48 protein-coding genes, 1 tRNA gene and 1 riboswitch (1 of these 50 running past the window's edge) are annotated in these 57,540 nt (G+C 63.3%); of the genes, 23 read left to right on the top strand and 26 right to left on the bottom strand.

Translation table 11 applies throughout. The features are described from left to right. The first annotated feature begins 368 nt into the window (after positions 1-368). Positions 369-2,024 (top strand): energy-dependent translational throttle protein EttA, encoded by a 1,656-nt coding sequence (gene ettA / locus DEA8626_RS01715; protein ID WP_108851336.1) that lies wholly within the window; start codon positions 369-371, stop codon positions 2,022-2,024. Here the strand turns inward: ettA and DEA8626_RS01710 are convergent, their stop codons facing one another. Beyond that, positions 2,025-2,912, bottom strand: coding sequence for a DUF3800 domain-containing protein (locus DEA8626_RS01710; RefSeq protein WP_108851335.1), 888 nt, complete (start codon positions 2,910-2,912; stop codon positions 2,025-2,027). 577 nt (positions 2,913-3,489) lie between these two features. Between DEA8626_RS01710 and DEA8626_RS01705 the strand changes: the two genes are divergently transcribed. Then, entirely contained in the window at positions 3,490-3,921 is a 432-nt protein-coding gene (locus tag DEA8626_RS01705; RefSeq protein ID WP_108851334.1) for an RbsD/FucU family protein, read from the top strand. A 185-nt stretch (positions 3,922-4,106) separates the two neighbouring features. Here the strand turns inward: DEA8626_RS01705 and DEA8626_RS20955 are convergent, their stop codons facing one another. After that, positions 4,107-4,280: a hypothetical protein gene (locus DEA8626_RS20955; protein WP_181366328.1), complete on the bottom strand. Its 174-nt coding sequence runs from the start codon at positions 4,278-4,280 to the stop codon at positions 4,107-4,109. 391 nt (positions 4,281-4,671) lie between these two features. On the opposite strand from DEA8626_RS20955, the gene DEA8626_RS01700 reads away from it, so the two are divergent. The 3 genes from DEA8626_RS01700 to DEA8626_RS01690 all read left to right on the top strand — a co-directional run bounded on the left by DEA8626_RS01700 (position 4,672) and on the right by DEA8626_RS01690 (position 5,563). Then, positions 4,672-4,824, top strand: coding sequence for a DUF3309 family protein (locus tag DEA8626_RS01700; RefSeq protein ID WP_108851333.1), 153 nt, complete (start codon positions 4,672-4,674; stop codon positions 4,822-4,824). Between the two features lie 109 nt (positions 4,825-4,933). Beyond that, positions 4,934-5,260: a DUF4342 domain-containing protein gene (locus DEA8626_RS01695; RefSeq protein ID WP_108853276.1), complete on the top strand. Its 327-nt coding sequence runs from the start codon at positions 4,934-4,936 to the stop codon at positions 5,258-5,260. Between the two features lie 63 nt (positions 5,261-5,323). Next, positions 5,324-5,563 (top strand): CBU_0592 family membrane protein, encoded by a 240-nt coding sequence (locus DEA8626_RS01690; RefSeq protein WP_146188820.1) that lies wholly within the window; start codon positions 5,324-5,326, stop codon positions 5,561-5,563. A gap of 471 nt (positions 5,564-6,034) precedes the next feature. Here DEA8626_RS01690 and DEA8626_RS01685 read toward each other — a convergent pair whose 3' ends face one another. The 3 genes from DEA8626_RS01685 to DEA8626_RS01675 all read right to left on the bottom strand — a co-directional run bounded on the left by DEA8626_RS01685 (position 6,035) and on the right by DEA8626_RS01675 (position 9,743). After that, positions 6,035-6,601: a ferric reductase-like transmembrane domain-containing protein gene (locus DEA8626_RS01685; protein WP_181366327.1), complete on the bottom strand. Its 567-nt coding sequence runs from the start codon at positions 6,599-6,601 to the stop codon at positions 6,035-6,037. A 36-nt stretch (positions 6,602-6,637) separates the two neighbouring features. Continuing rightward, positions 6,638-8,119 (bottom strand): NAD(P)/FAD-dependent oxidoreductase, encoded by a 1,482-nt coding sequence (locus DEA8626_RS01680; RefSeq protein WP_108851330.1) that lies wholly within the window; start codon positions 8,117-8,119, stop codon positions 6,638-6,640. Positions 8,120-8,423: 304 nt separating this feature from the next. Then, positions 8,424-9,743, bottom strand: coding sequence for a nucleotide sugar dehydrogenase (locus DEA8626_RS01675; protein WP_219929150.1), 1,320 nt, complete (start codon positions 9,741-9,743; stop codon positions 8,424-8,426). Between the two features lie 397 nt (positions 9,744-10,140). Between DEA8626_RS01675 and DEA8626_RS01670 the strand changes: the two genes are divergently transcribed. From DEA8626_RS01670 to DEA8626_RS01660, 3 genes are read left to right on the top strand one after another with little or no spacing between them, the layout of a single operon-like run. Beyond that, positions 10,141-11,112 carry an NAD-dependent epimerase/dehydratase family protein gene (locus tag DEA8626_RS01670; protein WP_108851328.1) on the top strand — a complete coding sequence of 324 codons (972 nt, stop codon included), beginning with the start codon at positions 10,141-10,143 and terminating at the stop codon, positions 11,110-11,112. Continuing rightward, positions 11,109-12,605, top strand: a complete 1,497-nt coding sequence (locus DEA8626_RS01665; RefSeq protein WP_146188819.1) for a glycosyltransferase family 39 protein — start codon at positions 11,109-11,111, stop codon at positions 12,603-12,605. The genes DEA8626_RS01670 and DEA8626_RS01665 overlap by 4 nt, the downstream gene beginning before the upstream one ends. Further along, the gene (locus tag DEA8626_RS01660; RefSeq protein WP_108851326.1) at positions 12,598-14,139 is read left to right on the top strand and encodes a GMC family oxidoreductase; all 1,542 of its coding nucleotides are present in this window, start codon (positions 12,598-12,600) and stop codon (positions 14,137-14,139) included. The genes DEA8626_RS01665 and DEA8626_RS01660 overlap by 8 nt, the downstream gene beginning before the upstream one ends. A gap of 8 nt (positions 14,140-14,147) precedes the next feature. Here the strand turns inward: DEA8626_RS01660 and DEA8626_RS01655 are convergent, their stop codons facing one another. The 9 genes from DEA8626_RS01655 to DEA8626_RS01615 are packed head-to-tail and all read right to left on the bottom strand — an operon-like array spanning position 14,148 to position 24,611. Further along, the gene (locus DEA8626_RS01655) at positions 14,148-15,422 is read right to left on the bottom strand and encodes a glycosyltransferase family 4 protein (protein ID WP_108851325.1); all 1,275 of its coding nucleotides are present in this window, start codon (positions 15,420-15,422) and stop codon (positions 14,148-14,150) included. Continuing rightward, entirely contained in the window at positions 15,419-16,888 is a 1,470-nt protein-coding gene (locus tag DEA8626_RS01650) for an oligosaccharide flippase family protein (protein WP_108851324.1), read from the bottom strand. The genes DEA8626_RS01655 and DEA8626_RS01650 overlap by 4 nt, the downstream gene beginning before the upstream one ends. Positions 16,889-16,919: 31 nt before the next feature. Then, positions 16,920-17,687, bottom strand: coding sequence for a polysaccharide deacetylase family protein (locus DEA8626_RS01645; RefSeq protein ID WP_108851323.1), 768 nt, complete (start codon positions 17,685-17,687; stop codon positions 16,920-16,922). 3 nt (positions 17,688-17,690) lie between these two features. Further along, positions 17,691-19,139, bottom strand: coding sequence for a protoporphyrinogen/coproporphyrinogen oxidase (locus DEA8626_RS01640; protein ID WP_181366326.1), 1,449 nt, complete (start codon positions 19,137-19,139; stop codon positions 17,691-17,693). Further along, positions 19,136-20,104 (bottom strand): lysylphosphatidylglycerol synthase transmembrane domain-containing protein, encoded by a 969-nt coding sequence (locus DEA8626_RS01635; RefSeq protein WP_108851321.1) that lies wholly within the window; start codon positions 20,102-20,104, stop codon positions 19,136-19,138. Before DEA8626_RS01635 ends, DEA8626_RS01640 begins: the two co-directional genes overlap by 4 nt. Position 20,105: 1 nt before the next feature. Next, positions 20,106-21,026 carry a glycosyltransferase family 2 protein gene (locus DEA8626_RS01630; protein WP_108851320.1) on the bottom strand — a complete coding sequence of 307 codons (921 nt, stop codon included), beginning with the start codon at positions 21,024-21,026 and terminating at the stop codon, positions 20,106-20,108. Between the two features lie 47 nt (positions 21,027-21,073). Further along, positions 21,074-22,093, bottom strand: a complete 1,020-nt coding sequence (locus tag DEA8626_RS01625) for a glycosyltransferase family 2 protein (protein WP_108851319.1) — start codon at positions 22,091-22,093, stop codon at positions 21,074-21,076. Next, complete coding sequence (locus DEA8626_RS01620; protein ID WP_108851318.1) at positions 22,090-23,637, bottom strand: hypothetical protein; 1,548 nt, start codon at positions 23,635-23,637, stop codon at positions 22,090-22,092. The genes DEA8626_RS01625 and DEA8626_RS01620 overlap by 4 nt, the downstream gene beginning before the upstream one ends. Further along, entirely contained in the window at positions 23,637-24,611 is a 975-nt protein-coding gene (locus tag DEA8626_RS01615) for a UDP-glucuronic acid decarboxylase family protein (protein ID WP_108851317.1), read from the bottom strand. The genes DEA8626_RS01620 and DEA8626_RS01615 overlap by 1 nt, the downstream gene beginning before the upstream one ends. A 704-nt stretch (positions 24,612-25,315) precedes the next feature. On the opposite strand from DEA8626_RS01615, the gene rfbC reads away from it, so the two are divergent. Genes rfbC through rfbA form a run of 5 tightly spaced genes read left to right on the top strand, consistent with a single transcriptional unit; the run spans position 25,316 to position 29,736 of the window. Then, positions 25,316-25,885 (top strand): dTDP-4-dehydrorhamnose 3,5-epimerase, encoded by a 570-nt coding sequence (gene rfbC / locus DEA8626_RS01610; protein ID WP_108851316.1) that lies wholly within the window; start codon positions 25,316-25,318, stop codon positions 25,883-25,885. Then, a complete protein-coding gene (gene rfbB / locus DEA8626_RS01605) occupies positions 25,882-26,919 on the top strand; it encodes a dTDP-glucose 4,6-dehydratase (RefSeq protein ID WP_108851315.1) in 1,038 nt (345 codons plus the stop codon). The genes rfbC and rfbB overlap by 4 nt, the downstream gene beginning before the upstream one ends. Then, positions 26,916-27,950 (top strand): acyltransferase family protein, encoded by a 1,035-nt coding sequence (locus DEA8626_RS01600; protein ID WP_108851314.1) that lies wholly within the window; start codon positions 26,916-26,918, stop codon positions 27,948-27,950. Before rfbB ends, DEA8626_RS01600 begins: the two co-directional genes overlap by 4 nt. After that, positions 27,947-28,837 carry a dTDP-4-dehydrorhamnose reductase gene (rfbD, locus tag DEA8626_RS01595; protein WP_108851313.1) on the top strand — a complete coding sequence of 297 codons (891 nt, stop codon included), beginning with the start codon at positions 27,947-27,949 and terminating at the stop codon, positions 28,835-28,837. Before DEA8626_RS01600 ends, rfbD begins: the two co-directional genes overlap by 4 nt. Continuing rightward, positions 28,834-29,736, top strand: a complete 903-nt coding sequence (rfbA, locus tag DEA8626_RS01590) for a glucose-1-phosphate thymidylyltransferase RfbA (RefSeq protein WP_108851312.1) — start codon at positions 28,834-28,836, stop codon at positions 29,734-29,736. The genes rfbD and rfbA overlap by 4 nt, the downstream gene beginning before the upstream one ends. A gap of 8 nt (positions 29,737-29,744) precedes the next feature. Here the strand turns inward: rfbA and DEA8626_RS01585 are convergent, their stop codons facing one another. From DEA8626_RS01585 to DEA8626_RS01570, 4 genes are read right to left on the bottom strand one after another with little or no spacing between them, the layout of a single operon-like run. After that, on the bottom strand, positions 29,745-30,434 hold the full coding sequence (locus tag DEA8626_RS01585) for a DUF3726 domain-containing protein (RefSeq protein ID WP_108851311.1): 690 nt from the start codon (positions 30,432-30,434) through the stop codon (positions 29,745-29,747). Then, positions 30,431-32,104 (bottom strand): hypothetical protein, encoded by a 1,674-nt coding sequence (locus DEA8626_RS01580; protein ID WP_108851310.1) that lies wholly within the window; start codon positions 32,102-32,104, stop codon positions 30,431-30,433. The genes DEA8626_RS01585 and DEA8626_RS01580 overlap by 4 nt, the downstream gene beginning before the upstream one ends. Before the next feature lie 4 nt (positions 32,105-32,108). After that, positions 32,109-33,095 carry a membrane dipeptidase gene (locus DEA8626_RS01575; RefSeq protein ID WP_108851309.1) on the bottom strand — a complete coding sequence of 329 codons (987 nt, stop codon included), beginning with the start codon at positions 33,093-33,095 and terminating at the stop codon, positions 32,109-32,111. Next, a complete protein-coding gene (locus DEA8626_RS01570) occupies positions 33,092-34,543 on the bottom strand; it encodes an aldehyde dehydrogenase family protein (protein WP_108851308.1) in 1,452 nt (483 codons plus the stop codon). The genes DEA8626_RS01575 and DEA8626_RS01570 overlap by 4 nt, the downstream gene beginning before the upstream one ends. A gap of 89 nt (positions 34,544-34,632) precedes the next feature. On the opposite strand from DEA8626_RS01570, the gene DEA8626_RS01565 reads away from it, so the two are divergent. The 3 genes from DEA8626_RS01565 to DEA8626_RS01555 all read left to right on the top strand — a co-directional run bounded on the left by DEA8626_RS01565 (position 34,633) and on the right by DEA8626_RS01555 (position 39,917). Then, positions 34,633-35,550, top strand: coding sequence for a LysR family transcriptional regulator (locus DEA8626_RS01565; protein WP_108851307.1), 918 nt, complete (start codon positions 34,633-34,635; stop codon positions 35,548-35,550). A 113-nt stretch (positions 35,551-35,663) separates the two neighbouring features. Next, the gene (locus DEA8626_RS01560; protein ID WP_108851306.1) at positions 35,664-36,788 is read left to right on the top strand and encodes an efflux RND transporter periplasmic adaptor subunit; all 1,125 of its coding nucleotides are present in this window, start codon (positions 35,664-35,666) and stop codon (positions 36,786-36,788) included. A gap of 3 nt (positions 36,789-36,791) precedes the next feature. Continuing rightward, complete coding sequence (locus tag DEA8626_RS01555) at positions 36,792-39,917, top strand: efflux RND transporter permease subunit (RefSeq protein WP_108851305.1); 3,126 nt, start codon at positions 36,792-36,794, stop codon at positions 39,915-39,917. Between the two features lie 586 nt (positions 39,918-40,503). On the opposite strand, the gene DEA8626_RS01545 is transcribed toward DEA8626_RS01555, so the two are convergent. Continuing rightward, positions 40,504-41,769 (bottom strand): DEAD/DEAH box helicase, encoded by a 1,266-nt coding sequence (locus DEA8626_RS01545; protein WP_108851303.1) that lies wholly within the window; start codon positions 41,767-41,769, stop codon positions 40,504-40,506. Positions 41,770-42,496: 727 nt separating this feature from the next. Between DEA8626_RS01545 and DEA8626_RS01540 the strand changes: the two genes are divergently transcribed. From DEA8626_RS01540 to DEA8626_RS01530, 3 genes are read left to right on the top strand one after another with little or no spacing between them, the layout of a single operon-like run. Further along, positions 42,497-43,513, top strand: coding sequence for an ABC transporter substrate-binding protein (locus DEA8626_RS01540; protein ID WP_108851302.1), 1,017 nt, complete (start codon positions 42,497-42,499; stop codon positions 43,511-43,513). Positions 43,514-43,518: 5 nt separating this feature from the next. After that, positions 43,519-45,732 (top strand): ABC transporter permease, encoded by a 2,214-nt coding sequence (locus DEA8626_RS01535; RefSeq protein WP_108851301.1) that lies wholly within the window; start codon positions 43,519-43,521, stop codon positions 45,730-45,732. Next, positions 45,732-46,799 carry an ABC transporter ATP-binding protein gene (locus DEA8626_RS01530; RefSeq protein ID WP_108851300.1) on the top strand — a complete coding sequence of 356 codons (1,068 nt, stop codon included), beginning with the start codon at positions 45,732-45,734 and terminating at the stop codon, positions 46,797-46,799. Before DEA8626_RS01535 ends, DEA8626_RS01530 begins: the two co-directional genes overlap by 1 nt. A 16-nt stretch (positions 46,800-46,815) precedes the next feature. Here DEA8626_RS01530 and DEA8626_RS01525 read toward each other — a convergent pair whose 3' ends face one another. Continuing rightward, the gene (locus DEA8626_RS01525) at positions 46,816-47,616 is read right to left on the bottom strand and encodes an inositol monophosphatase family protein (protein WP_108851299.1); all 801 of its coding nucleotides are present in this window, start codon (positions 47,614-47,616) and stop codon (positions 46,816-46,818) included. Between the two features lie 44 nt (positions 47,617-47,660). Here DEA8626_RS01525 and DEA8626_RS01520 point away from each other — a divergent pair, with 44 nt between their 5' ends. Then, complete coding sequence (locus DEA8626_RS01520) at positions 47,661-48,353, top strand: HAD family hydrolase (RefSeq protein ID WP_108851298.1); 693 nt, start codon at positions 47,661-47,663, stop codon at positions 48,351-48,353. A 259-nt stretch (positions 48,354-48,612) separates the two neighbouring features. Here the strand turns inward: DEA8626_RS01520 and DEA8626_RS01515 are convergent. The 5 genes from DEA8626_RS01515 to gcvT all read right to left on the bottom strand — a co-directional run bounded on the left by DEA8626_RS01515 (position 48,613) and on the right by gcvT (position 53,956). Then, positions 48,613-48,688 (bottom strand) — tRNA-Ala (locus DEA8626_RS01515). A 37-nt stretch (positions 48,689-48,725) separates the two neighbouring features. Continuing rightward, positions 48,726-49,502, bottom strand: coding sequence for a sulfotransferase family 2 domain-containing protein (locus DEA8626_RS01510; RefSeq protein ID WP_108851297.1), 777 nt, complete (start codon positions 49,500-49,502; stop codon positions 48,726-48,728). An 87-nt stretch (positions 49,503-49,589) separates the two neighbouring features. Continuing rightward, a complete protein-coding gene (gene gcvP, locus DEA8626_RS01505; RefSeq protein ID WP_108851296.1) occupies positions 49,590-52,439 on the bottom strand; it encodes an aminomethyl-transferring glycine dehydrogenase in 2,850 nt (949 codons plus the stop codon). An 11-nt stretch (positions 52,440-52,450) separates the two neighbouring features. Continuing rightward, complete coding sequence (gene gcvH / locus DEA8626_RS01500; RefSeq protein ID WP_108851295.1) at positions 52,451-52,810, bottom strand: glycine cleavage system protein GcvH; 360 nt, start codon at positions 52,808-52,810, stop codon at positions 52,451-52,453. A gap of 18 nt (positions 52,811-52,828) precedes the next feature. Then, positions 52,829-53,956, bottom strand: a complete 1,128-nt coding sequence (gcvT, locus tag DEA8626_RS01495; protein ID WP_108851294.1) for a glycine cleavage system aminomethyltransferase GcvT — start codon at positions 53,954-53,956, stop codon at positions 52,829-52,831. 148 nt (positions 53,957-54,104) lie between these two features. Next, positions 54,105-54,202: riboswitch (glycine riboswitch) on the bottom strand. Between gcvT and DEA8626_RS01490 the strand changes: the two genes are divergently transcribed. Then, on the top strand, positions 54,172-54,885 hold the full coding sequence (locus DEA8626_RS01490) for a gamma-glutamylcyclotransferase family protein (RefSeq protein WP_306418084.1): 714 nt from the start codon (positions 54,172-54,174) through the stop codon (positions 54,883-54,885). Its footprint overlaps the riboswitch before it by 31 nt. Before the next feature lie 84 nt (positions 54,886-54,969). Beyond that, the gene (locus tag DEA8626_RS01485; RefSeq protein ID WP_219929149.1) at positions 54,970-55,806 is read left to right on the top strand and encodes an isocitrate lyase/PEP mutase family protein; all 837 of its coding nucleotides are present in this window, start codon (positions 54,970-54,972) and stop codon (positions 55,804-55,806) included. A gap of 15 nt (positions 55,807-55,821) precedes the next feature. On the opposite strand, the gene gltX is transcribed toward DEA8626_RS01485, so the two are convergent. Further along, positions 55,822-57,144 (bottom strand): glutamate--tRNA ligase, encoded by a 1,323-nt coding sequence (gltX, locus tag DEA8626_RS01480; RefSeq protein WP_108851292.1) that lies wholly within the window; start codon positions 57,142-57,144, stop codon positions 55,822-55,824. Between the two features lie 74 nt (positions 57,145-57,218). On the opposite strand from gltX, the gene DEA8626_RS01475 reads away from it, so the two are divergent. Further along, a protein-coding gene (locus DEA8626_RS01475; protein ID WP_108851291.1) for a metallopeptidase family protein crosses the window boundary here: on the top strand, positions 57,219-57,540 show its 5' portion. It continues 86 nt past the right edge of the window; the window shows 322 of its 408 coding nt (coding positions 1-322); it begins with the start codon at positions 57,219-57,221; the stop codon falls past the right edge of the window.

Raw genomic sequence — 57,540 nt, 5'->3', positions numbered from 1 at the left:
AATGCCATCCTCGTTCTGGCGCTGGCGGCGTTCGCGCTGCGCTGAAGATCGGTTCTGCAGCCCTGCCATCTCGAATCTTAGCGAAGCGTTTCCGTGACCGGCGCAGACATCCGCTTCGATCCGCGCCCCTGACCAGCGCGGCCTCAACCCGCGCCCTGTCGTGCCGGCCAGGATCACCGCGACGCTCGCCCCCACCCGAAGCGATATCGCACGAAGCCCGGCTCCGACATCCGCCCGGCTGATCGCAAGGCCCTGCCTCGCGCACGTTCGTCACAGCCGCCGCGCGGCGACATCCACGCCCGGCGATTGCCCTTTCGCCCCGCCTTGTCTAGATGAGGGCCAAACCCTTATCCCAGAGGACTTCACCCATGGCATCCTATCAATACGTCTATCACATGGACGGCGTCTCAAAGGCCTATGCCGGCGGCAAGAAGCTCTTCGAGAACATCCGCCTGAACTTCCTCCCCGGCGTCAAGATCGGCGTCGTCGGCGTCAACGGCGCCGGCAAGTCCACGCTTCTCCGGATCATGGCCGGCCTCGACAAGGACTTCTCGGGCGAGGCCTGGGCCGCCAAGGGCGCGACCGTCGGCTACCTCCCGCAGGAGCCCGAGCTCGACCCCGCGCTCTCCGTCCGCGGCAACGTCATGGAGGGCGTCAAGGCCAAGCAGGGCAAGCTCGACCGCTACAACGAACTGGCCATGAACTATTCCGACGAGACGGCGGAAGAGATGGCCAAGCTCCAGGACGAGATCGATGCCGAGAACCTCTGGGACCTCGATTCGCAGATCGACGTCGCGATGGAGGCGCTGCGCTGCCCGCCCGACGAGGCCCAGGTCGACACCCTCTCGGGCGGCGAACGCCGCCGCGTGGCACTCTGCAAGCTCCTCCTCGAAGCCCCCGACATGCTCCTGCTCGACGAGCCGACCAACCACCTCGACGCCGAGACCATCGCATGGCTCCAGAAGCACCTCATCGAATACGGCGGCACGATCCTCATCGTCACCCACGACCGCTACTTCCTCGACGACATCACCGGCTGGATCCTCGAACTGGACCGCGGCCGCGGCATCCCCTACGAGGGCAACTATTCTGCCTGGCTCGAACAGAAGGCCAAGCGGCTCGCGCACGAGGCGCGCGAGGACAAGTCCCGCCAGAAGGTGCTCGAACGCGAACTTGAATGGATCCGCGCCGGCGCCAAGGCCCGGCAGGCCAAGCAGAAGGCCCGGATCAACGCCTACGAGGAGATGGCGGCGAAATCCGAACGCGAAAAACTCACCCGCGCCCAGATCATCATCCCGAACGGCCCCCGTTTGGGCGGCAAGGTGATCGAGGTCGAGGGCTTGAAGAAGCACATGGGCGACAAGCTCCTGATCGAGGACCTCTCCTTCGCGCTGCCGCCCGGCGGCATCGTCGGCGTCATCGGCCCGAACGGCGCCGGCAAGACCACGCTCTTTAGGATGCTCACGGGCCAGGAAAAGCCCGATACCGGCACAATCACCTATGGCGACACCGTCAGCCTCGCCTATGTCGACCAGTCCCGCGACGCGCTCGACAGCGGCAAGACCGTGTGGGAGGAAATCTCCGGCGGCGCCGAGCAGATCGAGCTTGGCGACGTCACCATGAACTCCCGCGCCTATTGCTCGGCCTTCAACTTCAAGGGCGGCGACCAGCAAAAGAAGGTGGGGCTATTGTCCGGCGGCGAACGCAACCGCGTCCACATGGCCAAGCTCCTGCGCTCCGGCGGCAACGTCCTCCTCCTCGACGAACCCACGAACGACCTCGACGTCGAGACCCTTCAGGCCCTCGAAGCCGCCCTCGACGACTTCGCCGGCTGCGCCGTCATCATCTCCCACGACCGCTTCTTTTTGGACCGCCTCTGCACCCATATCCTCGCCTTCGAGGGCGAGGCCAAGATCGAATGGTTCGAAGGCAACTTCGAGGCCTACGAGGAGGACAAGATCAGAAGGCTGGGGCCGGATTCGGTGGAGCCGAAGCGGGTGAAGTATAAGAAGTTTACGAGGTGATTAGTGTGTACTGCAAACTTCGCACACACAACCATTGCTGGTAAAATGGCGCACCCCAACTGTCTTGCCGCTGGACAAGCGGTCCGCGCGCGCGAATATGCGACGAAACAGGTCGACTTCGTCGTTCTCTAGATACCTACGAATGGCGTATGCACAAAGATCGGCAACCTGCACCATGCGCGTCAGGCTGCTATCGACGAACAGCGGAGTTTCAACTATCTTGTCTACGCTGGTCCAAAGGGTTCCTGTTTCGTAGTACTTGCGCATCAGTTCCGTGTGCTTCATGGCGACGCTTTCGTTGTTATCGTGCACGATCATTCCCAGAGAGTCGCCACCGGGTCCGGCGCTAGTAAGGAATTGTTGAAAGCGCGAAATCACCTGCTCGAAAGCCTGCTCTTCGGCCGTCTTCCCGGCCCAAACCGGATCAAAATGAACCTTGTCTATGCATTCCGCAAACAGGCGCGCCTTACCCCAATTTGCAACCGTATCAGCTACCTTCTTAATTACTCCCCACCTATCAGAATAAGTAAGGTGAATGTACGCGTCAGTTTTTGCGTAGTTTTTCTTGGTCTGGCGCAGCCTCTTGGCGTTACCACTGCGTTGGAGCTTAAGTATCTCCGCTGTTCGTAGTCCGCGCACTTTTGTTCGCCTTTCAGAATAAGAAAGCCCATCAAACCCAGGAACCAAGCTCTGTTCGAAGTACTTTCGAGCCATCCACGCCGTGTGAAGCTCTGTGTCCTCAAGGCCGAAGGGAGTCAGCACCTGCGTAATTGCTTGATCACTTGCGCGCCAATGTTCCACGGGCAGCGCGATACCGCATAAGACAAAATGCGAAGATGTACCGGGAGTTTCCGGTGTACCTGACTCATCTAGGTAGCAGATATACATAGAAAGTCAGGTACACCAAAGTAGGAAATCGACCAAGCTTTTAGACCATACAATCTAAGCCGGGACGCTTGGCGACCCATCTTGGACGTACCTTGAATGTACTACTAGACTCCCCCAACTTCAAGAAGAATACTCGTATTCCAACGAAACCAATATGTTGTGCCCTGCACCTGACGTATGCCTATGCATTCTTGTAGGCAGCAAGCCGTAGGGTTCACTTCAGCGCAACACTCGCCCTTGAAACCCCGCCCCGCGGCATAACGGTGCGCTGAAGCGCACCCTACTCCCCGAATTCGCCCTCGGGCACCAATCCGGACCATTCCGGTTCGACCAACCCGCGCTAGATGTCGCGACAGATGGATGAGTTCGGCCAATCCACGGCCCGCTCGGCGAACCCGTGCTTGACCGGATTGATCCAACAATACCGGACATGCGCCGCGTAATCCGCCTCCTCCCGGATGTGATGCTCCTATAATCTCGGCGGCCGAGCCCCATCTCGCCCGTACTGCACAACCGGGTTCCTTGACCCACCCGCTCCCCCACGCTCATATACCCCGACCCCAACGAAAGCCCCCGAATGCTCCGCGGCATCGATCCGATCCTCTCGCCCGACCTGCTCCACGCGCTCGCCGCGATGGGCCACGGCGACGAGATCGTCATCGCCGACGCCAACTTCCCGGGCACGAGCATGGGCCGGCTTCTCATCCGGGCGGATGGCGTGACCGCCAGCGCCATGCTCCGCGCCGTGCTGTCGCTGATGCCGCTCGACACCTTCGTCGATGACCCGGCCGTCACGATGCAGGTCGTCGGCGACCCCGACGCGGTCCCCGAGGCGGTGCGCGACTTTCAGGCAATCGTCAACGAGGTCGCCGATGCGCCCGCGACCCTGGCCGGGATCGAGCGTCACGCTTTCTACGACCGCGCGAAGGCCGCCTTCGCCGTCATCCAGACCGGAGAGACCCGGCTTTATGGCAACATCATCCTGAAGAAGGGCGTGATCGGTCCCTGAATGCGTCCCCCTCCGGCCCTGTCCGGCGGCGGGGGAGCCCGAACGCGCCGAGATTCTCGCCTCCCGGCTGTCCCGACGGATGCCATACGCATGCCATACGCCTTGCCGACGCCGCGCAGACACGAAAAAGGCGCGCCCCTTGGCGCGCCCGTTTCTCATCCCCTGGACCGGCCGGTGCCGCCGGATCATGCCAGAATTGTGGCGCTCCCCGCCCGCGCCCGGCCCGAGACGAAGGTCACCGGATTGTGGCGCACCTGTGTCCAGCGGCGGGCGCCGGGCGCGACGTCGCCAAGGCCGTATCGCAGATTGGACAGGGCGTTGGTGCGTCCGATACGGGCTTTTTCAGTGAAATTCGTCATGTCAGTTCTCCCCTTCAGGTTGAGTAGCCTTCCGATTTCGCCGCCACATTTGCTACCCTAGGTTGAGCCTTGATCAAGGAATTGTCCGCAAAATGGCGCATATGTGCCTGAAACGCGTCATTTCGGTGTCGATTTGAAGACGCCTTAAGGTTGCACTAACGATCTCTGCTTAGACGGGGGCATTTGTTGCGGAACCTTGAACAGTCCCACCCCCCGCGCGGCATCCCCGCCGCGCGTCCGAACGATTCGGCGCCCGAACGGATTCGCCCCTGCCACGTGCCGGGCCGCCGCCGGATCAACGACTCTGATCCCGTCACCCGCGCAGCTCTCGGGAACCGCCTGCTCACGACTGCGTTATCCCGGCATATCGCTCAACCTTGAAAGGGCTCCCATGTCCACGATTCTTCTGATCATCCTGATCCTGCTTCTCATCGGCGCGCTGCCGACCTGGGGCTATTCGCGCGGCTGGGGCTACATGCCCTCGGGCGTGATCGGCACGATCCTGGTCATCATCCTGATCCTCGCGCTCCTGGGCCGCCTCTAGCGGCGCCAAACGTGCGACGGTCGCTTGCCCGACTTGATCAGTGTCAGTGCAGGCGCGGGCGGCACCGCCCATGATCAGCGCATTCCATTTTCAGACCGGAGAGAATCCGATGCCCGATACCGAAATCAATGAACCGCAATCGGCGACTGAACGCACGGACAAGCGGCGCAGCTGGACCGAAGAGATCGAGGTGAGGGGCGATCAGCTAGTCGCGCGGGTCAAGGAACTCGCCGCCGACGCCCAGGTGAAGCGCATCCGCATCACCGAGCCTGACGGCGATCTCGTCCTTGAGGTGCCCCTGACCATCGGTGCCATCGCCGGGGGCGCGGTCGTCCTCGCTGCGCCGCTTCTCGCGGTGATCGGCGCACTTGCCGCCTTCGTGACCAAGGTCAAGATCGAGGTCGTCCGCGACAAGGACGAGGGCGAAGCTGGCTGACGCCGCCCGACCAGTCTTGCCTCCGCCCCGGCGTGCCCGCACACTGCGCCCATGCTGGCGGAGATGACCCTTATCGACTGGCTTGGCGTCGTCGGCTCCTTCGTCATCGCGGGGGCCTATCTCGCCGTCTCGCGCGGTTGGGTCGACGGTCGGCTGCCGGCCTTTAACCTGATGAATCTCGGGGGCGCCGGGCTCATTCTCTGGTCGCTCTACTACCGCCCGAATGCCGGCGCGATTCTGATCGAGGTCCTCTGGGTCGCGATCGCACTTCTGGCGCTTTTCAATTACGTCCGGAACCGCTGACCTCGGCGGGCTCTACGCGTATCGATCCGGGGGCGAATTGCCCGCTAAGCTCCTTCAAAGAGCTTAACGATTTCTGTGGTAGCCTCTTATTTCAATAGTTTGGCTCACCCTCCAACCGTGAAATCCGCCGATCTTCCGGTTTTCCTGACCTGCGCGCCCAGCCCGGCCGTGCTAGGGTGAGTCCATTACAGAAAGACATTTTCCAAGGGACCGAAGGGTATTTACAGCCGGGGTCCCGAACGCTCGGCGACCCCGGCCGAACACACGGAATCTCACGACCTCGCCAGAGGGCTGACACAAATCTGGATACATGCCTCGCGGTTCCCATGTCTTTCCCGATCGAAGGAGGAAGAGATGCACCGCCAAGCCCCGAACCCACCCGTCCAGCAGCCCCGACCGGGGGACCGGCAGCCGCGCCCGCCACGCGTGGTCTGGAAGTTCACCGACTGGGCCGCGATCTAAGACCGATCCTCACGCCTTGCGGAGCCGGCTCTGGTAGCGCCAGACGCGCCAGACATAGAGGACGACCAGGGGCCCGCAGTAGATCACCACGTCCATCAGGTGATCCGTCGTCATCACCCAATGAACAAGCGTCAGTACCGCCATCGGGTAGATCCAGCGCTGGATCGTCTTCCATTTCGGCCCGAGCGTCCTGACAGCCCCATCGTAGGACGTCGCCGCCAGCACTGTCATCACCGCCATCGCAACCCAGCCGGTCAGGATTTCCGTTCGCGTGAACGAGCGGATGAGGGCGCCCATGTTGGCATTGATCATCCAGAAGAACAGGTGAAGGAACGCGTAGCCGAAGCTCGCCACGCCGAAATAGCGCCGCCGCCTCTTGAGCCACGGAAGCGGCCCGAAAATGAGCTGCAGCGGTGTCACCGCCATTGCGAGGATCAGAAACCAGCAGGACAGAATCCCCGTCCAAGGGACAAAAGCGACCTTGCCGTGTAGGACGAACCGCTCGGCGAGGAACCAAACTGCCGGGAGCGCCAGAAGCGCCCACAAGACATAGGTACTGTCGACGGTCCGCCTCATCGCTGCATCATGTCGTCCGCCTTCCATCAGACCGCGCTACTCTGCAGCGAGCGCGGTCTTGACCTGGGCTGCCGGCTTCTTGTCGACCTCGAATTCCTCGTGATAGGACCGCTCGACATTGACGTTCCATACGTCGTTTTTCTCGCCGAGGATATTGCGTGCGGCATACATCGCCGACAACATAGAGTGATCTTGGTTGTTGTAGCGGTGCAGACCATTGCGGCCCACGGTCTGGAAATTCTCGAGCGACACGAGCCACTCCTCCAGCACATCCAGCGCCTGCCGGTACTCGCCGTCATAAACAGGGTAGGCCTTTGGCTGGCGAATGATCGCTGCGCCGATGACGTCCGATGCCTTGGCAAGGTCGAGTTGCTCGAGTTCCTGCGACGCAAGCGTGCGCAGGTCCTCGTCGGACATGTTCCATAGCCCATCGCCCTTCTGGCAAAAGTACTCCATCCCGATCGAGGCGGTGTTTTGGTCGGGCAGCATCTCCTTCGACCAAGCGCGGAAGTTCTGGATGCGACCGACCTTCACCTCGGGCGAATGGATGTAGATCCAGTTGTCCTTGAACGGGTCGGCATGATCGAGAACCAGCGTCACGATCAGGAAATCGCGATACCTGAGCTTGCTCGCGGCCTCCACCACTTCGGGAGGCGGTGGCGGATCGAAGGCGTAGATCAGTTCGCGCAGCGCCATCGAATTGATGAAGTGTTCGCCCTCGACCCGTTCGACAACCGGCTCCCGTCCGTCCTCGTGCCAGTGCTTGACCTCAATCGAGGTCACGCGATTACCCTCGCGGTTCACGCGCACGACCTCCGAACGCAGATGAACTTCGCCGCCCTGCTCCTCGACGATCCGTTGCGTCTTTTCCCACATCATGCCGGGGCCGAGCCTCGGATACTGGAATTCCTCAATTAGCGATGCCGTGTCATTCGCGCCCGAAATCGCGTTCCAGACCGCCTTGAACAGCGATAGGTTCTTGATCCGCTGCGCCGCCCAGTCGGCGCGGATGTCCTTGGGATTAATGCCCCAGACCTTCTGCGTGTAGCTGCGGAAGAAGTGCATGTAGAGCCGGCCGCCAAAGCGGTTGATGACCCACTGCTCGAAGCTCTCCTCCTTGCGGTAGGGCAGCACCTGCCACTTGAAGTAGCTGAGCAATATGCGCATCGATTCGTAGGGGCCTATGTTGACCAGCGCGTTGAAGAGCTTCAGGGGATAGTCGAAGAACTTTTCACGGTAGTAGATGCGCGAAAGGCGCGGGACAGTGATGAAGTCGTCCTTCAGCACCTCATGCCACATGGCTTCGACTTCCTTCACCTTCGTGAAGAACCTGTGTCCGCCGATGTCGAAGCGGTAGCCGTTGTTCGTCTCGGTGCGGGAGATCCCACCGACCATGTTGGACGCTTCGTAGACCTTCGGCGTGTGCCGCCTACTGCGCTTCTGAAGCTCGTAGGCGGCCGTCAAGCCGGCAGGGCCTCCGCCGATCACAACGACCGGACACGTCTTCTGCTGCTGCATAGTTCCACCGCCCTTTCAATGCACGTTAATCAATAATCCACCCTACCCACCGCACTATACAGAATGCGGGCAAGGCATCAAAACGATCTTCGAAATTTCTCGTGTTATCCATAGCCTAACAGGAACCAATTGACCATTTCATATACCTTTCGTTTACGTCGCACCGCAGCGCAGGAAGACCTAGACGCCCGCAAGCAACCCACAGTTGTCTCAGCGCTGGCACATCAGTGAGGAGGCGAGTCGCCGCCCGAATCGACGTAGCTGTTGCGGAAATACGTTGCCTTTCACCTTGCGAGATCCGCGGCTAGGTTTTCACGATCCTCCCGGCGCTCGGCCGTAGCCCAAGCGCGGCGAATACGTTCCGCGTGTCGAGGACCAGGCGCGCCGACTGTGCGACAAGCGCGTAGTCCACATCGGAATGGTCCGTGGTCACGAGGACCGCGTCGTAGCTCGCTACCGTCTCCGCAGTCAGCGCAACCGATCGTCGTTCAGCAAGATCCGGATGATCGCGCGTGACCGGCATTACGGGGAAGTAGGGATCGTAATAGTCGCAGCGCGCGCCCATTTTCTCCAGGCAGTTGAGAATCGCGAGAGCAGGGCTTTCGCGGGTATCCTCGATGTTCTTCTTGTAGGAAATCCCGAGGATCAGCACGCGCGCGCCCTTGGCGCCGTCCCGGCGATCGGCGGTCAACTCCGCATTGACCCGCCCCGCGATCAGTTCCGGCGCGCCGTCGTTGTTCGCCCGCGCGAGATCGACGATCGGAAGCGAAGAGCCGACGTCCCGCGCACGCCAAGACAAGTAGACGGGCGAGACCGGGATGCAATCGCCGCCGATGCCGGGGCCGGGGTAGAATGGCATGTAGCCGAAAGGCTTCGTTGCGGCGGCGCTCACGACCTCCCAGATATCCACGCCCATCGCCTCGAACGCGACCTTCATCTCGTTCACCAGCGCAATGTTCACGGTCCGAAAACTGTTCTCCGCCAGCTTGACTGCCTCGGCCGTGGCGAGCGAACTGACCGGCACGGCCTTTTCGACGATCTGCGAATAGAACTGCTCGACCAGCTCGCGCGACTTCTGATCGTCGGCGCCGACAATCTTCGGGATCGACTGGGTCGAGAAATGCGCGTTGCCCGGGTCCTCGCGTTCCGGCGAGAAGGCGAGGAAGAAATCTTCGCCCGCGCGCAGGCCCCCGCGCTCGAGGATCGGCTTTATCACGGTCGCGGTGGCCCCAGGCCAAACCGTGCTTTCAAGCACAATGAGTTGACCCGGCCGCAGCCAGGCCGCGGCGCCTTCGGCGGCGCGGATCACATAGCTCAGATCCGGCTCGCGCGCGGACGACAGAGGCGTCGGCACGCAGATGAGAACGATGTCGGCAGTGCCAATGTCGGAAGGGTCCGCGCTGGCCGCAAACTTGCCGTCCGCCACCGCGTTGCGGATGCGGTCTTCGGGGAAGTATGAGATCACCCGCTCGCCCGCATTGATCGCGTCGACGCGCGGCTTGTTCAGATCGAGCCCCGTCGTCCGGAACCCGGCCTCGCTGATAGTGAGCGCAAGCGGCAGTCCCACGTAGCCAAGCCCGATCGTCGCGACGTGCGCGTCGCGGCGAACAATCCTCTCCTTCAAGGTGGAATACAATGAAAATGCGTTAGTCATAATCGGCCCTTGGCAATGCGCGCGAACCCGCGCCGGGATAGCACAGCACGCGCACAATTGCACTTGAACAATACGACAGGCAAATGACGATCCTATAGTCGGGAATGTTGTACCCTGAGCGGGGACAATACAACAGGTGCGCCGCGTTTGACCGTGCCTGCCTGTGTTTCGGGCAGATCGCAAACAAGTCGTGCTGCGGGGAAGCGCGGCTCCGACCACTCGCGTCGTTCCGGTTCCGTCTCCGTGGGCGTCTGGCATGCGGGACTGTTTCCGAGCCGCGGCCCCTCGGCACAACGAGATGGCCGCGGGCTTGCGCCCGTGATAGTCTCCGGCGCACATTCAAAGCACGGCATTCAGGCGAGGATATATGAGGATTCTGATTACAGGCGGCGCCGGTTTCATCGGGTCGCATCTGGCCGAGCGGCTCGTCTCCGATGGCCATTCCGTCACCGCTCTCGACGACCTTTCCACCGGACGGCGCGAGAACGTCGCAGCGTTGACGGGCCACAACCGTTTTCGGTTCGTCGAAGGTACGATCCTTGACTCGATGTTGGTGCAAGACCTGGCGGACGAGGCGGAGGCAATCTTCCACCTTGCGGCGGCCGTCGGCGTCAAACTTATCATGGACGAGCCCTCGCGCTCGATCCTCACGAACATCAACGGCACGGAAAATGTGCTGAAGGCGGCGCTGAAGGACGGGAAACTGACCTTCGTTGCATCGACTTCCGAAGTCTACGGCAAGGCGCAGAAGTTTCCCTTCAGCGAGGATGACGACCTGACAATCGGGGCCACAAAAAACCTGCGGTGGTCGTACGCCTCGGCCAAGCAGCTCGACGAATTCCTGACGCTCGCCTACGTCCGCGAGACGCAGCTTCCTGCAATCGTCTTGCGGTTTTTCAACACGACCGGCCCGCGACAGACCGGGCGTTACGGAATGGTTCTGCCGAATTTCGTACAATCCGCGCTGGAGGGCCGTCCGCTCATGGTCCACGGCACGGGTGAACAATCGCGCTGTTTCGGTCATGTCGCCGACGTGGTCGAGGCGATGGTGCGGCTGATGACGACGCCCGCCGCGCAGGGTCAGGTGTTCAACGTCGCCAACGACCAGGAGGTCACGATCCGGTCGCTGGCCGAACAGGTCATCCAATCCACCGGCTCGAGCTCCGAGATCCGGCTCGTTCCCTACGAAAGCGTCTATCCCGAGGGCTTCGAGGACATGGAGCGCCGCTTGCCCGATGTCTCCAAGCTTGAACGCACGATCGGCTTCCGTCCGCGCCGTCCGCTGAGCGAGATCATCGCCGACATCGTCGCCGAGAAACGCGCCGCGATGGCCGCGTGAGCACCCCGATGGAACGGAGCGACCGGAACGACTATCTCTGGCTTGGTGCGATCCTCGCGCTGGCCGCGGCACTCAGGATTTGGGGGCTGAACTCCCCGCTCTGGTACGACGAGTTGCAGACTGTCGTGACCCATCTCAGTCTCGACTGGGGCGAGGTGGTCCAGAGCTACTCGATGAATCACCACTATCTGCACAACATCGCGGCAAAGGTCTCAATGGCGCTGTTCGGCGACGCCTCTTGGGCGATCCGTCTTCCTGCGATGCTGTTCGGCCTAGGTGCGCTGGCCGCGATGTGGTTCGTCGCGCGCGACGTCGCGGGGGCGACGATTGCCCACGTGACTACGCTTCTTCTTGCGCTGTCCTATCACGAGATCTGGTTCGCGCAGAACGCGCGCGGATACACAGGTCTTGCGCTGTTCTCCACGCTCGGCATGCTCTTCTTCCTCAGGGGAGTCCAAAGGCCCACACTCGGCACCTGGCTTGCCTACGGTGTTTGCCTGGCGGCGGCGGTCTTCACGCATCTGACTGGCGCCTTCTTCTTTATGGCTCAAGGTTTTTTGTGGCTTGCCCTCATCGCCACACGTGCCCTCTCGGGCCGGTTGGATGGGTCTCTCGTCCGCTTGCCATTTCTGGGCTTTCTCGTCGGCGGAATCGTCGCGCTTCTCCTTTACTTGCCGATCCTGCCAAGCCTGATCGACACGGTTTCGACCGTGTCAGAAACCTCCGCTGTGGACGTCATGCAGGAATACCAGAACCCGATCTGGACGGCGTTCGAGGCAATTCGCACCGGCATCGGCAGCGCCGGCCCCGTCGTGGCGCTGGTCGGAGGTGCTGGTCTCGTCCTGTCGATTCTCGGCGCGATTGCGCTTCACCGCGACGCACCCCTTTTCGCGCCGATCACGTTCCTGCATATCGTGCTGACGGCGGGTCTCCTCATGGCGGTCGGGATGCGGATCTGGCCGCGCTTCTTCTTCGTCGACATCGCCTTTCTGATGCTGCTCATCGTGATGGGTGTCAGGCTCTCATGCGCGCTTATCGGCCACCTGACCAGAGTCGAACGCGTTGCACGCGTTCTCTTCGCACTGGCGGTCGTTGCGATGGTCGCGATCTCGGCCTTCCTCGCCAAGCGCAACTATGCGCTGCCGAAACAGGATCTCGGCGCGGCCTACGCGCTTGCTGAAGAAATCCGTCAGCCCGGCGACAGAATCTATTCCATCGGTTATGCGGGTGAGGTCTATCGAGACTACTTCGAGGCTGATTGGCCAATAATCTTCACCAACGATGAATACAAGGCGGCGATGGCCGAACCCGGTCCCGTCATCCTCGTCGTTGGCTTTCCCGGACGGAACCTGCGCGAAGTGCCGCAGTTCGCTGTCGATGCGGGCGAGGACATTTGCAATCCCGACCGGCCAGTTGGGACGGTCCTGACCACGGTGGGGTGTTTCTTCGGCACGCTCGGCGACGGCGATGTAATCGTCATGCGCCGTGACTGAACTTCGCGATATCGTCGTGGGTTCGGGTCCCGCCGGAGTCTCGGCGGCCAAGGCGCTGCTCGCGCGAGGCCGGACGGTGGTGATGCTCGATGGCGGGAAAGTGCTTGAACCTGAGGCGGAGGCCCGACGCGCCGCGCTCGCCGCACGCGATCCCGCAGGCTGGAGTGACGCGGATCGCATTGCATGGATGGTGCCGCAGTTCGAAGCGGCCGAGGGCCAGTTTCGCCGCTACGGCTCTGATTTCGCGATGGAACCCGCCACCGCGACGCTGGCCGATCCGCCGTCCTGGTTTGGGCTTCGCGCCAGCCGGGCGGCCGGGGGACTCTCCAACCTGTGGGGCGCAGCGGTGCTGCCGTACCGGCAGGAGGACATGGCAGGATGGCCGATCACGGCCGACGACCTCGGACCGCATTACCAAGCGGTCGCAGAGTTCCTGCCCATTGCAGGAGTGCCCGACGATCTGGAAGCACTGCTGCCGGCCTTTCCGATGAGCGGGCGGACCGGCCTCGCACCCGCTTCGCAGGCCGAGGCTCTGCTGACCCGTCTCAGGGCCGCACGCGGTGCAATCGAAGCGCTCGGCGCCAGCGTCGGAGGCGCCCGACAAGCGGTGGACACATCATGCCGGCGTTGTGGTCTGTGCCTGCACGGCTGCCCGTTTGGACTGATTTGGAAGGCGGGTGACACGCTCGAGGAACTTAAGGCCGCGCCGGGCTTCGACTATCGGCCGGGACAAACCGTCGTCGGCTTTGCCGAATCTCCGGAAAGCGTGACCGTTCACCTCGACAGCGGCGAAAGCGTCACTGGCACACGCGTCTTTCTCGGTGCGGGCGTGCTTGAAACGGCGCGTATTCTTCTGGCCTCGCTTCCCGGACTCGATGCTCTCGTCCTTCGCGACAGCCAGCATGTGTTTCTGCCAATGATCCAGCGTTGGAGGAACCGGACGCGCCCCGATAAGGGGGCCTTCCACACGCTGCCGCAAATTTTCGTTGAGATCGACGCGCCTGAGATTTCGCCCCATCTCGTCCATGCCCAGCTATACAGCTGGAACGAACATTACGCGCGCGACCTGATCCAGAACTACGGCTCTAAGCTGCCCTTCTCGCATCCGTTCTTCACCGCGCTTGCGCGCCGGCTGATCGTCGCGCAGTTTTTCCTGCACTCGGACCATTCACACCGGATCTCGCTGACACGGACGCAGGACGGCCGACTGACGGCGAGCCTCGAGCCTAATGTGAATATGGAGCGCATTTCCAGAGCGGCCGCGGGGCGGGTTGGCAAGGTGATGGGAAAGGCGGGCCTGACGGCATTGACCTTCGCGGCGCGGCCCGGCGGACCGGGCTCGAGCTTCCATGTCGGCGCAAGCCTTCCGATGGCGCGCGAACCCGCCTCGGGCGAAAGCGACGCGCTCGGGCGGCCCAATGGTCTGTTGCGCGTCCATGTCATCGACGCGACGAGCCTTCCGGCGGTCCCGGCCACGACCATCACCTTCTCTGTCATGGCCAATGCGCATCGCATCGGCACCCACTGCCCCTGAACAATCGGTCAGGCTGCCTGGCCCGGCCCCTGGTCGAGCGCCCCTGCTTCAAGCAGCGTTGCAAGGTCCTGGTCGCCCTTGCGATGCGCAGCCCGTGCAAGCGCCGAGCCGTAGGCTTCGAGTACCCGATCCTCTCGCCAGACTTTGGCAAAGACGGTACGGGCAGAATCGGACTGCGCCTGCCTGCGCTCCGGGTCCCCCTGGAGCGACCGCATCGCATCCAAGAGTTCGTCTTCGGTCGTGAAAAGCGCCCCGCCACCCGCGCGCTCAACGATTTCGGGGAAGGGGCCGAGTCGGCGCGCGATCACCGGTGTGCCGAGCCGGAAGCTCTCGATCAGGATGATCCCGAAGGTCTCGTAGCAGACCGAGGGGACGATTAGCCCGAGCGCGCCGCGGTAATAGGCGTCAAGCTCCTCAGGGCTCTTCCGGCCAAGGAACTGGATGCGGGAATTGCCCGCCGCGAGCCGCTTCAGCTCGCTAGCATAATCGCCATCTCCAATGATCAGTAGGTCCGCGTCCGAATAGCGGCCCATGGCCGGGAATACGTCCTGAAGCCCCTTGATCTTCTCAAGCCGCCCGACGAACAGGAAATAGGGACGCGGATGGCCCGTATAGGGCTCGGCGAGATTTTCGAGGTCGGGAAGGAAATAGGGCAGAACCTCCATTTCCTGTCTTAGTCCGAATTCCTTGTGCTTGGCGCGACTGAACTCACTCTTGGCGACGATGAGGTCGACGTGATCGAGCGCCCGGTCGAGCATACCCGTGTAGCGCCAGAGCTGCGGCGGACGTTTGTAAGACAGGACACAGCGCAGACATTCGCGCCGATCGCAAAGCTCGCGTCCGTGGCGCCACAAAACATGGGTGGGGCAGACAAGCCAGTGCTCGTGCGCCTCGTAAAGCTTGAGCCCATCGCCCATTGGCAAGAGTCCAGGCCCACCAATCAGTGATGTGTTGTTGTACCACAGGATGTCGGGATTCCGCTCGCCGAGGATTTCTCGGATGCGCGGCGCATGCACGAACGGCCGGCCGAGCTGCTGAGTGAGAAGATTCGACAGAAGACCATGGCGACTTCTCAGCCCAATGCGCCTGACGCCGTCGGGCATCGGCTCGGATGCGGCAGGCTTGCCGCCAAGTATCAGATAACTGTCCTCGTCGTGCACGACCGTCACATCGTGGCCTCGGGCGACGAGGGCACGCGCCATGCGCTGCACGCCCATCGCGTCGCCGCCGAAGGAATAGGGCGGGTAAAATGTCGTGAACATGACGATGTTGAGCGATCTCATACGGCTCCGCCCTCATCCGCCACTGACGCCGCCCCGCCCGGCGCGATGTAGGACCGCAAGAGCTTAAGCCGGTCGCGCATGAGGAGCAGCGTGATCGCAGCGAAAACCAGCACCCCGGTAAGGATGGACAGAACGACATCGATGACCAACGGCATGCCCGCAAGCGCCCGGTGCACCAATATGACGACGGCCGCCATCGTGGCCGTGGCCATCGCGGGCAGCAGGTTGCAGGTGATGAGAGGCGCCACCTCCATCTCACCCAGCCGCGCCACCAGCCGGTACCGGAATATCCACAGGATGTAATGCGCCGCGACGAAAGCCGCCGTGATCGCGACAAGTCCCCAGCGCGCGGCGATCAGCATCAAGACCGCGCCGAGCGCGACGTTCGCCCAGGTCAGAAGCGTAATCTCCCCCGCCTTCCCCGCCGCGAGACAGAAGCTTTGCTGAACCATCGCGACCGACAAATAGAGCCCGAGGAACGCCATCACGGACAGAACGGGCGCTGCGCCAAGCCATTCGCTGCCGAAGAAAAGCCGTAGCACCGGTTCGGCCACCACCGCGAGCCCGATGAAGAACGGGAAGGCGATGACGCCCGTCAGCCGCGCGATGTCGAGTAGTAGGTCCCCCGCCCGTCCCCCTTCCCGTGTCACGGCGGCGAAGGCTGGCTGCGAAACCATGCGCAAGGGTGTGGAGATCAGAAAGGTCAGCGTCTCCACCAAGCGCCAGGATACGGAGTAGAGCCCCGTTGCCAAAGGCCCCAGCGTCGCCCCGATCAGAAGCGTCGGCATCTGAACGACGGCGAGTTCGGCCATGCGCAGGCCGAGCACTTGTGCGCCAAACGCGCCTGCCCTTCGTATGTGATCTCGCGTAGTCTTTAGGCCGGGCCGCCATTCCACCGCCGTCCAGGCCAAGACGACATTCGTGGAAATCATCGCAATCCACTGGCCGACGAAACTCCAGACACCCCAGCCGGTCAGCGCCATGGTGATTCCAACTGCGCCGCCGACGGCGACGCCCGCAATTGCCCTGAGCGACAGGACGCGGAAGTTGAATTCGCGACGCAGTATGGCAACAGGCACGGCGGTGAATGCGATCAGGAGTACAGTCACCGAAAGCCCGCGGATAAGGCCCGCCACGATCTCATGCCCGTATATGGCGGCAATTCCCCCGGAGGCCGCCCAGAGGACAAGCGCAAGCAGCAGCCCCAGCACGGCCGTCAACCAGAATGTGGCGTTGTAGTCCTCTTCCTTGGGATCACGCGCGGCGATGAGGTATTCCGAGACGCTTTCGCGCACCAAGGCTTCGGCGAGCACGATGAAAACCGCCGCCATCGACAGAAGGCCGTAAAGCTCGGGACCAAGCAGCGACGCCATGGTTACAAAGACGACGAAGTTGATCGCCTGCTCCGTCCAGCCGCCTGCGGCCATCCAGGCCACACCCTTGATGAACTTGTTGCCGATCGTCATGCGTCTCGGCCCCGAACATTGCGCGCCGTCCTCATGACAGGCCCGCCCAGGGCTTCATCATCGCACCCTTGACGGCGCGAAGCCCCCGCCGCGCCGCCAGATAGGCGTGCCCTCGCCCCGCCAAGTGCGCCCGCCAGCGCGCGGGATCGGTGAAATAGAACATCTCCAGACGCGGCAGAGCAAAAGGGTCAGAGGCAACGCCCGCCCGGCCGAGCCGCGTTCCCACTGATGTCTTGTAGCGCTTTGCGATCTCCGCGCGGGCAGTGCTGCCGGCGATGCCGTAGGGCGGCGCGAAATGCCGGGGAGCGACGCCGAGACGGTCCTCAATCGCGGCGCTGGACCGGTCGAGTTCCGCCGTAAGCGCGTCGCGGCCGAGCGCATCGAGCTCAGCGTGGCTCACCGTGTGGCTGCCGAAAACGACGCCTTCACGCGCGAGATCCCGGATAGTCCCCCAACCCATGAGCGCGCGAGGGGGATCGGCGATCCCGCGCCATGCCTCGCTACCGCCGACATAGCTCGTCGGCAGGTAGACGATCGGCCGGAAGCCGTGGCCAGCCATCACGGGCCAGGCGGCATCGGCGAAATCCTGAAAGCCGTCGTCGAAGGTCAGGATTACCGAATGCGGCGCAAGTTCGCGCCGTCCGCCGCGGGCTGCGAGATAGTCGTCGAGCGTGATCACCGGTACGTCAGCTTCGGCGATCGCAGCCATCTGCGCCGCGAAGACCTTCGGCGCGATCGACGTCGCCCCGCCACGATCCGAGATCGAGTGGTACATCAGGATATCGACGACGGCGCCCAAGGCTCAGTCCTCGACCCTGTGGCTTTCGAATTCGCGGCGGTGGACCGCCCAGCGCGCCCGGTCAATGCCGCCCTTCGCCGTCAGGCTGTCGGCGGCGGCATAGGCCATGGCGAAGGCGTGGTGCGTGTTGTCATGGGCGAAAAGCCCCTGCCTTCCGAAGCTGAGGAACCCGTCAAGCGAGGACAGCCAGTTGTCCACCGTTTCAAAATGGCGCTGATAGTCAAGGTCGTAGACCGGATAGGCATGCGCGATGCGGCGCGTCTCGCAGCGTATAACGGGCATCGTGACCGGAAGTCCAAGTTCGCCCAGCCAGGCGCAATAGTGCTTTCCCAGTTCCTCGTCGGTCATGTCCCACCATTTCTCGCCCGGATCACAGGGCAGCTCGGCGCAGAGGATGGTCCGGCCCTTGGGTTCGGTGGCGGACGAGTAGTTCTTCGGCTCCGACATCCGGCTGATCGGAATCGAGAGCTCGGGAAAGTAGTGGGCGTCATATTCGGTGAACTGGTCGGTTTCGAGGATGAGATAGACGAGGATCATACCCCGGAACCGGATCGACCGCGCAGCCTCAACGACTTCTGGCGGAGGCGGCGGATCCATGAGCCGCACCGCCGCCGTCAGCGGGATCGTCGAGAAGACCTGGTCGGCCGCGTGCCGGACGTCCTTGTCGCCTTTGCGTGTGACAACATTGGTCACCCGCGCCCCGTCTCGCTCGATCCGGACGATGTCCGCCCCGAAACGGAAGACAGCGCCCTGTCCTTCGGCAGCCTCGACCATCGCTTGCGAAATCTGGCCGAAGCCCTTCTTCGGGTAATAGAACCGGCCGGTCGTTTCGCCGCGAAGACCGGGGATCATCCGCATCATCTTGCCAAGGATCTTGCCGACAGAGCTGCCCGACACCCGCCGCTCGGCTAGCATCACGGCCAGTTGGTCAGGGTCGAGGCCCCAGAGCTTTTTCACGTAGGGAAAGTAGAAATTCTCCGAGATCGTCGGGCCGAGTCCTTCGTAGAGGACGGAAGAAAAGCTGCGCGGACCCTCGGACTTCTTGCGGAACTTCTTCAGAACCATGTCGCCGATCAGCGAGGCCGCGAAGGCGGGCGGCAGCTTCAGAAGCGCGTCCTGGAGCTTCAGAGGGAAATGGATCCAGCGCCCGCCGAGGCGGATGCGGCCATGCCGCGGCTGCAAGAGAAGGTCGTCGCCCAGAAGCTGCTTTACGTCGGCGATAACTTGGGGATCGGCGACCGGATGGAACCGGTGCGAACCGTAGTCGCACCAGATCCCGTCTATCTGAAACGAGGTTGAGTTGCCCCCCGCGACCGGCGCGCGCTCCAGCACCTCGACCTCCGCCGCGCGCTTTGTAAGCGCATGGGCCGCCGCGATTCCGGCCGGGCCCGCGCCGAGGACGACGACACGGGGACGCACGTCGCCGCCCGCGCCGGTATCGACATCTGTCACTCTGAAATCTCCTTCGCCGTTCCATTGCCGATACGCAGGCTGCCGCCCGATACCGCAAGCACAATTGCGCCGAGCGCTCCGGCAAGGAAGAGAACGCCCTGCCAAGCCAGCCCGGAGGCCACCACCTCCGCGGCGGTCGCGCCAAAGGGCACCAGAAGCGCCGCGAGCGAGCTTTCCCGCACCCCGAGACCGCCCAGAGAAATCGGCAGTGTCGCGATGATCTTTGCAAGCGGCCAGGCGAAGAACCAGGCCGCGACCGGCACGTCGACCCCGACGACCACCGCGAGCCGAATCGACAACCAGATCAGCACAGATTGGATCGCCGCCGAAAGCACGAGCGCGGCGAGAAGCCACGCCGGACGCCGGCCAAGCTCGGCAAAAGCATCGGCCACCCGGAAGGCGAGCGCCTGCGCGGGAAGACCAGGCCAGCGCGTCCAGACGGCGCGCGCCACGTGCGGAAAGACAAAGAGCGCCGCGACGGCGCTTGCGAAGATCAACCCGGCGACCACGAAAGCGAGCGCCGATCCGCTGCTCTGCCCTCCCAGCAGCGCAAGGCCCGTAAGCATCAGGCAGACGAGTGCAACAAGGTCGATCATGCGGTCGCCAACCGCCGCGGCGGCCACGCGCGGCCCGTCCCGGAGCGAGACATGCGCAAGCGCGGCGCGCACCGCGTCGCCGCCCGCAGCGCCTGGCAGGCATAAATTGGCGGCAAGCCCCCCAAAGTGCGCCCGAAGCGCCGTGAGGTAGGGAATGGCGCGGTCCATCAAGAGCCACCACTTCGCCGCCGCCGCCACGTGACAGCCAAGGAACATCGCAAAGACCGAAAGGAAGAGCGGCCATGTGAGCCGCGCGATGCCTTGGAAGATCGCCTCGCGCGGCAGGAACCAGAAGATGAGCGCAAGCGCCAGCACCGATCCGCCTGCGCGGATCGCCCATTTGCGCTTCGCCTGTCCGCTCACCGCCACGTCAAGGCCTCAGATGCAGACGAGAGATCATGTCAGCGATCAGCCCGAGCGACCAGATGATCAGGGCTGACAGGAAAGCAAAGATCGTGGTCTCGGACAGGTTGTCCATCCAGATGTCATATACGAACTTCACCGCCCCGAGCGCCATCAGAGCCAGCCCCATCGGGATGAAGACCCTGAGCGGGTTGAAGAGAACTGTCATCCGCAGGACGAGAATCAGGAAGTTGATGAAGTCCACAGGCCGGATCTTCGATTTTCCGACCCGTTTGCCGTACTCGATCGGCGTGTAGATCATCCGCTTGCCATTGCAAGACATGCACAGCGTGATGGTCGTGGTGAACGAAAACTTCTGCGGCAGAAGCGGGATGAAAGGCACAAGCTCCGACTTGCGGAACACGCGTAGGCCCGAATTGAGATCGTTCAGCTTCCGCTCGGCCAGGAAGGAGGCGAAGGTGTTCAGCACCCATTTTGCCGGCTTACGTATCCACGGCACGTTCTTCATCGCCGCACCTCGGTCGCCAACGACCATGTCCTGATCGCGGCAGAGCGCCAGCATTTCGGGCAGGTAGTGCGGCGGATAGGTCCCGTCGGCGTCGATAATCGCCACGTATTCGTGCTGGGCCTTCCTGATCCCGCGCTTCAGCGAGGCGCCATAGCCGGCGTTGACCTGATTACTATCAACAATGACCCCGGTTTCGCGCGCGATTTCCAGGGTCCGGTCCTCTGACCCGTCGTCGACGACGATAATCTCGTACGGAATCCCCAAGGGCCCCATCGCGCCGCGCACATCCTCGATCGTTTCGCGCACCGCGCCTTCCTCGTTGTAGGCGGGGATCACGACGCTCAGCGACATGCCTTCGACATCCGAGACCGGCGCACCCATCGCGTCCGTATCGGCCAACCTGTCTTCCATATCTCTCATTCCCTTCACCGTATCCGGTCCGGTTCAATCAATTGGGCCTGTACGCTTCACGGCACATGCAGGCGGTTTTTCACGCCAAGGACGTGATACTCAAATAGGCACCAGGCAAAGGCGGCCGCCGAATAGACGTAATAGACCTGGTGATAGAGGAATGTCGAAATCGCGAATCCGGCGCCGCCGTTGTCGTACATGAAACGCACGAAGCGTCGATTCACGAATAGCGCGAGCAGCAAAAGCGCAAGCGTCGCGGGCCAGATCGACAGCGTGAATGGCAGCGCGACGAGCAACAGCAGGAAAATGCCCGCAATCAGGGCACGCGCCTTTTCGGCATGCGAAGTGTTGAGATCGTTGTGCACTCCCTCTCGGGCGATCATCAGCCGCGACCACGGCAGCGCGCGCCGGAAGATGTCGGTGTGAATGGCGCTTTTCGGCGTCCAGACTTTTAGGTGCTTGCCCAGAAGTGTCGGGTCCACGACGATCCGCCCCCCGGCTCGGCGGATGCGGTAGCCAAGCTCGATATCCTCGATGGAAGGCACCCGGTAGGTGTCCACGTCGAACCCGCCGACCTGACGGAACAGATCCTTGCGAACTGCGCCGCAGCCCGCCCAGAAGGTCCGTGCGTCGCGCTCTGCCTTCTGGTGATAGTAGCGGTGCATCAGGTTCTTGTAGCGCGAAAACCAGTGCTGGCCGTCGGGCGCGGAATCGTACGACCCGAAAACAGCCGCGACATCGGGATCCGCGAAGGCAACGCGGACCTTTCCGGCGCCGTCGTCCCAAGCGATGACGTCACTGTCGACGAACCACAGTACGTCGCCTACTGCATGTTCGGCGGCCAGGTTGCGCGCGGCACCGGGCCCACCGTTCTGCGGCGTGACGAGAACCCGCGCGCCCATGTCCCGCGCGACCTGCGCAGTATTGTCGGGTGAGCGATCGTCGACCACGATGACCTCGGCGACCTCACCGCGCGCCTGCATCTCGATGAGCGGTGCGAGGACGCGCGGCAGAAGGCCGGCCGCGCTGTACGCAGGCATCACGACTGATATCGTCGCCTGACCCGCCCCGCTCATCCGCGCCCCTCGGCCGGTATGTCGAACTGTCGGGCACGGCGTGCGAAGATCAACAAGATGGTCGCGGTAAGTGGCAAGAGCCAGATGACTCGCGCGCCGTAGCGCGTCGCAGGCTGCGAGATCCCGCCGCAAACGAGCGCATTGGCCAGAATGCCGAGCAGAACCATCACTGCCAGCGCCTTCACCTCTCCCGGCACGCGGCGCGGCAGGAGGACAAGAACGAGGATTGCGGCGAGCGACAGGAGATAGAGGATTTCCTGCATCGGTGTCACGACGGTCAGCCAACCGATGTCGTCCGTGATCCTACCGGCCTCGAATTCGCCCATCACAAGCCCCGAGACGCCCGCGTTCTGGGCGATGATCTTGTCCGTGGGCAGCGTCATCTCGACACTGACCCAACCCGACTGGATGAAGGTGTTCTTCAGGAAGGCGAGGAAGGTCGCGACCGGCTGATCAGCCAAAACGTCGAAGAAGAAGCCGATCTGGTCGTCGGCGACGGCCTTCTGATCCGCCGGATCCATGAGCCGGAAAGATCCCAGCCGCTCGCTGGTTTCAAAGACGATGTGGCTCGCGGTGATCCTGTAGGGATCGTCGGACCATTGAAGTGCGGTATGAAGCTTGCAAGTCGGGATCGCCTGGTCGGGGCAGTGCTTTTCCAGATAGGCGAGGCCCGGACCGTCCTGAATGAGGCGTGCGGTGATGTAGGGCTTGATGACGACATCGGAGTCTGACACGGCCTTCGCCGCCGACCGCAGCATGCTCTGCTCGGTAAACCCTAGTCCGACGATTACCGCCACGAGCGCGGGCGCCACCCACCAGCGCCGCCGCGCAAGAATGACCGAGATCAGCGCCGAGCCCGGCACCATCAGCGCCGCGATGGCAAGATGCGACAGATGCGAGACGATGGCGAGCGAGCCAAGCGCCAGGGCCAAGAGGATTTCCCAGGTTCGCATGTGCCGCGCAAAAACCGTCAGTGTCGCGATCACCAGCAGAAGCACTGGCGCGAAAGTGTCGGGCATGAGGAACGCGATGAAGAACGGCAACGACCCGAGACAGGCCACGATGATCGGCAACGCGACGGCGCGCGCGACGGGCACATGCAGCCCCCATCGGCGCGCGGCCACCCGCATCGGCAGCCATACCGCCACGAAAACGGACACGACGTTCAGCGCGACCAGCCCCTCCAGCGCCCCGAGACGCGCGAGAGCGCCTGACATGAGTGCAAAGAATGCCGATCGTGAACCGTCAACCGTATGCTCACCCTCGATCTCGGCTGTACCTGGCGAAGACCCCTGAGCGGCCTGACCGTCGGTTTCGCGCAGCATTTCGCGCCGGCCCGCCAGGGGAGATTCCCCTCGCCAGCCAAGCTGGCGCAGCGCTGTATGCCCCTGCGAGACGTAACCGACAGTATCGAAGTAGAAGAGCGGCTTGCCGTTCACGAAGAGCACGCTCAGACAGGCAAGCACCGCGAGCGCCAGCCAAAGCACGCTGCGCCCGACGCTCGCTTGGCCCACGATCCCGCCATTGCTAGCCGCCATCGCCATCAGCTTACCCTCCCGGACAGGCGCATTTCCTCGCGGAGCGCGGAGAAATACGCAATTGTCTGCGTCAGCCCCTCGCGCAGCTGTACCCTAGGCTCCCAGCCGATCGTCTTTCGCGCAAGTCCGATATCGGGTTGGCGCTGCACCGGATCGTCATGCGGCAGCGGTTGAAAGATCAACTCCGAGCGTGACTCTGTCAGTTCGATCACCGCCTCGGCCAACTCGCGGATCGACATTTCGACAGGATTGCCGAGATTCATCGGACCCGTTACTTCGTCGTCGGTATCCATCAGGCCAATCAATCCTTCGATCAGGTCCGACATGAAGCAGAACGACCGGGTCTGGCTGCCATCGCCGTAGATCGTTATCGGCTCTCCCGCCAGCGCCTGCATAATGAAATTGGACACGACGCGTCCGTCCTGCGGGTGCATTCGAGGTCCGTAAGTGTTGAAAATTCTTGCTACTTTTATTCGCAGCCGGTGCTGCCTGTAGTAATCGAAGAAAAGCGTCTCTGCACAACGCTTGCCTTCATCATAGCACGAACGGAAACCGATCGGATTGACGTTGCCCCAATAAGCCTCGGTCTGCGGATGGATCGTCGGATCACCATAAACCTCGGACGTCGAAGCCTGAAGAATCTTGGCGCGCAGCCGCTTGGCGAGGCCCAGCATGTTGATCGCACCGTGCACGCTGGTCTTCGTGGTCTGGACCGGATCGTGCTGGTAGTGAACGGGACTTGCCGGGCAAGCGAGGTTGTAAATCTCGTCCACCTCGACGTACAGCGGAAAGGTCACGTCGTGGCGCATGACCTCGAATCGAGCATTGTCCAAGAGATGGGCGACATTGGCGCGCCTTCCGGTGAAGTAGTTGTCGAGGCAAAGCACGTCGTGCCCGGCATCGAGAAGCCGCTCGCAGAGGTGCGAACCGAGAAAGCCTGCGCCGCCGGTCACCAAGATGCGTCTTGAAATGACGCTCATGCTCAGTAGCCCCTTCTGCAGCCGCGACCGGGGCCGAGACTGTCGGCTTGCGATCGGCACGCTCCGCGCGGTACGCGCTCATCCGTACGGCACAGGATTACGGCATGCCGCACTGCCGGGCGAGAAGTTTCGTCGTGTTTCGGTGCGACCGCAATCGCGACCCGGACGAGCGTGTCTCTGACCAACTCATCGATTCGCTTGAGTAAATTGCTCATCAAAATCCATTCGTGCTTGAGGCATTTATCCTGTCAGGTCGTAATCCAAGCCCAATGTTCGCCCCGCCGCAACACCGCGCGACAGATGCCCCGTAAAACGGCCATTCTGTGACCTGCTTGTCGAAGCTTCGTCCAGCAAACCGCTGGTCCTTCCGCTACATCCCTCCCTGCCTCGCCAATCGCCTCAATGCGACCGTGCGACACTACCACTCCGAGGAGGTGTTAGCACGAACTCGCAATATCCACGACTGGTGAGTTTCCGGACGGTACATCGTGCCGCCTTGTGCGCCTAATCTTTGCCGAGATCGAAACAAACCGGTGCGGTTCCTGCTCGGATCGAACAGGCGGGGCGCCATTCCAACCGGTTCCCCGAGCTTGGCGCATTTCAGCAACGCGCAGTCGGGCGGGGCTGGCAGTTCGTGCCCGCCTCTTCCGCAGCGCCGGTCCCGGCGATATGATCCCGTGAAACGCGACGACTGTCAGGATTCCATGAAAATAGAACAGACTAAGCTGCCCGGCGTCCTGATCCTCACGCCGCGCCGCTTCGGCGACGCGCGCGGCTGGTTTTCCGAAGTCTGGAACAGGGCCACCCTGGCCGAGCATGGAATCATGCTCGACTTCGTCCAGGACAATCATTCCTATTCAAGCGATGCAGGCACAGTCCGGGGACTGCATTTCCAGTCGCCTCCCCACGCACAGGCCAAGCTCGTACGATGCGCGCGAGGCTCAGTCTTCGATGTGGCGGTGGATATCCGCAAAGGCTCGCAACACTTCGGCAAATGGACAGGCGTGGAGCTGTCGGCCGAAAACGGCAGGCAGCTTCTGATCCCCGCCGGTTTCCTCCACGGCTTCGTCACGCGCGAACCGGATTGCGAGCTTCTTTACAAGTGCTCCGACGTCTATGCGCCGGATTGCGACGGGGCGGTGCGCTTCGACGACCCGGAAATCGGCATCGACTGGGGTCTCGATCCGGCGATGGCGATCCTTTCCGACAAAGACCGCGCCGCGCCGCTTTTCCGCAATTTTGCCACACCGTTCGTCTACGAGCCCTCACCATGAAACTTCTGGTGACAGGTGGGGCGGGCTTCATCGGGTCCGCAGTCGTACGTCATGCGGTTCGCTCCGGGCATGCCGTCGTCAATCTCGACAGGCTGACCTATGCCGGAAGCCTCTCGAACGTGGCCGAGGTGTCGGAGAACCCTCTCTACGCTTTCGAGCAGGCGGATATCTGCGACCGCACCGCAGTGGACGCGATCCTCGACCGGCACCGGCCGGACGCGATTATGCATCTCGCAGCCGAAAGCCATGTCGACCGCTCGATCGACGGCCCCGATTCCTTCATCAAGACAAACATAGCCGGCACCTACACATTGCTCGAGGCCGCACGCGCTTACTGGGCGGAGCGCGGCAAGCCGCCCGGCTTCCGCTTCCACCACATCTCGACCGATGAGGTCTACGGCTCCCTGGGCTCCGAGGGCAGGTTCACCGAGGACACGCCCTACGATCCGCGCTCACCCTATTCTGCCTCGAAGGCCTCATCAGACCATCTCGTCCGAGCCTGGCACGAAACCTACGGTCTTCCCGTCGTACTGACCAATTGCTCGAACAATTACGGACCCTACCACTTCCCTGAAAAGCTGATCCCCGTCGTTATTCTGAAGGCGCTCGCTGGCGCGCCGATCCCGATCTACGGCAAGGGCGACAACGTTCGCGACTGGCTCTACGTCGAGGATCATGCCGAAGCGCTCCTTCTCGTCGTGCAGAAGGGCGCTCTTGGCCGCAGCTACAATATCGGCGGAGAGAACGAGGCGACCAATCTCGAACTGGTGCGGAAGATCTGTGCGATCCTCGACGAAAAGCGCCCCGGCAACAAACCTTACGCCGATCAGATTACCTTCGTTGCGGACCGGCCAGGTCATGATCGGCGCTACGCCATCGACCCCAGCCGCATCCGCGAGGAACTTGGCTGGCGGCCTTCGGTCACGCTCGACGAGGGGCTCGAAATGTCCGTTCAGTGGTTTCTCGACAACGAAGACTGGTGGCGCGCACTTCAGGACCGCGACGGCGTTGGCAAAAGGCTCGGAACAGGATGAGACCGACCGAAACCTTTTCTTCTGTAGCGCAGGGGCGCGAGAACAATTTCAACCTGATCCGCATGATCGCGGCCACGGGTGTTCTGGTGTCACATGCCTATCCGATCTCGCTTGGCCCAGACGCGACCCAGCCGCTTCAGAAGTGGCTCGGAGGCACAACGCTTGGTGCGGTCTGCGTCATTAGCTTCTTTGCGATTTCGGGCTTCTTTATCACGAAGAGCTTTGACCGTGGAGCTGACTGGCGACGGTTTATCAAGGCTCGCGCCTACCGGCTGTTTCCGGCGCTCGTCCTGGTACTTTGCCTGACCATCCTTGTCGCCGGCACGTTCGTGACGACCGCCGATCCCGGGCTGTTCTGGCAAGTGACGCCAACCTACTTGATCCGAAACGTCTCGCTTGCTTTTCCGATCTACGATTTGCCGGGCGTCTTTACAGACAATCCTTACGGACCAGCGATCAACGGTTCGCTCTGGACGCTGTTTTACGAGGTGGCTTGCTACCTTGGCGTCTTCGCTCTCGGGGTAGCCGGCTTCCTGCGACGCGGCCACATGATCATGTTGTTTCTTGCTGCTCTGATCGGCCTGTCGATCGCCGACGAAGTCGCGTCGCTTCCAGGGCGGCTGTCGAACTTTGCCGACCTCGCGTTACCCTTCGCCTTCGGGGGCACGATATACATGATGCGGGACAGAATTCCGTTTGGTCCTCTCATCGCCGTAAGCTTAGCCCTGGCCGCATTGTTTTCTCTGGGAACGGTCATGTTTCCAATGCTGCTTAGCCTCGCGATTACGTATACCGTACTTTGGATCGGCTTCGCCCACCGGGGCCCGGCGCTTGTCTACAACCGGCTCGGAGACTACTCCTACGGCACATATATCTTCGCCTTCCCGATCCAGCAGCTCGTCGCAGCATCGGGCGTGACGTCGCCGGTCCTAAACATGACACTTGCATTGCCGGCGACCTGCCTCTGCGCCGTCCTATCTTGGCATCTTGTCGAGGCGCCCGCACTTGCGCGTGTGAGGCATACGGCATGATCACCTTCTCGAGACCAGCGAAAGCACTCGTATTCGGAACAACCGGCCAACTCGGGATCGAGCTTGCACGCCGCGCGCCACGCGGAGTCGAGGTCGTCGCACTCGGGAAAGATGCGGCGGATCTGAGGAAGCCCGCGTCGTGTGCCGACATCATCGCCTCCGCCGACGCCGATATCGTGATCAATGCCGCCGCATACACCGCCGTGGATGCGGCGGAGAACGACCGCGAGACCGCCCATGCCGTCAACGCCGAGGCGCCGGGCGCAATGGCGCGCGCCGCGGCCGCGCGCCGCGTGCCGTTCCTCCATGTCTCAACCGACTACGTCTTCGACGGTGCCGGCTCCCGGCCGTGGCGCGAAGACGACCCCGTCGCTCCCCTCGGCGCATATGGCGAAACCAAGCTCGCCGGCGAACGCGTCGTCATGGAGGCAAGCGGCGAGCATGTCATCCTGCGCACCGCCTGGGTCTTCTCGGCGCATGGGCGGAACTTCGTAAAGTCGATGTTGCGGCTTGGCGCCGAGCGCGACGTTCTGTCCATCGTCGATGATCAGCGGGGCGGACCAACGCCGGCAGCCGACATAGCGCACGCGCTTTGGACGGTCGCTCAGGCGCTTCATGGCGGCGGCGGACAGTCCGGCATCTATCACTTTGCCGGCGCTCCGACGGTCAGTTGGGCCGACTTCGCCGACGCGATCTTTGCCGAAGCCCGTCTGCCGCGCCGGCCGCATGTCCGCCGCATCCCGACTTCGGAGTTCCCGACGCCCGCCCGGCGACCCTCGAATTCCGCACTCGATTGCAGCCGCATCCGTGCTGCCTACGGAATAGAACAGCCTGACTGGCGCGCTGGCCTTGCGCAAGTGATCAGCGAACTGGAGGAAGGGAGATGAGCGACACCGGACGCAAGGGCATCATCCTGGCCGGCGGATCGGGCACCCGGCTCTATCCGATCACCCATGCGGTGTCGAAGCAGATGCTGCCGCTCTACGACAAGCCGATGATCTACTATCCCCTGTCGGCATTGATGCTCGCCCGCATCCGCGAGGTCGTGGTGATCTCCACGCCGCGCGATCTGCCCCAGTTCAAGGCGCTTCTGGGCGACGGGTCGGCCTGGGGCATGCGCTTCGACTATGTCGTGCAGCCTTCGCCCGACGGTCTCGCCCAGGCCTATATCCTGGCCGAGGAGTTCCTCGCCGGGGCGCCGTCTGCGATGGTCCTCGGCGACAACGTCTTCTTCGGCGAAGGGCTGTCCGCGAAGCTTCGCGCCGCGGACGCGCGGAGCGAGGGCGGCACGGTCTTCGGCTACCGCGTGTCGGACCCTGAACGCTACGGCGTGGTGGAATTCGACCGCGACGGCAAGGTTCTGTCCATCGTGGAAAAGCCGGAAAAGCCGAAAAGCACCTACGCGGTTACCGGAATCTATTTCCTCGATGGCGACGCGCCCGCGCGGGCGAGGACCATCAAGCCTTCCGCGCGTGGCGAGCTTGAGATCACCGATCTTCTCAACCTCTATCACCGCGACGAGCGGCTCAGCGTCGAAACGCTTGGCCGAGGCTTCGCCTGGCTCGACACCGGCACGCATGAGAGCCTTCTCGACGCCGCCGACTTCATCCGCACGATCGAAGAGCGGCAGAATCTCAAGGTCGGCTGCCCCGAGGAGATCGCGTTCCTCAATGGCTGGATCGACGCGGCTCATCTCAACGCGCTCGCGGGGCCGTATCTGAAAACCCAGTACGGCCGGTACCTGGCTCGGATCGCGTCCGATCCGTCGCTGGCCTCGGCGGACTGAACGCGCGGTCAATCGTTGTCGCTGCTGCCCGCACCCGCATCGGCGCGCGATGTCTCGGTCGCCGGAACCGTGGTGAGAAGCGCGAAGTGGTCGAGCGCCTGCCACACTGCGCGGGAAATCGAATGCCCGGGGCGCCGCTCAGCGGGGTCCACCAGCGTCTCAGCGGCTTGCAGCGAAACGTTCGCTTCAGCGGTATCGCACAATCCTTGCGCTGCTTCTGCATCATCGAGCGCCTCGGCAGTGACTGCGACCGACCCGCTGGACCACTCGAGTCGGATTGCGTGCCCCCGCACTCCGGCGGCAATAGCAATCGACGGTAGAACAAGCCCCGGATAAGCGAGCCTCTCGATCCTGAGCGGAAGCGGTCCCGCGAGATCGGCGAATGCCGCGCCGGTCGCAACCGGGAGTAACGCCAACCCATTCTGCGCGCGCCACCGCAACGCCCCGAGAGCGGGGCTACGATCCGACCACTCCCGGCCCCTTGATGCCTCGAGAAGACGCAGCATCAATTCCGGTCCCGGCAGACCCTGCGCGGCGAGCCAGGCGGCTGCATGACCCGCCTCCTCTGCAAGGCCCCAGCTCATACCCGCGCCCCGAGCGGCCTTGAGGCACAAGGCCTCGACCTCCGGCAGCGACAGAACCGCGGCACCGGCAACCGGTGCGCCCGCTCGCGTGGGATCGTTCGGCAGAGCGCTCATGCCACCGAGCCTTCCGCCATCTCGTATGGGTAGGGCGCGTTCTGGAACAGCGAAATCCTTACCCAGCGGTCCGATCGCGGATCGAAATGCGTCGCGCCAAAAAACGCGAGCTTGCAGCGCAGAAGATCGATCGGCAGCATGTCGGCTGCCAGCAGGTTGTCGCGGATTTCGGCATAGGGGTGGCCCCTCGCGATCTGGAGCCGGCGCGCCATGAAGCGGTGTTCAGGATGAGCGAGAAGGAAAGCGGCCAGCGGTCCCTCCCCTTCCCAGACGGCAAGCGCCCGGTCCATCTCGGCAGCCATCCGGCCGGTGCCGAGCGGCAGTTCCCGCGCCGCCCCGAGTTCGCTGAACCGCTCGCCGAGGCGCGGCTCCAGTTTCTCCTCGGACACATACCAGAACCGCGCCACCGCCTCCCTGTCGCCGTAGTTGACGTCGAGCGCCCAGCCGTAGTGCCGCGCCAGCGCATCCCTGATCGCCGCGACCGGAACGGTGCCATCGATGCGGAACTCCGATCCCTCGTCGGCGTCCATCGTGGCGGCGAGGTCGTCGACGAGTGCCCCATGCGGCTCGAGCATCATCGCTAGAAGCGCCTCCTGCCCTTCGAGGCTTAGCACCTCCTCGCCCCAACGCCAGAGCGCGTCCCACGGCCGCTCCTCGCCGCCCGGCCAGTTTTCGAGATATGCCCCGATCCGCTCAAGGTCCCGCCCCAGATCGGCGAGCTTGGCGATCTGGATGGGATGCTCGGACCGCCAGTGCTTGTGATTGGCCTCCGCCGCGCGTAGCGCTTCGCCCAGCGCGGCAACCGCGTCAGGCATGGCGCCGACTTGCGCGCGGACCCGCGCGAGCGCCTCTTCTCGCGCCAACATCCAGTTGTTCAAAAGCGCCGGGTGCCGGATGAGAAACGGCGCCATCCCGAGGCCGGTCGAATTGCCGACGCCGAGCCGCCGCCTAAGATCGGGCGCCATGGCGACGGCCCTGTCGCCTCCCCGCATTCGCGCGAGGTGTTCCGCCAGATCGACCGTGAATGCCCGGGTCAGCCAGACCGACAGCATCTCGGCCTGAAACGGCCCCTTCATCTCGGGCCGCCCGGTCAGCACAGACCGATCCGCCGCGCCGAACTTACCCGATCCGTAGACCGCCGTCGTGCGCATCAGATAGCCGACGCGGTCAATCTCTTCGGCGTCGGGCTGGCGTCCCTCGGCCAGACTGGCGACCACGTGCTCGAACAGCCGCACGGATCGGTTCGCCCGGCTGAGCGACAGCTCCGACCCGCTGATTCGTCCTGCCTCCTGCAACGGGACGTTGGCCTGAAGCCGGTCAAGATCGACCACTGTCGGCATGCCGTCGAAAAGCGTGAAGGTCGCATCCCAGGCGGTGGCGATCACACGGTCCGAGCGCATGTGGTCGGGCAGATCGTGGGCGAAGGCGACGAGCGAATACGTCCGCTCAGGCCCCGTGGCGCGATAGACCGCCCGGCCCACGCCCTTCGCGTCGATCTCCCAAAGCGGCCGGTCGAAGCGCCAGCGTTCGTCGCGCATCCGACGCAAGAGGACGCGCAGGAACGAAAGCCGCGTCGGGTGCGCGCTTCCCATCCGGGCAAGCCGCATCACGACCTCGGGCGGCCGGCGGAACGGGGCGAGATCGTCATGCGTGCGAGCGTCTTTCTTCATGCCGTCAACCGTTCGCCATCGGGCCGAAGCTCTCGGCCATGAACCGCAGCCAGTTGTCGCCCATCACGGCGGCGACCTCCGCCTCGGACATGCCCACCTTGCGCAGGCCCTCTGCGATCCGTCCGAAATCGCGGTTGTCGCGGAACCAGTCCGGCATCGGCGGAAAGCCCGGCGCTGCGGCGCTGCCCTCGCCGTAGTCCACCTTCTTGGTCCACCGCCCGACGCGCATCCACTCGACCACGCTGTCGGGCTGATCCTGACACAGATCCGTGCCGATGCCGATCCGCTCCACACCCATCAGTTCGGCGGTCCGCGCGATCATCGCGCAGAAACTCTCCAGCGGGCAACCGCTGCCGCCCTTCAGGTGATGCGGATAGACCGAGAAGCCGAGCATCCCGCCGCTTTCGGCCAAGGCGCGCAGCACCGTCTCGGACTTGTTGCGAAGTGCGGGGTGCCAGGAATGCGGGTTGGCATGGGTGATCGCGATGGGGCGCGTCGAATGCTCGATCGCATCCAGCGTCGAGCGTTCGCCGGAATGACTCATGTCGACGACGAGCCCGACCCGGTTCATTTCGGCCACAACCTCGCGGCCCATCCGTGTCAGGCCCATGTCCTCGGCCTCGTAGCAGCCCGTCGCGAGAAGCGACTGGTTGTTGTAGGTGAGCTGCATGAACCTGAGGCCCAGCCGGTGCAGCACTTCGACCAGCCCAATATCGTCCTCGATGCAGGACGGGTTCTGAGAGCCGAAGAAGATCGCGGTTCGGCCGGTGTCGCGCGCTTTCGCGACATCCTCGGCTGTGAAGCCCTGAAAGATCAGGTCGGGGAAACGCTCGAACCAGCGGTTCCAGCGCTCGATCTGCAGGACCGTCTCGCGAAAGCTCTCGTGGTAGGTGATAGTGACGTGGATCCCGTCGACGCAGCCTTCGCGCATCTGCCGGAAGATCTTCTCCGACCAGTTGGCGTATTGCAGGCCGTCAATCAGCGGATTCATTCCGGCGTCCCGGCGGCGACATAGGCGGTTTTCACCGTCGTGTAGAACTCCGCCGCATAGCGTCCCTGTTCGCGCGGTCCGAACGAGGATGCACCCCGACCGCCGAACGGCACATGATAGTCGGTCCCCGCCGTCGGCAGATTTACCATCACGCAGCCTGCGCGCATGTTGGCGCGGAAGTGGCTCGCGCGGGCGAGAGAACGGGTCATGATCCCGGCCGTCAGGCCGAACTCGCTGTCGTTCGCGATGGCAAGGGCTTCGTCGTAGCTGCCCGCATTCATCACGCAGGTGATCGGAGCGAACATCTCCTCTCGATTGACGCGCATGTCGTTTCTTGTGCCTGCGAAGACAGCGGGCGCCATGTAGTGCCCCTCGGTCTTGCGATCGAGCCGGCAGCCGCCGGTTAGAAGCTCCGCGTCTTCGGACTTGCCGATCCCGATATAGTCGAGATTCTGTGCGAGCTGGCCCGCGCTGACCACTGGACCGATCTGGGTGCCCTCGTCCAGCGCGTGGCCAACCTTCAGCGCCTCGGCAGCCTTCACGAGCCGTTCGACGAATGCGTCGTGCACCTTCTCGTGCACGATGAGCCGCGAGGCCGCGGTGCATTTCTGCCCTGTGCCGCCGAAGGCCGCAATTGCGGCATGCGCGACCGCCAAATCGAGATCGCAGTCCTCCAAGATCAGCATCGGGTTCTTGGACCCCATCTCCATCTGCACCTTGGTCATGTTCGCGACCGCCGCCGCCGCGATACCTCGTCCGACGGGCACCGAGCCCGTGAAGCTGATCGCATCCACGCCTGGGCTTTCCACGAGCCGCTGCCCTACCTCGCGGCCCGACCCCATGACGAGGTTGAAGAGACCCGAGGGGATGTCCTGACGCGCGATGATTTCGGTCAGCATCACCGCCGAGCCCGGAGTCAGATTCGCCGGCTTCCAGACGACCGCGTTAGCGAAGGCCAGCGCCGGCGCGATCTTCCAGGCCGGGGTCGCGATCGGGAAGTTCCACGGACTGACGATGGCGACGACACCCACCGGGTCGCGGCGCACGTCGATCTCGACCCCGGGCCGCACGCTTTCGGCAAGGTCGCCCTGATTGCGGAGTACCTCGGCCGCGAAGTAGGTGAAGAACTGTCCGGCGCGGTAGACCTCGCCCTTGCCCTCGGCCAGCGGCTTGCCCTCCTCACGCGACACCATTGCGCCGATTTCGGCCGCGCGGGACATGAGCTCGGTTCCGATCGCCATGAGTACGTCGTGGCGTTTTTGGATTCCGGCGGACCACCAAAGCGGCTGCGCCGTCCTCGCCGCGACAAGCGCCTCCTCTAACTGCGCCGTATTCGCCTGTGCGTAGCGTCCGATCAGGTCGGAGACATCCGATGGGTTCCGGTTTTCGATTTCGCTCGCGCCGTCCTGCCAACGACCCGCAATGAACAGCCCCGTCTTTTCGCTCATCCTGATCCTCCTGTGCCAAGGGTTGATAAGTCAGCGCCGCGACTTCAATCAATCTTGAATTTCTTTACTTTCTTTCAGACTATCTGAACATGCTGTTGAAACCCGACATGATGCGCAGTTTTCGTGCCGTTGCGAGAGAGGGAACCCTTGCGGCAGCAGCGGCGACACTTGGGCGTACCCCGTCAGCGATCTCGATGACGCTTTCGCAATTCGAAACGGAAGTCGGCGCGCCGCTCTTCGCGGGCGAGCGCAAGAACCGGCTTACACCGCTCGGCCTGCGCGTTCTCGAAGAATGCGAACGCGCGCTCGACGCGATCGACCGCAGCACCGAGGCTATTACCCGGCATGCGCGCTCTACGGCAGGCACCGTGCGGATCGCAGCCGTGCCCTCGGCCGCGATGACGGTCCTGCCGTCAGCAATCGCGGGGTTCCGTGGTTCGCGGCCTGATGTACGGCTGGAAATCGCGGACGTGGACAGCGCGGCCGTCCTGCGCAGGCTACGCTTCGACGAAGCGGATATCGGAATCGCCTCGGCCGGCGCCCCAGACCAGCCCCTAAGGACAGAGCTAGTTGCGGAGACGCTGTTTGCGGACCGGCTTGGAATTGTCTGCCGCGCGGACAGCCCCATCCTTACCGGAGCATTGAGTTGGTCGCGGCTCGCCGACGAGCCACTCATCGTGAACCCGCTCTGCGACCTGATCGATCACCCGACGGCACGCACAATGATCCGCGGAAGCACCCTCACTGCGCGCAATACAATGACGCTCTTGTCCTTCGTTCGAAGCGGCCTGGGCGCTACGGTGCTGCCCCGCCGGGTGCTTGCAGACCGCTCGCGCGAGATTTCATTCGTCGCACCGAGCGACCCGGCCGCAGAGCGCAGCCTGCTGGTTTTGACCCATCGCGACCGGCCACCCAGCCCTGCGAGTGCAGCCTTCATAGATGCCCTGCGCGCACTATCCGAGGACGAAGACCGCGCATTTCGGCGAAAATTCGCGGGGCCATATTGAACTTTACCGTTCACTTGCCAGATAATAGTACGCGACGAATGGGGGCAGGAGAATTGGCCTGACAATAATGGTATGGCTGATTCTTTCGTGTTCGATACTGGGACTTCATTTCCATGGCTTCGCGCATAAAAGGCCACAAGATTGCGGCCATCATCGTGCTTATCGCAGCCGGCCTTTGGGTCGGAACCGGTAAGTTTACCTCGGTCGGCAGCGAAGAGGCGCGTGCAGCCCAGCCTGCCCCTGAAACCGAGCAGGCCGGCGATACTGCCGGCACTGATGAATCGCTGCGCACGGTGGCGGCGATCACCCCGAAGTTCATCGAGCATGCGCGCGAGATTCGAGTCTCCGGCGTTACAGGCGCGGACAAGCACGCCGTACTCGCCGCTCGGGCGGGAGGAGTGATCGCGGCGCTTGACATATCTCAGGGCGACTATGTTGAGGCGGATCAGATCGTGACGTCGGTCGAGGGCGACGATATCACCGCCGCGGTGATGACCGCGCAGGCCACGCTAGCCCAGCGCCAGCAGGAACTCGAAGTTGCCGAGAAGCTCTTCCAGAGTGGCAACACCGCCGAACTGCAACTCATCCGCGTCCGTGCGGACAAGGCTGCTGCCGAGGCGGCGCTTCGCCAGGCCGAAGCGGCGGCAGACCGGCTGAATCTGCGCGCGCCCTTCGCCGGCGTCATCGATACAGTCGATGTCGAGCTTGGCGAGTGGGTTCAGGTCGGCACGCCGATCGCGACTCTTCTCGCGCTCGACCCGATCGTCGTGCGCGCCGAGGTGAGCGAGATCGACATCGGCTTCGTCGCGAAGGGCGACCCGGCATCGGTACGACTCGTCCATGGAACGCACATCGACGGTCACGTCCGCCACGTCGCTCGCGATGCCTCGCCCACCACACGCACCTACCCTGTTGAGATCGCGCTGCCCAACCCCGACCGCACCATACCGTCTGGCATGACCGCAGAGGTCAGCCTTTTCACGAGTCCGGAACGCGCCGTGACGGTGCCCCGCTCGGTCATCACGCTCTCGGTAGAGGGCGAACTGGGGCTGCGCGTTGTGGGCCATGATGACATCGCGAACTTCGCGTCGGTAGAACTCATCGACGACACACCGGAGGGGCTAGTTCTGACTGGCGTGCCGGAGGATGCGCGCATCATCGTGTCCGGCCAGGATCTCGTCCGTGACGGCGAAAAGGTGATTGTGAAGGACGCGCAAGCCAGCGCTCGCGGGAACTGACCCATGGGCCTTGTCGAACGGACGATCCGTAACGCGCGATTGACGATTTCGGTTCTCGTCTTCCTGATGCTGGCCGGCGCGCAGGCATACATAACGATTCCAAAGGAAGCCGAGCCGGACATCCAGATTCCGATCATCTATGTCAGCCTTGGCTATCAGGGCATTTCGCCCGAAGATAGCGAACGGCTCCTCCTGCGCCCAATGGAAACGTCGATGAAAACGATCGCCGGCATCAAGGAGATGACGGCGACCGCGTATCAGGGCGGCGGCAACGTGCTGTTGGAGTTTCAGGCTGGCGCCAACCTCGAAAAGGCGCTCGATGACGTGCGCTCAAAAGTCTCGGAGGCGAAGCGCGACCTGCCGTCGGGCGCCGATGAGCCGAGCGTGCACGAGGTCAACATCTCGGAGTTTCCGGTCCTTGTCGTGACGCTCGCAGGCGACGTTCCCGAACGCGTTCTGTCGCGCCAGGCCCGGGAGTTGCGCGACCGGATCGAAGAGGTCGAAGGCGTTCTGGACGCTGCACTTCAGGGCGTGCGCGACGATCTTGTGGAAATCATCATCGACCCGGCCAAGCTGTCGTCCTACGGGCTGCGCGCCGATCAACTCATCGCGGGTGTCAACGCCAACAACCAATTGATTGCTGCCGGTGCGCTCGAGGGCGATAAGGGGCGCTTCGCAATCAAAGTGCCGTCGCTCATCGAAACAGTCGAGGATGTCGCCAATCTGCCAGTCATCTCGAACGGCACCGCGATCGTGCGGGCACGCGATCTGGCGGCGATCCGGTCGACCCACAAGGACCCCGAATCCATCACCCGGCTCGATGGCAAGCCCGCTATCGCGATCGAGGTGTCCAAGCGCACGGGCGCCAACCTCGTCGAGACGGTGGACCGTGTGAAGGCGGTGACCGAGGAGTTCAAGAAGCTCCTGCCCGAAGGTGCCGTCGTGTCGTTCAGTCAGGACAAGTCGACGACGATCCGCCAGCTGCTTACTGATCTTCAGAACTCCGTCCTGACGGCGGTGATCCTCGTCTTCATCGTCATTCTCTACGCGCTTTCGGGCCGAGCGTCGCTTTTGATCGGGCTCGCCATTCCGGCGTCGTTCCTTATCGGGATTCTCGGGCTTCAGCTTGCGGGGCTCACGGTGAACATCGTCGTCCTGTTCAGCCTGATCCTTGCGGTTGGCATGCTCGTCGACGATGCGATCATCGTGACCGAATATGCCGAACGCCGGATGTCCGAAGGCATGGGAAAGCGCGAGGCATTCGCGCTCGCCTCGCATCGGATGACCGGCCCGGTGATCGCGGCCACCGCGACGCGCGTCGCGGCGTTCTCGCCCCTTTTGTTCTGGCCCGGTATTGTCGGCGAGTTCATGAAATACATGCCGATCACGCTGATCGCGACGCTGTCGGCGTCGCTCGTCTACGCGCTCTATTTCGCGCCCACGATCGGGGCGATCATCGCCAAGCCCGTCGTCGAGAAGGACCGGAGCCGCAACAACCTCTACATGCGCTTCGTCGCACGCGCGATCCGGCATCCCTGGCTCGTGACCCTGACCGCCGTCGCGACGCTCGTAGCCGTGCCCTATGCTTACGGAACTTACGGCAAAGGTGTTGAATTCTTCCCCAATGTCGAGCCGGATTACGGGCTTCTATACGTCCACGCCCGCGGCAACCTGTCGATCGACGAGAAAGACGAGCTCGTCGCCCAGGCCGAGGAGCGGATTCTCGGCTGGCCGGGGATCAAGACAGTCTATACGCGCTCTGGCGCGGGCGGGGGGCCGGGCAACGAGGTCGCCGAGGACGTGGTCGGCGTCATCCAGTACGAATTCATCGACTGGCGCGAACGCAAGAACGCGAACGCCATCCTCGCCGACCTGCGCGACGAGATGCAGGGCATCCCCGGTGTCGAGATCGAAGTCTCGGTGCCGGACGCGGGGCCCCCGACGGGCAAGGCGATCCAGATCCGTCTGTCAGCCGCCGATCCAAGGGGGCTGAAGGAAGCGGCGACCCGAGTCGCGGACGAGTTGGACGAAACACCCGACGTGATCGACGTTGACAACGGCCTGCCGCCGCCCGGCATCGACTGGGAAATCCGGGTCGATCGCGCCGCCGCCGCGCGCTATGGCATCTCGCCGGGCGCGGTGGGATCGGTGGTGCAGCTCGTCACCGACGGGCTCAAGCTCTCGGATTTCCGTCCGGCCGGGTCCGACGACGCTGTGGACATCGTCCTGCGCCTGCCGCCCGACCAGCGCACGATCTCCCATCTCGACCAGCTGCGCGTCGAAACCACCGAGGGGCCCGTTCCAATCGCCAACTTCGTGACCCGCGAACCGGTTCCGACGGTGGGCACGCTGACCCGGATCGACGGGCGCCGGACGGTGACGGTTCAGGCCAACATCCGCGAAGGCATACAGGCCGACCCGATTCGGCAGGCCATCGCCGCGCGGCTCGCCGAATCCGATCTCGAGGCGAACGGCATCCGCTGGCAACTGGCGGGCGAGGACGAGGAACAGGCGGAAGCCAGCGCCTTCTTGGGCAAGGCGTTCCTGGCCGCGCTCGCGCTCATCTTCGCGGTGCTGCTCGCGCAGTTCAACCGCTTCATCTCGGTCGGGTTGATCTTCTCGGCCGTCATCATGTCGACGATCGGCGTCTTCCTCGGTCTCATGATCATGGGTCAGCCCTTCGGCATCGTGATGACCGGGATCGGGATCATTGCGCTCGCAGGCGTTGTCGTGAACAACAACATCGTTCTGATCGACACCTACGACAATCTCCGCCGCGAGGGCATGGAGAAGGTCGAAGCGATTCTCGAGACCTGCCATGAACGCGCCCGGCCCGTGGTGCTGACCGCCGTAACGGCCATTCTCGGCGTCCTGCCCATCGCCTTCGGCTTCAACCTCGAACTTATGAGCCATGAGACCACCTTGGGCGCGCCTTCGACCCAGTGGTGGATCTCGCTCAGTTCCGCCATCGTCTTCGGACTTGCTTTCGCGACTGTCCTCACGCTCGTCGTCACGCCGTCGCTCTTGATGCTGACCTCACGCGGCATGGGTCGGCCGGGCGTCGACAAGTCAAAGAAGCGGCGCTGGTTTGGCTGGCGCGGGAAAAGCACGGCGAGCCCGGCCGAATAGGGCTTGGCCGCTTTGCTGGCATCTCGATTGCGGGCCTGCACGCCAGTGCTACAGGCTGAAGAAAATGAATAGCGCCGCGAGTCCCATCAGCTCAAGAACCGGAAGAACCGACAGGCTGTGCCAGACGCCCCGGAGGACGGCCAGAGCGGTCCGCCAGGCAAAGCGCACGAGCCACGGACCGATCCCCCGAACGGCCGCCCTGGACGAGCGGCGCATCTCGTCAGGCAGGGCTCGCCGCGCGATCGGTACGATGCGCGGAAACAAAGACGCGCTATCGGGTCTACTTTCCACAGAAAGCCTTTTAATTACAGTCTGTTATCAAGCGCGTATTGCGCCAAGTCTCGCGATTCGGAAACCTGTCTTTTCGACACCAACCACTGAAAGCCCGAGAAGAGGGTTGGTCGAAGAAAAGCGCTGCTACGCCAGCTGAGATGGCTCAGTTGCAGGGATAACTCCCAGTACCTTTGGCGCAAAACTTGGCATGCAACCGATCCGGTCTGTCGAATGCGACCCAATGGCCGATCGCCAAGTGCCCAGCCCGGGCGATGCCGGAATGACGCCGCGCCCAATGCTGCATCAACGCAAATCAGGCAGCGCGGCGGCGGCGGGGACGGCGCCGCTTGGCTGTACCAGCTTTCTCGACCTCTGCTACCGCACCCGATTTCCGACCACTGCGCCGCGCGGGCCCTTTGCGTCGCCCGACCTTTTCCAAACTGGCCATTGCGGACATCTTTCCGCTTGCCACTGGAATCTCGACCTTCATCAGCTTCTGGATTTGGCGCAGCAGATCGCCCTCTTCCGGCGCGCAGAACGAGATCGCCTCTCCTTCGCGCCCGGCCCGCGCTGTGCGGCCGATGCGGTGCACGTAGTTGTCAGGCACCTCCGGCAACTCGTAGTTGACGACATAGCCCACATCCGGAATGTCGATGCCCCGCGCCGCAACGTCGGTCGCCACGAGCACTGTCACGGTGCGGTCGCGAAACGCCTTGATCGCCCGGTCGCGCTGGCCCTGGCTTTTATTGCCATGGATCGAGGCGGCATTGTATCCATCGGCGACGAGACCCTTCATCAGTTTCTCAGCGCCATGTTTGGTGCGCGCGAAGACCAGCGTCAGCGCGTCAAGGTCGCGCGACAGAATCTCGCGCAGTTTGGCGGGCTTGCGTGGTTTCTCTAAGAAATGGATGGACTGCGTGATCTTGTCTGCCGCCTTGCCCGGAGGCGCGACCTGCACCCGTCGCGGATCGGTCAGATAGGCGCGGCTCAGCTCCTCCATCTGTTTCGGCATGGTGGCCGAGAACAGCATCGTCTGCCGTGGCGTCCCCAGCCGCGGCGCGATCTTCCTGAGCGCATGGATGAAACCGAGATCCAGCATCTGGTCGGCCTCGTCCAGCACCAGGTGCCGGACCGTGCCGAGGTCAACCGCATCGCGTTCCATCAGGTCGATTAGCCGCCCGGGCGTTGCCACGAGGATGTCCGTGCCGCGCCGAAGCAGCTCGATCTGCCTGCCGATGGATTGCCCGCCAACCACGATAGCAACCCTGATCTTCGTCTTTACGGTGAGGCCGCGCAGGTTCTCGGCGATCTGGTTCGCAAGCTCCCGCGTCGGCGCCAGAACTAGTGCCTTGGCGGTTTTCGGTGCAGGCTTGCCTGGCATCGCGAGCAGGTGGTCGATGAGCGGAAGCCCGAATGCCAGCGTCTTTCCGGTGCCGGTCTGCGCAAGGCCAAGAATGTCGTGACCTTCCAGCGCCAGCGGAATGGCCTGGTTCTGGATCGGAGTCGGTTGGGAAAGACCGGCGTGCGCGAGCGCCTCGGTCAGAGCCGGCGCGAGGCCAAGCATGTCGAAATCGAACAAACGGTATCCTTTCGCCCGCGCATTGGGCCCATTGGCCGCGCGGAATTGATGCATGGCCGCGCGAAGTGCGGCGCACGAGGGTGCTGCAAGGCCTGGTGACTGGCGAGTGGCTCTCGCTCTGCCCGGCTTCGCGTCTAGAACCCTGCGTGATGGGGAACTGGGAGGTTGATTTTCGCTGATGCGCATAAATTTCCGAGCGCGGCTGCCTCACGCGGCAGCGCAGCATTGCATCGGACATGAGGCTTCGGAGCGGCGCTGTCAAGAGTTCCTTGAACAGAAAGCGGGCGCGGACACCTGGCAGTCGACTAACCAATCCGGCCATCGGCCCAAGTCAGCGTCGCTGCAGTGAGGCTTTACCAGCACGGCCTTTCGCGCGCTGCGCAGTATCTGGACCGGCTGTTAGTCCGCTCGCACGACAAAGGTCGGCCGACGCAATCTTCGCTTGAGGCAGACACGGCCCCTGAATTGGCGCGAAAGTCCGGTACCGGTGGAAGCGGGCAGCAGGGTGCCATTCACCGGATAGTACGAACGGCGTTGGTCTGGATGATGAGTACCGACAGATTCCTTTCCATAGAATCCAGCTTGGATGTTCCGGAGGCACTGACGAGGGACCAAAGGCACATCGGTGAAAAAACCCCGGCCACGAATGATCTTGCTACGTCTCCGCCGCGCGCATAGCCTGACAAAAAACTGTTACAAAAAAGATCTGCAATGGGAGGAACTACTGATGAGATACCTGGTCGGAGCGTCGTTGATTGCAATATCGGCGGGAAGTGCAGCGGAAGCCGCGGGCAAGCTCAGCCTGTATTGTTCGGCGCAAGAGGAATGGTGCCAGGTCATGGCGCGCGGCTTCGAGGACGCGACCGGCATTGACGTCGATATGACGCGCAAATCATCGGGCGAGACCTTCGCCCAGGTCAAGGCCGAGGCGTCCAACCCCAAAGGCGACGTCTGGTGGGGCGGCACCGGCGATCCGCACCTTCAGGCCGCCGAAGAAGGGTTGACGGAGCCCTACGTCTCTCCCCTGCGCGAGGAACTGCATGAGTGGGCGATCTCGCAGGCGGAAAGTGCGGGCGACCGCACGATCGGCATCTATTCCGGTGCGCTCGGCTTCGGTTACAACTCAGATCTCCTGGCGGCTGAGGGATTGCCCGAACCGGCCTGTTGGGAGGACCTGACCAAGCCGGAATTCAAGGGCCACGTCCAGATCGCCAACCCTAACTCCTCGGGCACGGCTTACACGACGCTCGCCACGATGATGCAGCTTTTTGGCGAGGATGGCGGCTTCGACTACATGAAGCGGCTACACGCCAACGTGAACCAGTACACGAAATCGGGCTCCGCGCCGATCAAGGCGGCGGGGCGCGGAGAGACGACGGTCGGCATCGTCTTCATGCATGACGCAGTCGCGCAGACTGTGGCGGGATTTCCGGTCGTGACGGTCGCACCTTGCGAGGGCACCGGCTACGAGATCGGCTCGATGTCGATCATCGCGGGCGCGCGCAACCTCGACGAGGCCAAGCAGTTCTACGACTGGGCGCTGACGGCCGAGGCGCAGAACCTCGCGCTTGAGGTCAACGCTTTCCAGGTTCCGTCGAACAAGGGTGCCCAGACCTCGGACAAGGCGCCAGATCTCGCCTCGATCAAGCTCATCGACTACGACTTCAAGAAGTACGGGTCGAGCGACGAGCGCAAGCGGCTTCTGTCCAAGTGGGATAGCGACGTCTCCACCCTGCCGCAGTAAGCGTCTTGCGCGAAGTCACGTCGGAGCGAACCACCCATCCGGTGCTGATCTTCTGGATCGTTGCCGGATGGGCGGGTTTCTGTGTCATCCCTTGGTATGGGGTGGAGGATTTCTGGCGCTTTGAATGGCTTATCGACGGCTGGCCGACGGATCGCGACTATGCGCCCGCCGCCTTGCTTTTGGCGCAAGGAGAGAAGCTGTGGCTCGCGCCGATGCTTCTGGCACTGGCCGCACCGCTGCTGGTCCTGAACCACCGCAAGACCGATCCCTCGTTCGCGCTGGTCTTGCTTGCCGCGGGCGGGTGCGGCTTCGCCTGGCTCACCGCCCAAGGTCTCGGCATCGGCATCCGCGGCTGGACAGCGGACTGGCTTCAGACGCTGTTCGGGCCGCTTGAGAACCGGCAGTTCGGCATGGGCTACGGCGCATTGGTCGTCGCCTCAGCCTTTCTGTTCCTCTTCACGCAAGGCATCGCGGCGCGCGGCGCGATCAACGGCGATGTGTTCGTCACCGGCGCGATCGGTGGCGTGATCGCGGTCGTGACCATCTTCGTCTTTTTCCCCATTGCCAAGATGCTGATCGCGGCCTTCATCACCGAGGAAGGCGGCTATTCCGCGCTGGTCTTCTTGTCGAAGTTCTTCGACAACCGGATCTGGGGCCTCGGCTGCCTGACGGGCGGTCGCTGCGGGGTGGCGTGGAATTCGTTCTTCCTCGCCGTACTCGTCGGGATCATTACCACCGCGCTCGGACTTGTTTTCGCCCTCGTCCTCACCCGCTCAAACTTCCGGCTGAAGCGTAGCCTCAGAGCGCTGACGGTCCTCCCGATCATAACACCACCTTTTGTAATCGGCCTTGCGATCATTCTTCTCTTCGGTCTCTCCGGCGCCGTCACCACCTGGGTCGCCGACGTGATGGACGTGCGCCCGACGCGCTGGATTTATGGGTTGCCCGGAATTCTCATCGCCCAGATTCTCGCATTCACGCCCATCGCCTTCCTCGTACTCATCGGTGTCGTCGAAGGCGTCTCGCCTTCGATGGAGGAAGCCGCGCAGACCTTGCGCGCTAACCGCTGGCAGACCTTCCGCACCGTTTCGTTGCCGTTGATGCGGCCCGGCCTTGCGAACGCGTTCCTGCTGGGGTTCATCGAAAGCATGGCCGATTTCGGCAATCCGCTCGTCCTTGGCGGCAACTATGACGTGCTGTCGACCGAGATCTTCTTCGCCATAGTCGGAGCGCAGTACGATCAGGGCCGCGCAGCAGTGCTGGCGATCGTGCTTCTGGGTTTCACTCTCGCTGCCTTCTACCTCCAACGCGTTTGGCTTGGCCGCAAGAGCTACACGACCGTCACCGGAAAGGGAGACGCGGGCGTACACCCCGAGATGCCAAGGGGCCTCGCCATCCCGGTCTACATCGTCGCCGCGCTCTGGGCGACGTTCACGCTCGTGATCTATGCGATGATCCTTTACGGCTCGGTCGTGCAGCTCTGGGGCGTCGACAACACGCTTACCTTCAAGCACTATATCACCGCGTTTTCGGTCCGGCTCGAAGATGGCGGCATCCGCTGGACCGGCTCGGCCTGGGACAGCTTCTGGACGACAATGCTGATCGCGACTGTCGCGGCGCCCCTCACCGCCGGCGTGGGCCTGATTACCGCCTATTTGCTCACCCGCCAGAACTTTGCGGGCAAACGCAGCTTCGAATTCGGCACAATGCTGAGCTTCGCAATTCCCGGCACCGTGATCGGCGTGAGCTACATCCTCGCCTTCAACGTGCCCCCGATCGAGATCACGGGAACCGGCCTCATCCTCGTCATCAGCTTCATCTTCCGCAACATGCCCGTCGGCGTCCGCGCCGGCATCGCCTCGATGAGCCAACTCGACCGCTCGCTCGACGAAAGCTCGCTGACCCTCGGCGCGAATAGCTGGCAGACCTTCCGCCGGGTGATCCTGCCGCTTCTGCGCCCCGCGATCCTCGCCGCCCTCGTCTACAGCTTCGTCCGTGCCATGACTGCGATTTCGGCGGTGATCTTCCTCGTCTCCGCCCGTTACGACATGGCGACGAGCTATATCATCGGCCGGGTGGAGAACAACGATTACGGCCTAGCCATCGCCTATTCGACGACGCTGATATTCGTGATGCTGGCGGCGGTCGGCCTCTTGCAACTTCTGGTGGGCCGAACGCAGATCGGGCGCCGGCTCGCCCATGATGAGGGAGGTGTCTGATGGCCGGATTAGGTTCCAAGGCGGCCTCGGTAGCATTCGATAGTGTCACGAAGGTCTATGGCCGCGACGTGCTCGCAGTGGACCGGGTCAACCTGAACATCGCGCCTGGCAAGCTCGTGACGCTGCTCGGCCCCTCTGGCTGTGGCAAGACGACCACGCTTCGCATGATCGCGGGGCTCGAGATGGCAACGAAGGGCCGCATCCTCATCGGTGACAAGGATGTGACGAAGCTTCCCGCGACCGATCGCGACGTATCCATGGTCTTCCAGTCCTACGCGCTCTTTCCGCACATGACGGTGATCGAGAATGTAAGCTACGGCCTCAGGTTTTCGGGCTACTCGAAATCCGAGACCTTGGAGCGCGCCAATGCCGGCCTCTCGCTTGTCGGTCTCGACCGATACGGTGCCCGCCTGCCCTCCGAGCTTTCGGGCGGCCAGCAGCAGCGCGTCGCCGTTGCCCGCGCGCTGGTGCTGGAGCCTCAGGTGCTTCTATTCGACGAGCCCTTGTCGAATCTTGATGCGAAGCTGCGCCGCCAGGTGCGCGAGGAGATCCGCGAGATCCAGCAGAAGCTTGGCCTGACCGTTGTCTACGTGACGCACGACCAGGAGGAGGCGCTCGCAGTTTCCGACGAGATTGTCGTGATGAAGAACGCGACCATCGCCCAGATCGGCACGCCGCGCGCGCTCTACGACGCGCCGGCCGACACATTCGTCGCCGACTTCATCGGCGAGGCAAACCTCATTGGCTGCGAGATCACCGCAACCGACGGCGACATGGCCGAGATCGCAGTTGGCAGCGCCCGCCACAGCCTGCCCTCGCGCGGTCTGAAACCCGGCAAGGCGACGCTCGCTATCCGCCCGTCTCGTGTCCGTGTCGTCGAGGGCAAAGGCCTGCCTGCGACGGTCGAGAAGGTCACCTACGTCGGTGCGCGGATGGAATACACCTTCGCCGGCGATTTCGGTCGTGTCTTCGCAGTCAGCGACAATGTCGATGATCCCTACCGCATGGGAGATGCGGTCAATATCGGCCTCGCCGCCTCAGGTCCCGTCCTGGTGCCAGATGCCTGAGGCCTGCCGCCTCCCGCTAGCCGGAGCCGAACGCCCGCTCCGCGATCGCGAGAAGGCCGTCAAAAACCTCCGGCGCCCCGACGATTACGCGACCACCCTGTGCCACCATCGTGGCCGCGTTCTGATCCTCGACCACACCGCCCGCCTCGGCAACCAGAAGCTGCCCGGCGAGACAGTCCCATGCGTTCATGTGTTCCTCGACATAGCCAAGGAGTTTGCCGCTCGCGACATAGGCCAGCGACAGCGCACCGGAAGCGTTGCGGTAGAACACGCCGCCCGCGTCAATGATTTCAGGCACAAGCCGTTTGATGCCGCTCGCGCGCGTGCGGCCGGAAAATCCAACGCCGACAGATCCGGTATGGATGTCGCGGCCCTTCAGGACGCCGATCTGGCGGTCGTTGCAGAAGGCTCCCTGCCCGCGCCGGCAATGGAACATCTCGTCGTGATTTGGGTCGTGGATCACTCCGACTTCGGTCCGCGTCCCCGCGACGCCCGCCAGCACTACCGTCCAGCCGGGAATGCCATGGATGAAATTCGTCGTCCCGTCAATCGGGTCGATCACCCAAGTGAAGCCGCTCGTCCCCGCCTTCGGAGCGTCCTCCTCGCCGACGATAGCGTCATCGGGAAAGGCCGCGACCAGAGCCTCGCGGACGAAGGCCTCGACATTCCTGTCGGCCTCCGAGACAAAGTCCTGATGACTCTTCACCTCGACATTCAGCCCGTCGAAGCGGCGGAAATATTCGAGCGCAAGGCCCCCGGCCCCTTGCGCAATGCGCCGCGCTTCGGCGTATCGTCTGTCAATGTCCCCGGCGTTCATTCCACCCCCAGCGCGTCGATCCGTTTCGCGGCGACGCTAACAGCATGATTGGGCGACCGCGAGAGACGATCTTCGACCCGCACTGCTTCCGTGCGGCGATCTTCGATCTCGACGGCACGCTCGTCCACAGCGAACATGTCTGGGAAAAGGCCAAGATCGAGGTGACCGCGCGCTACGGCAAGAAGCCCTCGCGCGCGCTTCTCGACGCCTATGTCGGACGGGGGCTCAAGGACTTCCTCGACGAACTCTTCGGCATGCCGCTCACACCCGAGATGCGCCGCGCCATCGGCGACCAGATCGGGGCGGAAGCGGATCTGTGGCTCGACCGCCTGCGCGAACCCATACCCGACGCGCGGGACTGGTTGATAGGGCTGGCGGAGGCGGGGCTAAGGATCGCCGTATGCTCCTCCTCGCCGCGCCGGCATATCGAGGGGGCGATCGAGATGCTCGACCTCCGGCATGTTGTGGAGCTGTCGGTCTCCGGCGCAGAACTGCCCGTAGGCAAGCCCGACCCCCTGCCCTACACGACCACCCTCGGCGCGCTCGGCCTGACTGCGCCCGACGCATTCGCCGTCGAGGATTCGCTGCCTGGCGCCCGCGCCGCCAATGCCGCCGGGCTGCTGACCGTCGCCGTTGGTCCCGGATGCACTGGCCCGGCCTTCAAGTTCTGCCATCTCCGGGCCGAGCGCTTCGCGGATCTGGCCCATGCCCCTCCCACGGCGACGGGAGCACGCTGACCGCAATGCCGGCTTTCCGGCACCCGATAACAAAGACTAACCAACGAGGAGGAGACCATGACCCTTTTAAATCCATTGGGGGGGAATGCGTGGAGGACGTTACCCAGCCCCTGAAAGAAACATTCAAGTCAAATGACTTAGTGGGATGAACTGCCTTCCCGCGAAGACCGCGACGCCAAAGCCAGCTGTTGAAAAAATGTTGGCCCCGAGATTGGACGGCCAAGTTTCACGCTATTTTCAGCTAATTGGGCGGATATCATGGTGGAGCAGAGGGGAATCGAACCCCTGACCTCGTCATTGCGAACGACGCGCTCTCCCAACTGAGCTACTGCCCCGCTCCGGGCGCTCATGTGGACTACGGCCCGGACAATGTCAAGAGCGTGCGCGGCGCCGCATCGGAACCGCACCCGGACGCTCGGTTGACTCGTCGCCGAAGACCGTATTCTGCCGAGCGGGCGTGTCGTAGTCGAAGCCGAACAGTTCGATATCGCGCTGATACCAGTCCGCAACGATCTGAATCGTGCGCGCATTGTATACCGTGCGATATTCCAACGTTGTCCGAGCAGTTCTGTTGCGTTGGCGTGGCGGGGCCTTCAAGGCGAAATAGCGGGTCGCGTCGTCGCGCAGATGTTCAAAGCGCAAGATGTCGGCGCGGACGGCCCCCCGTTCATTCGTTACATAGTCCGCCTGCAGATACCAACCCCTGATCGCGCGGTGCCAGAAATAGGGCTCCTGCCCATAGTCATGCCGCTGTTCGAGGAAGTCCTCGAACCGTTCGGGCGCATCAGCTGGGTCCATCTTGCCCTGCTCGGCCACAAGCCGCGCGAACTGCCAGCGTGACACGGTGCGCGCCCAGGGGTTCCTGACGATGGCCACACAGGCAAGCCTTTCGGTCACCTTGGGGTGAAGATCGCGCCAGCGGGCGTGCTGCAACCCGTGATGCTCGCCGCGTGCCTGCATCAAGTCGCGAACCGCCCGCACCTGCGCGCGGCTCCGGTAGAAGTATGGATCGGCGGAAACGATGCGGCTCGACAGTTCGGGCGCCTTTCGGATCGAGACGCCGGCGTTTTTCGGAATATGGATAAAAAGCCAGCGCGCACTGCCCAGGTGCCAGTTCATGATGGCACGCATTTCCCGCAGCGTCGTCATGTTGACTCCCTCACCGCTCTTCCGAGCCGCCCGCGCGCCGCTCTGGCGCTTGCTGTTCTGGACGGTGCGCGGACACCTCCGCGCGACTCATTCCGCCGCGTCGGCGTAACTCTCGACCGGTGGGCAGATGCAGACGAGATGTCTGTCGCCATAGACATTGTCCACCCGGCCGACCGGTGGCCAGTACTTATCCACCCGGAACGCGCCTGGTGGGAAGCAGCCCTCCTCGCGCGTATAGGGTCGGTCCCACTCCCCGATCAATGCGTTGACCGTATGGGGCGAGTGTTTCAGCGGGTTGTTCTCTGGATCTATCTCGCCCCGCTCGATTGCCGCAATCTCTTCGCGGATCGACAGCATCGCGGTGACAAAGCGGTCGAGCTCAGCCTTGGTCTCCGATTCGGTTGGCTCCACCATTAGCGTTCCGGCCACAGGCCAGCTCATCGTGGGCGCGTGGAAGCCGTTGTCGATCAGCCGCTTGGCGATGTCGTCGACAGTTATGCCCGCGCTCTCGGCGAAGGGTCGGGTGTCGAGGATGCATTCATGCGCCACACGCCCGTTCCGGCCATTGAACAGAATACCGTAGGCGCCTTCAAGGCGCTTCGCGATGTAGTTGGCGTTGAGGATCGCGACCTTCGTCGCCTGCGTCAGTCCCGGCCCGCCCATCATCAGGATGTAGGCCCAGGAGATCGGTAGGATCGACGCCGATCCCCACGGCGCGGACGACACCGGCCCCTCTTCTCCGCCGGTCTCGGGATGGCCGGGCAGATGCGGCGCGAGATGCGCCTTCACGCCGATCGGTCCCATGCCCGGCCCACCTCCGCCATGCGGGATGCAGAAGGTCTTGTGCAGGTTCAGGTGGCTCACGTCGCCGCCGAGATCGCCCGGCCGCACGAGGCCAACCATCGCGTTCATGTTGGCGCCGTCGATATAGACCTGCCCGCCATGGTCATGGGTGATCTTGCAGACCTCGCGCACCGTCTCCTCGAAGACGCCGTGGGTCGAGGGATAGGTGATCATGCAGGCGGCGAGCGCGTCGCCCGCAGCTTCCGCCTTGGCGCGAAAATCGTCGAGGTCGATATCGCCGTTCTCCGCCGATTTCACAACGACGACTTTCAGCCCCACCATCTGCGCCGAGGCCGGGTTGGTGCCATGCGCCGAGACCGGGATGAGGCAGACGTCGCGCTCTCCCTGCCCCATGGCCCGGTGATAGGCCTGAATGGTCAGAAGGCCGGCATATTCGCCCTGCGCGCCGGAATTCGGCTGCAGGCTCATCGCATCATAGCCGGTGATGGTGCAGAGCTTTTCGCTCAGATCCTTGAACATCTCGGCATAGCCTTCGGTCTGGTCGGCCGGCGCGAAGGGATGGAGGTTGGCGAATTCGGGCCAGGTGATCGGCATCATCTCGGCTGCGGCGTTCAGCTTCATCGTGCACGAGCCCAACGGGATCATGGCGCGGTCCAAAGCGAGGTCGCGGTCGGCGAGACGGCGCATGTAGCGCATCATCTCGGTCTCAGCCCGGTTCAGGTGGAAGATTGAGTGGGTGAGATAGTCTGAGCTACGCACCAGCGCATCGGGGACATTGAAATGGTGCTTGAGATCGTCATCCTTCTGGTCGATCCCGAAAGCGCGCCAGAGCCGTTCGATGGTCAGCCGCCGGGTGGTCTCGTCAATCGAGATGCCGACCCTGGTCTTGCCGATCTTGCGCAGGTTGATGCGTTCGTCCTGCGCCGCCTTCAGGATCGCACCCTGCATCGGGCCGACATCGACGGTGATGGTGTCGAAGAAATTCTCGGGCTCGACCTTGTAGCCTGCGGCCTCCAGCCCCCGCGCGACCCGCACGGTTTTGCGGTGGATGCGCTGGCCGATGGCGCGCAGCCCCTCCGGCCCGTGATACACAGCATAGAATGAGGCCATGTTGGCCAGAAGCGCCTGCGCAGTGCAGACGTTCGACGTCGCCTTTTCGCGGCGGATATGCTGTTCGCGGGTCTGCAGGCTCAGGCGATACGCCTGCCCGCCCTGTGCGTCGATCGACACGCCGACGATCCGGCCCGGCATGTTGCGCTTATGCGCGTCCTTGCAGGCCATGTAGGCGGCCGACGGCCCGCCAAAGCCCATCGGCACCCCGAAACGCTGGGTGGAGCCGACCGCGATATCGGCCCCCATCGCGCCCGGCTCCTTCAACAAGGTCAGAGCCATGATGTCAGCAATCATGATGCCAACGGCATCGGCTTCGTGCAGCTTCGCGATATGCGGCGTGAAATCGATCAGATGGCCGTAGGTGCCGGGATACTGGAAGATCGCGCCGAAGACATTGTCGGCCTCGAGCTTATCCGGATCGCCGATGATGATCTCGATCCCCAGAGGAGCGGCGCGTGTCTTCATCACCTCGATATTCTGCGGATGGCAGTTTTCGTCGATGAAGAAGGCTTTGGCTTTCGACTTGGCCACGCGCTGCGCCATGGTCATGGCCTCGGCGGCCGCCGTCGCCTCGTCGAGTAGCGACGCGTTGGCGATCTCGAGCCCCGTGAGGTCGCAAACCATTGTCTGGTAGTTCAAGAGCGCTTCTAGTCGGCCTTGACTGATTTCCGGCTGATAAGGCGTGTAGGCGGTGTACCACGCCGGATTCTCAAGGATATTGCGCTGTATCGCGGGCGGGCAGACCGTGCCGTAGAAGCCCTGCCCGATCATCGAAGTGAAGACCTTGTTCTGCTTGGCGACCTGGCGCATGAACCACAGAAGCTCGCGCTCTGACTTGGCCTTGCCGAAGTCCAGCGGCTTGTCCTGCCTCAGTGATTTAGGCACGGTCTGGTCGATCAACTCGTCGAGGTCCTTCACCCCCAGCACCTTGAACATCTCCTCCATCTCTACCGGAGACGGGCCGATGTGGCGGCGGTTGGCGAAGTCGTAGGGCAGGTAACCAGTGGGGGTGAAGGGCATCTTTCGCGTCCTTATCCGATCATTTCCTTGTAGGCCGCCTCGTCCATCAGCCCGTCGAGCGCGGACATATCGGCCAACTTCATCTTGAAGAACCACGCCTTGCCGGTCGGATCCTCGTTGACCATTCCGGGATTGTCGACGATGTCCTGATTCACCTCGACGATCTCGCCGTCCAGCGGCGCAAGGATGTCCGAGGCGGCCTTGACGCTCTCGATCACCACAATTTCCTCACCCTTGGAAACGCCCCTGCCGGCATCGGGCAGTTCGACGAAGACAACGTCGCCAAGCTGCTCGGAGGCGTGCTCGGTGATCCCCACCACGACGTGATCGCCTTCGACGCGGAGCCATTCATGGTCTTCAGTGTATTTCATCGGTCTCTTCCCTGTTGGTTAGCGCTTGTAACGATTGAGCTGGAAAGGCATTGCCGCGATGACTGCGGGCAGGCGCTTGCCGCGCACTTCGCCGTAGACCGTCCGGTCTTCGGTCATGTCGGACGGCAGATAGGCCATCGCCATCGGTGCCTCGATCGTTGGCCCGTAGCCGCCCGATGTGATCGTGCCGATGGGCTCGCCGCCCTCCGCGCCGGCAAAGACTTCGGTGCCCTCCCGCATCGGCGCGCGGCCCTCCGGGCGCAGCCCCACGCGGCGGCGCGACGGCCCATCGGCCATTTCTTTCAGGATGCGCGCCGCGCCGGGAAAACCGCCCTCCCGCGCGCCGCCTGCGCGCCGCGCCTTCTGGATCGCCCAGGCAAGGTTGCCTTCCACCGGCGAGGTCGTCTCGTCGATGTCATGGCCATAAAGGCACATCCCGGCTTCAAGCCGCAGCGAGTCGCGCGCGCCAAGCCCGACTGGCGCGACTTCGTTCATGTCTACGAGCGTGCGGACGAAAGTTTCGGCGAACCTGTTGGGAACCGAAATCTCGAAACCATCCTCGCCGGTGTAGCCAGACCGCGAAATCCACAACTCCGCAGTATCCCAATGGCGGATACCTGCGTCCATGAAGCGCATCTCGACCACGTCCGGCACGAGCCGCGCGAGCGCTTTCTCGGCATCCGGCCCCTGCAGCGCGACCAGCGCCCTGTCTTCGACCATGCCGATATCGCATTCATCGCCGAGTTGCGCCTTAAGGTGCACGAGATCCGCCTCCTTGCGGGCGGCGTTGACGACAAGCAAAAGGTGATCTCCGCGATTGGCGACCATCAGGTCGTCGAGAATGCCGCCCCGCTCGTTCGTGAAAAGTGCGTAGCGCTGGCGGCCTTCGTGAAGGCCCAGGACATCGACAGGCACCAACTTTTCGAGTGCCAGCGCTGCGTCCTCGACACGTCCGGACCGCGCAGTCAGAAGAATTTGCCCCATATGGCTTACGTCGAATAGCCCGGCATGTTTGCGCGTGAAGAGATGCTCCTTCATTACGCCCATTGGGTACTGCACAGGCATCTCGTATCCCGCGAAGGGCACCATCTTGCCACCCAGCTCGACGTGAAGATCGTATAGAACCGTACGTTTCAGGTCGGCCATGCCGTCCTCCATCATTACGCCGGTTCATGCTGTCCGGCATCGCACCGAGCGGTCAAGACCACTCAAACCGATGCCCCCTCTGTCCTTCCGCCTGAGATCGCTATCCCTTCGGCGCCCCGGATCTAGTTCGGGGTCTCTCCAGAGTTCCACTGCCAAGCCGGTCCTTGCGCCTGAGAGTTTACCGGGGCGGTTGCTCCTTCGGCACCGGCGAGGTTGTGACCCGCCGGATTCTCCCGGACCTGACCGGGTTTGGTTACCCGATCGGGACCTCCGCTGGCAAGAGGGTATACGACGGGATACGGAGCCTGCACCGCTTCCGTCCCCTTGCGCTGGGACGCCAGCTCGGCCACACATGCCGCATGGCCGATCCACGGCATCCCGCTTTTTTCGGATACGGCTCGCTCGTGAACCGGGCGACCCATGACTACGCGCCGGGGGAACCGGCGCTGCTCAGGGGTTGGCGCCGCACATGGCGGCATACCAGGCTCCGCCCCTGGCCTTATCTTTCGGCAGAGCCCGCGGAAAGCGAAATCGAGGGCCTCGTCGCCGCAGTGCCCGGTGACGACTGGGCGCTGCTCGACCAGCGCGAGGCGGCCTATCGCCGCCATACGCTCGCGCACGAACACATCACCTCTTCGCCGGGCTGGGCCGACCGGGTCGAGATCTATGCGGTGGACGAAGTCAACGCGGCCAAAGCCGCCGTGCATCCGATCCTGCTCAGCTATCTCGACACCGTCGTTCAAGGCTTCCTGCGGGAATTCGGCGAAGCCGGCGTCGCCCGGTTCTTCGCGACGACGACAAGCTGGACCGCGCTCCTCGACGACCGCGAAGAGCCGATCTATTCCCGGCACCAGCGAGCGACAGCGAGCGAGCGGGCCTTGACGGACGGCCATGCCGAGGCGCTGGGTCTTGCGCGGCGCCGCGGCTGAAGCGCACAGGAATTCTCGCCCTTCGCGTCCGACTTGCGATAGCCTGCATCTGACCGGACTCGAATGACGCAAGCGATGCACTCAATGCAGCAGAAGAAGCACGACCTGTTCCGCGCGCTCCACCACTCGAACGTCGCGTTCATCATGCCGAACGCCTGGGACGCAGGAACGGCACGCATTCTCGCCTCGATCGGCTTTTCCGCGATTGCCACAACAAGCGCGGGATACGCGTTCGCGACCGGCCGCCGGGATTCCGAAGGCGGATTGACCCGGGCCGAAATCCTCGACAACGCCGAAGCCATCGCCAAGGCCACCGACCTTCCCGTTTCCGCCGATCTAGAGGACGGATTCGGCGCGCGGCCCCAAGACTGTGCGGTGACGATCCGGCAAGCTGTCGCGCGAGGGCTCGTCGGCGGTTCGATCGAAGATGCCACGGGCGACGCCGACCGTCCGATCAGAGAGTTCGGCGCCGCCGTCGCATGCGTCGCCGCGGCGGCCGAGGCGGCGCGGGACCAGCGTTTCGTCCTGACCGCGCGCGCCGAGAACTTCATCTGCGGAAATCCCGATCTGAAGGACACGGTAAAGCGGCTTCAAGCCTTCTCCGAGGCCGGCGCGGATGTCCTCTATGCGCCCGGTCTGCCGGATATCGACGCGATCCGGACCGTCTGCCGGGAACTCGACAAGCCGGTCAACGTCCTCATGGGGCTGCAGGGCAAGCGCTACTCGGTCGCGGAACTGTCGGAAGCGGGCGTGAAACGGATCAGCATCGGCGGCTCGTTCGCCCGCGCGGCGCTTGGCGCGGTCATCCGCGCCGCACGCGAGGTATTTGAGGACGGAACATTCGACTACGCGGCCGATGCAGTGCCCGACGCCACCATCCGGGCCCTGATGTCCAGCGAGAGGCCGGAGCATCGGCGGTAGCCCGCGACCGCCTCTTCAGCCGTTCGCCCGCACCTTCTGAAGCAACGGCATCAGTTCCGCCATCTCGGGTCCTTGCGCCTGTCCCGTCAGCGCAAGCCGGAGCGGCATGAAGAGGCCCTTGCCCTTCCGCCCAGTCTTTTCCTTCACCGCCTGCGTCCAGGCACCCCAGGTCGCATCGGTAAAGGGCGGCTCTGACAAGAGAGCCATCGCGTCGCGCACGAACTCGGCATCTTCCGGAGCGACGACCGGCTCCGCACCGTCCCGGCAGACTTCCCACCAGTGGCCGAGATCGTCGAGCGTCGTTATGTTCTGCGAGGCCACCTGCCAGAACCGTTCGGCCATTTCAGTCGGCACTCCAAGCGCGGCGACCCGCTCCCTCACAGCCTCGAACGGCAGCGCCTGATTGCGCGCGCGGGTCAGCGGCCAAAGGTCCTCGGCATCGAACTTCGTCGGGGCGGAGCCGAACTGGCCGATCTCGAAACCCTCGGCGATCTCGTCGAGCGACATCTTCAACTCCACCGGCTGCGAGGAGCCGAGGCGCGCCATTAGGCTCAAGAGCGCCTCCTTGGCAACGCCTTTCGCGCGCAGGTCGCGCAAAGACAGCGTGCCCAACCGCTTCGACAGCCCCTCGCCCTGCGGGCCGGTCAAGAGCGAGTGATGCGCGAATGCAGGCGGCGGGCCGCCGATGGCGTTCATGATCTGGATCTGGGTCGCGGTGTTCGTCACATGGTCCGATCCGCGAACGACATGCGTGATCCCCATGTCGATGTCGTCGACCGAGGAGGCGAAAGTGTAAAGCACCTGCCCGTCCGCACGGATCAAGACCGGGTCCGATACCGAGGCCGAGTCGATCGATACGTCGCCCAGAATGCCGTCTGTCCACTCGGTGCGCTCCTGGTCCAGTTTAAAGCGCCAGTAGCCATCGCGCCCGGCTCTCAGCTTCTCCTTCTCCGCCTCCGACAAAGCAAGCCCGGCACGATCATAGACCGGCGGGCGACCCATGTTCAGAAGCTTCTTGCGCTTCAGGTCCAGCTCCGTTGGCGTCTCGAAGACCTCGTAGAGATGCCCCGATCCGCGCAGCTTGTCTGCGACCTCGCCGTAGCGGCCGAGCCGATCCGATTGCCGCTCGATCCGGTCCCAATGGAGCCCGAGCCAGTCGAGGTCCTCCTTGATCCCGTCGACGTATTCCTGCTTCGAGCGTTCCTTGTCAGTGTCGTCGAGCCGCAGGATGAACGTGCCGCCGGCCTTGCGGGCGATCAGGTAGTTCATCAACGCGGTGCGCAGGTTGCCCACGTGGATGTAGCCAGTGGGCGACGGGGCAAAACGGGTCACGGTCATCGGAAATCTCCTGTCGGGCCCCCTCTTTCACAGGACGCACATTTTGTCCATATGGGGGTGGCAAGGAGACCCGTATGAACGACTGGCTGGGGCGCGCCGCGCCCGATCTCGAAACGATCGAACGCATGGCGCGGGCAACGATCGAAGACCTGCCTCCCCAGTTCGCGGCAGCGGCCCGCGCAGTCCTGCTGCGCATCGAGGACTTCGCGCCGGAGGAGGTACTCGATGACATGAACATCGAGAACGCTTTCGAATTGACCGGACTCTACGACGGCATTCCGCTCACCGAAAAATCGGTGATGGATGTCGCGGACCGGCCGGATACGATCTGGCTGTTCCGCCGCCCGATCCTCGACGAATGGGCGGAACGCGGCGAAGTCACGCTCGGCCAGCTCG

Source organism: Defluviimonas aquaemixtae (genome assembly GCF_900302475.1).
In the GTDB taxonomy this organism is placed as follows: Bacteria; Pseudomonadota; Alphaproteobacteria; order Rhodobacterales; family Rhodobacteraceae; genus Albidovulum; species Albidovulum aquaemixtae.
Note: the sequence above shows the minus strand (reverse complement) of the source record. Positions and strands in the feature narration are given on the sequence as shown.

What these genes read in the sequence shown, in the direction of transcription:
- DEA8626_RS01520 (WP_108851298.1), top strand. Translation starts at nt 47,661, where the DNA reads ATGATTGGGCGACCGCGAGAGACGATCTTCGACCCGCACTGCTTCCGT.
- DEA8626_RS01580 (WP_108851310.1), bottom strand. Translation starts at nt 32,104, where the DNA reads ATGAAGAAAGACGCTCGCACGCATGACGATCTCGCCCCGTTCCGCCGG.
- rfbB (WP_108851315.1), top strand. Translation starts at nt 25,882, where the DNA reads ATGAAACTTCTGGTGACAGGTGGGGCGGGCTTCATCGGGTCCGCAGTC.
- DEA8626_RS01615 (WP_108851317.1), bottom strand. Translation starts at nt 24,611, where the DNA reads ATGAGCGTCATTTCAAGACGCATCTTGGTGACCGGCGGCGCAGGCTTT.
- DEA8626_RS20955 (WP_181366328.1), bottom strand. Translation starts at nt 4,280, where the DNA reads ATGACGAATTTCACTGAAAAAGCCCGTATCGGACGCACCAACGCCCTG.
- DEA8626_RS01620 (WP_108851318.1), bottom strand. Translation starts at nt 23,637, where the DNA reads ATGGCGATGGCGGCTAGCAATGGCGGGATCGTGGGCCAAGCGAGCGTC.
- DEA8626_RS01510 (WP_108851297.1), bottom strand. Translation starts at nt 49,502, where the DNA reads ATGACGACGCTGCGGGAAATGCGTGCCATCATGAACTGGCACCTGGGC.
- DEA8626_RS01650 (WP_108851324.1), bottom strand. Translation starts at nt 16,888, where the DNA reads ATGACGATCGGCAACAAGTTCATCAAGGGTGTGGCCTGGATGGCCGCA.
- DEA8626_RS01655 (WP_108851325.1), bottom strand. Translation starts at nt 15,422, where the DNA reads ATGAGATCGCTCAACATCGTCATGTTCACGACATTTTACCCGCCCTAT.
- DEA8626_RS01575 (WP_108851309.1), bottom strand. Translation starts at nt 33,095, where the DNA reads ATGAATCCGCTGATTGACGGCCTGCAATACGCCAACTGGTCGGAGAAG.
- DEA8626_RS01600 (WP_108851314.1), top strand. Translation starts at nt 26,916, where the DNA reads ATGAGACCGACCGAAACCTTTTCTTCTGTAGCGCAGGGGCGCGAGAAC.
- DEA8626_RS01685 (WP_181366327.1), bottom strand. Translation starts at nt 6,601, where the DNA reads ATGAGGCGGACCGTCGACAGTACCTATGTCTTGTGGGCGCTTCTGGCG.
- DEA8626_RS01680 (WP_108851330.1), bottom strand. Translation starts at nt 8,119, where the DNA reads ATGCAGCAGCAGAAGACGTGTCCGGTCGTTGTGATCGGCGGAGGCCCT.
- DEA8626_RS01525 (WP_108851299.1), bottom strand. Translation starts at nt 47,616, where the DNA reads ATGAACGCCGGGGACATTGACAGACGATACGCCGAAGCGCGGCGCATT.
- DEA8626_RS01710 (WP_108851335.1), bottom strand. Translation starts at nt 2,912, where the DNA reads ATGTATATCTGCTACCTAGATGAGTCAGGTACACCGGAAACTCCCGGT.
- DEA8626_RS01555 (WP_108851305.1), top strand. Translation starts at nt 36,792, where the DNA reads ATGGGCCTTGTCGAACGGACGATCCGTAACGCGCGATTGACGATTTCG.
- gcvP (WP_108851296.1), bottom strand. Translation starts at nt 52,439, where the DNA reads ATGCCCTTCACCCCCACTGGTTACCTGCCCTACGACTTCGCCAACCGC.
- DEA8626_RS01585 (WP_108851311.1), bottom strand. Translation starts at nt 30,434, where the DNA reads ATGAGCGCTCTGCCGAACGATCCCACGCGAGCGGGCGCACCGGTTGCC.
- DEA8626_RS01695 (WP_108853276.1), top strand. Translation starts at nt 4,934, where the DNA reads ATGCCCGATACCGAAATCAATGAACCGCAATCGGCGACTGAACGCACG.
- DEA8626_RS01570 (WP_108851308.1), bottom strand. Translation starts at nt 34,543, where the DNA reads ATGAGCGAAAAGACGGGGCTGTTCATTGCGGGTCGTTGGCAGGACGGC.
- DEA8626_RS01630 (WP_108851320.1), bottom strand. Translation starts at nt 21,026, where the DNA reads ATGAGAGATATGGAAGACAGGTTGGCCGATACGGACGCGATGGGTGCG.
- rfbD (WP_108851313.1), top strand. Translation starts at nt 27,947, where the DNA reads ATGATCACCTTCTCGAGACCAGCGAAAGCACTCGTATTCGGAACAACC.
- DEA8626_RS01560 (WP_108851306.1), top strand. Translation starts at nt 35,664, where the DNA reads ATGGCTTCGCGCATAAAAGGCCACAAGATTGCGGCCATCATCGTGCTT.
- DEA8626_RS01705 (WP_108851334.1), top strand. Translation starts at nt 3,490, where the DNA reads ATGCTCCGCGGCATCGATCCGATCCTCTCGCCCGACCTGCTCCACGCG.
- ettA (WP_108851336.1), top strand. Translation starts at nt 369, where the DNA reads ATGGCATCCTATCAATACGTCTATCACATGGACGGCGTCTCAAAGGCC.
- gltX (WP_108851292.1), bottom strand. Translation starts at nt 57,144, where the DNA reads ATGACCGTGACCCGTTTTGCCCCGTCGCCCACTGGCTACATCCACGTG.
- gcvT (WP_108851294.1), bottom strand. Translation starts at nt 53,956, where the DNA reads ATGGCCGACCTGAAACGTACGGTTCTATACGATCTTCACGTCGAGCTG.
- DEA8626_RS01690 (WP_146188820.1), top strand. Translation starts at nt 5,324, where the DNA reads ATGACCCTTATCGACTGGCTTGGCGTCGTCGGCTCCTTCGTCATCGCG.
- DEA8626_RS01670 (WP_108851328.1), top strand. Translation starts at nt 10,141, where the DNA reads ATGAGGATTCTGATTACAGGCGGCGCCGGTTTCATCGGGTCGCATCTG.
- rfbA (WP_108851312.1), top strand. Translation starts at nt 28,834, where the DNA reads ATGAGCGACACCGGACGCAAGGGCATCATCCTGGCCGGCGGATCGGGC.
- gcvH (WP_108851295.1), bottom strand. Translation starts at nt 52,810, where the DNA reads ATGAAATACACTGAAGACCATGAATGGCTCCGCGTCGAAGGCGATCAC.
- DEA8626_RS01540 (WP_108851302.1), top strand. Translation starts at nt 42,497, where the DNA reads ATGAGATACCTGGTCGGAGCGTCGTTGATTGCAATATCGGCGGGAAGT.
- DEA8626_RS01565 (WP_108851307.1), top strand. Translation starts at nt 34,633, where the DNA reads ATGCTGTTGAAACCCGACATGATGCGCAGTTTTCGTGCCGTTGCGAGA.
- DEA8626_RS01700 (WP_108851333.1), top strand. Translation starts at nt 4,672, where the DNA reads ATGTCCACGATTCTTCTGATCATCCTGATCCTGCTTCTCATCGGCGCG.
- rfbC (WP_108851316.1), top strand. Translation starts at nt 25,316, where the DNA reads ATGAAAATAGAACAGACTAAGCTGCCCGGCGTCCTGATCCTCACGCCG.
- DEA8626_RS01485 (WP_219929149.1), top strand. Translation starts at nt 54,970, where the DNA reads ATGCAGCAGAAGAAGCACGACCTGTTCCGCGCGCTCCACCACTCGAAC.
- DEA8626_RS01530 (WP_108851300.1), top strand. Translation starts at nt 45,732, where the DNA reads ATGGCCGGATTAGGTTCCAAGGCGGCCTCGGTAGCATTCGATAGTGTC.
- DEA8626_RS01625 (WP_108851319.1), bottom strand. Translation starts at nt 22,093, where the DNA reads ATGAGCGGGGCGGGTCAGGCGACGATATCAGTCGTGATGCCTGCGTAC.